48 protein-coding genes and 3 tRNA genes (1 of these 51 running past the window's edge) are annotated in these 57,671 nt (G+C 62.1%); 28 read left to right on the top strand and 23 right to left on the bottom strand.

Features of this window, described 5'->3' with window-relative positions; genetic code table 11:
• Window positions 1–80: the 5' end (the start) of a Dps family protein gene (locus GIB19_RS07800; RefSeq protein ID WP_027594672.1), read on the bottom strand. It extends 394 nt beyond the left edge of the window; 80 of the gene's 474 nt are visible here — the first part of the coding sequence; its start codon is at window positions 78–80; its stop codon lies off the left edge, out of view.
• Window positions 81–357: 277 nt separating this feature from the next.
• On the opposite strand from GIB19_RS07800, the gene GIB19_RS07795 reads away from it, so the two are divergent.
• The gene (locus tag GIB19_RS07795) at window positions 358–951 is read left to right on the top strand and encodes a cold-shock protein (RefSeq protein ID WP_027594673.1); all 594 of its coding nucleotides are present in this window, start codon (window positions 358–360) and stop codon (window positions 949–951) included.
• Window positions 952–990: 39 nt separating this feature from the next.
• Here GIB19_RS07795 and GIB19_RS07790 read toward each other — a convergent pair whose 3' ends face one another.
• Window positions 991–1,197 carry a SlyX family protein gene (locus tag GIB19_RS07790; RefSeq protein WP_027594674.1) on the bottom strand — a complete coding sequence of 69 codons (207 nt, stop codon included), beginning with the start codon at window positions 1,195–1,197 and terminating at the stop codon, window positions 991–993.
• A gap of 1 nt (window position 1,198) precedes the next feature.
• Entirely contained in the window at window positions 1,199–1,621 is a 423-nt protein-coding gene (locus tag GIB19_RS07785; protein ID WP_274885126.1) for an HIT family protein, read from the bottom strand.
• A gap of 765 nt (window positions 1,622–2,386) precedes the next feature.
• On the opposite strand from GIB19_RS07785, the gene GIB19_RS07780 reads away from it, so the two are divergent.
• From GIB19_RS07780 to GIB19_RS07770, 3 genes are all read left to right on the top strand, one after another.
• Window positions 2,387–3,670, top strand: coding sequence for an OprD family porin (locus GIB19_RS07780; RefSeq protein WP_027594676.1), 1,284 nt, complete (start codon window positions 2,387–2,389; stop codon window positions 3,668–3,670).
• Between the two features lie 160 nt (window positions 3,671–3,830).
• Window positions 3,831–5,546 carry a proline--tRNA ligase gene (locus GIB19_RS07775; RefSeq protein WP_027594677.1) on the top strand — a complete coding sequence of 572 codons (1,716 nt, stop codon included), beginning with the start codon at window positions 3,831–3,833 and terminating at the stop codon, window positions 5,544–5,546.
• A 20-nt stretch (window positions 5,547–5,566) separates the two neighbouring features.
• On the top strand, window positions 5,567–6,520 hold the full coding sequence (locus GIB19_RS07770) for a hypothetical protein (protein ID WP_027594678.1): 954 nt from the start codon (window positions 5,567–5,569) through the stop codon (window positions 6,518–6,520).
• Between the two features lie 28 nt (window positions 6,521–6,548).
• On the opposite strand, the gene dinB is transcribed toward GIB19_RS07770, so the two are convergent.
• On the bottom strand, window positions 6,549–7,607 hold the full coding sequence (dinB, locus tag GIB19_RS07765) for a DNA polymerase IV (RefSeq protein ID WP_274885240.1): 1,059 nt from the start codon (window positions 7,605–7,607) through the stop codon (window positions 6,549–6,551).
• Between the two features lie 221 nt (window positions 7,608–7,828).
• On the opposite strand from dinB, the gene GIB19_RS07760 reads away from it, so the two are divergent.
• The 5 genes from GIB19_RS07760 to GIB19_RS07740 all read left to right on the top strand — a co-directional run bounded on the left by GIB19_RS07760 (window position 7,829) and on the right by GIB19_RS07740 (window position 12,526).
• Window positions 7,829–7,905 (top strand) — tRNA-Met (locus GIB19_RS07760).
• A gap of 134 nt (window positions 7,906–8,039) precedes the next feature.
• Window positions 8,040–8,116: transfer RNA gene (locus GIB19_RS07755), tRNA-Met, on the top strand.
• A 133-nt stretch (window positions 8,117–8,249) separates the two neighbouring features.
• Window positions 8,250–8,326 (top strand) — tRNA-Met (locus GIB19_RS07750).
• A 265-nt stretch (window positions 8,327–8,591) separates the two neighbouring features.
• Window positions 8,592–11,234 (top strand): bifunctional lysylphosphatidylglycerol flippase/synthetase MprF, encoded by a 2,643-nt coding sequence (gene mprF / locus GIB19_RS07745; protein WP_274885125.1) that lies wholly within the window; start codon window positions 8,592–8,594, stop codon window positions 11,232–11,234.
• Window positions 11,234–12,526 (top strand): virulence factor family protein, encoded by a 1,293-nt coding sequence (locus GIB19_RS07740; protein WP_099430214.1) that lies wholly within the window; start codon window positions 11,234–11,236, stop codon window positions 12,524–12,526. The genes mprF and GIB19_RS07740 overlap by 1 nt, the downstream gene beginning before the upstream one ends.
• Window positions 12,527–12,770: 244 nt before the next feature.
• Here the strand turns inward: GIB19_RS07740 and GIB19_RS07735 are convergent, their stop codons facing one another.
• Both GIB19_RS07735 and GIB19_RS07730 read right to left on the bottom strand, forming a co-directional pair.
• Entirely contained in the window at window positions 12,771–14,681 is a 1,911-nt protein-coding gene (locus GIB19_RS07735) for a potassium transporter Kup (protein WP_027594682.1), read from the bottom strand.
• A gap of 150 nt (window positions 14,682–14,831) precedes the next feature.
• The gene (locus GIB19_RS07730; protein WP_027594683.1) at window positions 14,832–15,158 is read right to left on the bottom strand and encodes a helix-turn-helix domain-containing protein; all 327 of its coding nucleotides are present in this window, start codon (window positions 15,156–15,158) and stop codon (window positions 14,832–14,834) included.
• A 287-nt stretch (window positions 15,159–15,445) separates the two neighbouring features.
• Between GIB19_RS07730 and rimO the strand changes: the two genes are divergently transcribed.
• From rimO to tsaA, 5 genes are all read left to right on the top strand, one after another.
• Window positions 15,446–16,777 carry a 30S ribosomal protein S12 methylthiotransferase RimO gene (rimO, locus tag GIB19_RS07725; RefSeq protein WP_027594684.1) on the top strand — a complete coding sequence of 444 codons (1,332 nt, stop codon included), beginning with the start codon at window positions 15,446–15,448 and terminating at the stop codon, window positions 16,775–16,777.
• Window positions 16,778–17,039: 262 nt separating this feature from the next.
• Window positions 17,040–17,498 (top strand): GNAT family N-acetyltransferase, encoded by a 459-nt coding sequence (locus GIB19_RS07720; RefSeq protein WP_027594685.1) that lies wholly within the window; start codon window positions 17,040–17,042, stop codon window positions 17,496–17,498.
• 112 nt (window positions 17,499–17,610) lie between these two features.
• Window positions 17,611–18,321 (top strand): rRNA pseudouridine synthase, encoded by a 711-nt coding sequence (locus tag GIB19_RS07715; RefSeq protein WP_099430216.1) that lies wholly within the window; start codon window positions 17,611–17,613, stop codon window positions 18,319–18,321.
• A gap of 49 nt (window positions 18,322–18,370) precedes the next feature.
• Entirely contained in the window at window positions 18,371–18,832 is a 462-nt protein-coding gene (locus tag GIB19_RS07710; RefSeq protein ID WP_027594687.1) for a DUF1456 family protein, read from the top strand.
• Between the two features lie 6 nt (window positions 18,833–18,838).
• On the top strand, window positions 18,839–19,534 hold the full coding sequence (tsaA, locus tag GIB19_RS07705) for a tRNA (N6-threonylcarbamoyladenosine(37)-N6)-methyltransferase TrmO (protein WP_099430217.1): 696 nt from the start codon (window positions 18,839–18,841) through the stop codon (window positions 19,532–19,534).
• Window positions 19,535–19,594: 60 nt separating this feature from the next.
• Here tsaA and GIB19_RS07700 read toward each other — a convergent pair whose 3' ends face one another.
• From GIB19_RS07700 to GIB19_RS07685, 4 genes are all read right to left on the bottom strand, one after another.
• Window positions 19,595–20,917, bottom strand: a complete 1,323-nt coding sequence (locus tag GIB19_RS07700) for a dicarboxylate/amino acid:cation symporter (RefSeq protein ID WP_027594689.1) — start codon at window positions 20,915–20,917, stop codon at window positions 19,595–19,597.
• 385 nt (window positions 20,918–21,302) lie between these two features.
• Window positions 21,303–22,649, bottom strand: coding sequence for an ATP-binding protein (locus tag GIB19_RS07695; protein ID WP_274885123.1), 1,347 nt, complete (start codon window positions 22,647–22,649; stop codon window positions 21,303–21,305).
• Window positions 22,646–23,323, bottom strand: a complete 678-nt coding sequence (locus GIB19_RS07690) for a response regulator (RefSeq protein WP_274885122.1) — start codon at window positions 23,321–23,323, stop codon at window positions 22,646–22,648. The genes GIB19_RS07695 and GIB19_RS07690 overlap by 4 nt, the downstream gene beginning before the upstream one ends.
• Before the next feature lie 130 nt (window positions 23,324–23,453).
• Window positions 23,454–24,059 (bottom strand): outer membrane protein, encoded by a 606-nt coding sequence (locus GIB19_RS07685; RefSeq protein ID WP_274885121.1) that lies wholly within the window; start codon window positions 24,057–24,059, stop codon window positions 23,454–23,456.
• Between the two features lie 129 nt (window positions 24,060–24,188).
• Here GIB19_RS07685 and GIB19_RS07680 point away from each other — a divergent pair, with 129 nt between their 5' ends.
• Entirely contained in the window at window positions 24,189–24,980 is a 792-nt protein-coding gene (locus GIB19_RS07680; protein ID WP_274885120.1) for a dienelactone hydrolase family protein, read from the top strand.
• Between the two features lie 80 nt (window positions 24,981–25,060).
• Entirely contained in the window at window positions 25,061–25,762 is a 702-nt protein-coding gene (locus GIB19_RS07675) for a 4'-phosphopantetheinyl transferase family protein (RefSeq protein ID WP_274885119.1), read from the top strand.
• Window positions 25,763–25,765: 3 nt separating this feature from the next.
• Here the strand turns inward: GIB19_RS07675 and GIB19_RS07670 are convergent, their stop codons facing one another.
• Complete coding sequence (locus tag GIB19_RS07670; RefSeq protein WP_027594695.1) at window positions 25,766–27,373, bottom strand: ATP-binding protein; 1,608 nt, start codon at window positions 27,371–27,373, stop codon at window positions 25,766–25,768.
• Window positions 27,370–28,068, bottom strand: coding sequence for a response regulator transcription factor (locus GIB19_RS07665; RefSeq protein WP_099455097.1), 699 nt, complete (start codon window positions 28,066–28,068; stop codon window positions 27,370–27,372). Before GIB19_RS07665 ends, GIB19_RS07670 begins: the two co-directional genes overlap by 4 nt.
• A 623-nt stretch (window positions 28,069–28,691) precedes the next feature.
• Here GIB19_RS07665 and GIB19_RS07660 point away from each other — a divergent pair.
• The 3 genes from GIB19_RS07660 (at window position 28,692) to GIB19_RS07650 (ending at window position 33,583) form a co-directional block, all read left to right on the top strand.
• A complete protein-coding gene (locus GIB19_RS07660) occupies window positions 28,692–31,571 on the top strand; it encodes a ribonucleoside-diphosphate reductase subunit alpha (RefSeq protein ID WP_027594697.1) in 2,880 nt (959 codons plus the stop codon).
• Between the two features lie 138 nt (window positions 31,572–31,709).
• The gene (locus tag GIB19_RS07655) at window positions 31,710–31,841 is read left to right on the top strand and encodes a hypothetical protein (RefSeq protein WP_256208043.1); all 132 of its coding nucleotides are present in this window, start codon (window positions 31,710–31,712) and stop codon (window positions 31,839–31,841) included.
• Between the two features lie 491 nt (window positions 31,842–32,332).
• Entirely contained in the window at window positions 32,333–33,583 is a 1,251-nt protein-coding gene (locus tag GIB19_RS07650) for a ribonucleotide-diphosphate reductase subunit beta (protein ID WP_027594698.1), read from the top strand.
• A gap of 54 nt (window positions 33,584–33,637) precedes the next feature.
• Here GIB19_RS07650 and GIB19_RS07645 read toward each other — a convergent pair whose 3' ends face one another.
• Entirely contained in the window at window positions 33,638–34,096 is a 459-nt protein-coding gene (locus tag GIB19_RS07645) for a GNAT family N-acetyltransferase (RefSeq protein WP_274885118.1), read from the bottom strand.
• Window positions 34,097–34,197: 101 nt separating this feature from the next.
• Between GIB19_RS07645 and pdxR the strand changes: the two genes are divergently transcribed.
• From pdxR to GIB19_RS07600, 9 genes are all read left to right on the top strand, one after another.
• Window positions 34,198–35,676 carry a MocR-like pyridoxine biosynthesis transcription factor PdxR gene (pdxR, locus tag GIB19_RS07640; protein WP_274885117.1) on the top strand — a complete coding sequence of 493 codons (1,479 nt, stop codon included), beginning with the start codon at window positions 34,198–34,200 and terminating at the stop codon, window positions 35,674–35,676.
• A gap of 706 nt (window positions 35,677–36,382) precedes the next feature.
• Entirely contained in the window at window positions 36,383–37,621 is a 1,239-nt protein-coding gene (locus GIB19_RS07635) for an OprD family porin (RefSeq protein WP_274885116.1), read from the top strand.
• A gap of 247 nt (window positions 37,622–37,868) precedes the next feature.
• Window positions 37,869–38,675 (top strand): NAD-dependent epimerase/dehydratase family protein, encoded by an 807-nt coding sequence (locus GIB19_RS07630; RefSeq protein ID WP_027594703.1) that lies wholly within the window; start codon window positions 37,869–37,871, stop codon window positions 38,673–38,675.
• Window positions 38,676–38,700: 25 nt separating this feature from the next.
• Window positions 38,701–39,579, top strand: coding sequence for a glucurono-1,5-lactonase (locus GIB19_RS07625; protein WP_274885114.1), 879 nt, complete (start codon window positions 38,701–38,703; stop codon window positions 39,577–39,579).
• A 63-nt stretch (window positions 39,580–39,642) separates the two neighbouring features.
• A complete protein-coding gene (locus GIB19_RS07620; protein WP_027594705.1) occupies window positions 39,643–40,614 on the top strand; it encodes a TRAP transporter substrate-binding protein in 972 nt (323 codons plus the stop codon).
• A 66-nt stretch (window positions 40,615–40,680) separates the two neighbouring features.
• Window positions 40,681–41,208 carry a TRAP transporter small permease gene (locus tag GIB19_RS07615; RefSeq protein WP_027594706.1) on the top strand — a complete coding sequence of 176 codons (528 nt, stop codon included), beginning with the start codon at window positions 40,681–40,683 and terminating at the stop codon, window positions 41,206–41,208.
• The gene (locus tag GIB19_RS07610; protein WP_027594707.1) at window positions 41,209–42,489 is read left to right on the top strand and encodes a TRAP transporter large permease; all 1,281 of its coding nucleotides are present in this window, start codon (window positions 41,209–41,211) and stop codon (window positions 42,487–42,489) included.
• 53 nt (window positions 42,490–42,542) lie between these two features.
• On the top strand, window positions 42,543–43,466 hold the full coding sequence (locus GIB19_RS07605; protein WP_099430227.1) for an EamA family transporter: 924 nt from the start codon (window positions 42,543–42,545) through the stop codon (window positions 43,464–43,466).
• Between the two features lie 25 nt (window positions 43,467–43,491).
• Complete coding sequence (locus GIB19_RS07600; RefSeq protein WP_099430228.1) at window positions 43,492–44,361, top strand: aldose 1-epimerase; 870 nt, start codon at window positions 43,492–43,494, stop codon at window positions 44,359–44,361.
• Between the two features lie 146 nt (window positions 44,362–44,507).
• Here the strand turns inward: GIB19_RS07600 and GIB19_RS07595 are convergent, their stop codons facing one another.
• The 10 genes from GIB19_RS07595 to GIB19_RS07550 all read right to left on the bottom strand — a co-directional run bounded on the left by GIB19_RS07595 (window position 44,508) and on the right by GIB19_RS07550 (window position 57,431).
• Window positions 44,508–45,803, bottom strand: a complete 1,296-nt coding sequence (locus GIB19_RS07595) for an MFS transporter (protein WP_099430229.1) — start codon at window positions 45,801–45,803, stop codon at window positions 44,508–44,510.
• Between the two features lie 171 nt (window positions 45,804–45,974).
• Window positions 45,975–46,871 carry a LysR family transcriptional regulator gene (locus GIB19_RS07590; RefSeq protein WP_027594711.1) on the bottom strand — a complete coding sequence of 299 codons (897 nt, stop codon included), beginning with the start codon at window positions 46,869–46,871 and terminating at the stop codon, window positions 45,975–45,977.
• 86 nt (window positions 46,872–46,957) lie between these two features.
• Window positions 46,958–48,988, bottom strand: coding sequence for a pyridoxamine 5'-phosphate oxidase family protein (locus GIB19_RS07585; RefSeq protein ID WP_274885113.1), 2,031 nt, complete (start codon window positions 48,986–48,988; stop codon window positions 46,958–46,960).
• 28 nt (window positions 48,989–49,016) lie between these two features.
• Window positions 49,017–49,646: a glutathione S-transferase family protein gene (locus GIB19_RS07580; protein WP_099430232.1), complete on the bottom strand. Its 630-nt coding sequence runs from the start codon at window positions 49,644–49,646 to the stop codon at window positions 49,017–49,019.
• A gap of 173 nt (window positions 49,647–49,819) precedes the next feature.
• Window positions 49,820–50,371: a UPF0149 family protein gene (locus GIB19_RS07575; RefSeq protein ID WP_027594714.1), complete on the bottom strand. Its 552-nt coding sequence runs from the start codon at window positions 50,369–50,371 to the stop codon at window positions 49,820–49,822.
• 90 nt (window positions 50,372–50,461) lie between these two features.
• Window positions 50,462–51,451, bottom strand: a complete 990-nt coding sequence (locus tag GIB19_RS07570) for an asparaginase (RefSeq protein WP_099430233.1) — start codon at window positions 51,449–51,451, stop codon at window positions 50,462–50,464.
• A complete protein-coding gene (locus GIB19_RS07565; protein ID WP_099430234.1) occupies window positions 51,448–52,599 on the bottom strand; it encodes a hypothetical protein in 1,152 nt (383 codons plus the stop codon). Before GIB19_RS07565 ends, GIB19_RS07570 begins: the two co-directional genes overlap by 4 nt.
• An 11-nt stretch (window positions 52,600–52,610) precedes the next feature.
• Window positions 52,611–53,507 (bottom strand): nitrilase family protein, encoded by an 897-nt coding sequence (locus GIB19_RS07560; RefSeq protein ID WP_265969935.1) that lies wholly within the window; start codon window positions 53,505–53,507, stop codon window positions 52,611–52,613.
• Between the two features lie 148 nt (window positions 53,508–53,655).
• Window positions 53,656–55,590, bottom strand: a complete 1,935-nt coding sequence (locus tag GIB19_RS07555) for a flavin monoamine oxidase family protein (protein ID WP_274885112.1) — start codon at window positions 55,588–55,590, stop codon at window positions 53,656–53,658.
• Window positions 55,591–55,787: 197 nt separating this feature from the next.
• Window positions 55,788–57,431 (bottom strand): acetolactate synthase large subunit, encoded by a 1,644-nt coding sequence (locus GIB19_RS07550; RefSeq protein WP_099430237.1) that lies wholly within the window; start codon window positions 57,429–57,431, stop codon window positions 55,788–55,790.
• Between the last annotated feature and the right edge of the window lie 240 nt (window positions 57,432–57,671).

The following is a 57,671-nucleotide window of genomic DNA, read 5'->3' as shown; positions in this document are numbered from 1 at the left end:
TAGGTATCCGACAACAGGCGGGACAGCCCATCGACGATAGACTTGCGATCTTCTTCACTGATACCGATATCAATTGCCATGAAGTTCCCCTTTCCATAAGGCTTGATGATCAAGCGGGCCCTTCCAACTGTATCAACACTTGGCGCAACCCGCCTGTGACATGGCGCAACACATCGGCTGTGGCGGCCTGCGGTTTGAGTAGCCTGCGCCTTTGCTGTTAAATAGGCAGGGTGCCACCCGTGCGGACTGTTATTGCCGGGTGCATAGGCTGGCCCACCACGTGTTCGCGCTTTACACCTCATGCGCACCGTGTCGCCAGCTCTTCCTGTGATCAGCTTGTCAACTGTGAGCCAACCCATGTTCAAGATCGTCCATCTGGTGACGGGCGTAGCGGCTTTGCTGCTATCGCTCATACCCAGCCTGAAAACCGACGCAACACCCTTCCTGCAGCAACCCGACGCGGTCTACCTGGCACTGCTCGGCCTGCTTAACCTGGTATTGGCCCCGGTCGTGCCGCTGTATTACCGAGGTGCCCGGCAACAATTGCAGCACCTGGCTTGCGCCTTGCTGGTGGTGGCCGTGGTATTGCAGACCCTGACGCTGCTGGCTCGCCCCGAAATGGGCAACCTGGCCGCCCTGGTCTGCGCGGCCTTGGCCGTGGTGCTGCACCTGGCTGCGGGCTTCGCCCGAGCCAACCGAAAAGCCCGCACCAGCCAAAGTGCCCCCTTGGAGGCCGGCAACCGCGATACGGGCACCGTCAAGTGGTTCAACACGTCCAAAGGCTTTGGCTTCATTTCCCGCGATTCGGGCGATGACATCTTTGTGCACTTCCGCGCCATCCGCGGCGAAGGCCACCGCATTCTGGTCGAAGGCCAGCGCGTCGAGTTTTCGGTCATGCACCGTGACAAAGGCCTGCAGGCCGAAGATGTGGTCGCGGTAACCCGTCGCTGACCGTGTGCAGCCCTGGTGCAAGGCCAGGGCTGCCTCAACTCAATAATGAGGGGGCGGCGCCTCTTCACCTTCGCTGCCGTATTGCCCCACCATTTCTTCGTAACGCTTGAGCAGCTCGGCCATCTGCAGTTGCAGGCGCTCGATCACACGCCCTTGCTCAACCACTACATCATTGAGCGCCTGAAGCGTGTCGTCCTGGAAGGCCTGGCGGGTTTCCAGCTCGATGATTCGCGATTCAGAGGACACTTCAGGCCACCTGCTGGTAGTCATCGTTGAGCAGCGCGCGCAGGCGCTGACCAATGGCATCGACTTGCCCCGGCGCATACTCGACGGCGGGCACTTTGCCCCATACCGGCGCTGGCCAAGCGGCGTCATGCGTGTGACGGACAATGACGTGCATGTGCATCTGGCTGACTACGTTACCCAGGGTGGCAACGTTCATCTTGTCAGCGTTGAATTCGCCCTTCAGCGCTTCAGCCAGGCACGTAGTTTCTTTCCACAGTTGCGCCTGGTCTTCCTGGCTCAAGTCGAACAATTCGCTCACTCCAGGGCGACGCGGCACCAGGATGAACCAAGGGTAATTGGCGTCTTTGCTGAGCAACACACGGCACAACGGAAAGTCTCCAAGTACATAGGTGTCTTGCTGCAAACGCGAATCCATCTCAACCACTACCAACCTCCAATACTCGATAACGGGCCCGCGAGACACGGGAACATTGCGCAAGGATACCTTGCTTCGCGCACGCCGGCATGCAACAGCAGCCCGACACTGCACACTTTAAGTTCATGAATACCTGCTGCCTGCACAGTCGCGGTAACACACCGCTACTTTTCGCACCAAAATGAGGCCGCAAACGAGCACACCACTACGCTTTTACCCACACGAATGACTCCGCATGAACAGTTGCCGGTAACACATTGACTTTTATGGCAGGTTTTGAATTTGAAAACCGCCAGAGTTGTGGCACACCATCAGACAAGTCCCGCCCCGTGTTTACGGTACTTTCCGACCTTCGGCAGCCTCATTTGTGAAAATTTCATGAACCGGTGGTAATTTTGAGCACGCTTGTTGCATTCCTCTCCCGCCAAGTCGGCACGACATCTGCATCAAGCGATGTACGCAACAAATAACAACAGCCGCTTTGGATACACCAGGGAGTTTCCCTAACCGGAACCTGTAGTTACAGATTCGTTACGGTGACAGGAACAGCGCTGACGTTGTACGACCCGGGAATCCGGGACGTGATTTGCGACATGGAAATACCTGAAAGCGACATGGCCATAAAGTTCCCGAAAGCTTGGATATGCCCATATCGCCAACAACAGTCAGCGTGTTATACATTTCCGCCGACATAACAAGAAAGAGCTGCCCCATATAACTAAAAGACTTGGGCGCAGCGGTACTCTTCCTAAAAAACCAAAGGAGCAAATCACGATGCGCGTGATGAAGTGGAGCATGATCGCCCTGGCCGTTTCGGCAGGGACCTCGCAATTGGCCTTCGCCTCTGCACAAGACGAGTCCAAGGGTTTCATCGAAGACAGCCAGCTGAACGTTAAAACTCGCATGCTGTACTTCAGCCGTGACTTCCGCAACAACCCAGCCGGCACTCAAAGCCGCGTGGAAGAAACCGGCCTTGGCTTCCTCGGCACTTACGAATCGGGCTTCACCCAGGGCACTGTAGGCTTCGGCGTCGACGCCATCGGCATGCTCGGCCTGAAACTGGACAGCGGCAAAGGTCGCGCCGGCACCGGCCTGTTCCCACAAGGCTCCGACGGCCGTTCGCAGGATGATTACTCCGAAGGCGGCGGCGCTGTAAAAATGCGCATCTCCAATACTGTGCTGAAGTTCGGTGACCAGTTCACCGCCATGCCAGTATTCGCCACTGACGACAGCCGCCTGCTGCCGGAAGTTGCCGAAGGCGGCCTGATCACCAGCAACGAGATCAATGGCCTGACCCTGAACGCCGGTCACTTCACCGCCATGAACGCCCAGGCTCAGACCTACCATGACAGCCTGAACCTGACCGAAGCCAACATCTTCGGCGGTACCTACGCGTTCACTGACAGCCTCAGCACCAGCGTTTACTACTCGCACATCGAAGATCACTTCCGTAAGTGGTACGGCAACATCAACTGGGCGCTGCCGATCAGCGACAAGCAAGGCCTGGTGTTCGACTTCAACATCTATGACACCAAGTCGATCGGCGCCAACCGCACCGGTGCATTCGTGACCAAGTCCGACGGCACCAACGAGCTCGACAACATCGCAGCCAGCTTGTCGGCTGCCTACAACATCGGCGCCCACACCTTCACCCTGGCCTACCAGAAAGTCAGCGGCGACGGTGACTACGCCTACGGCGTGGACGGCGGCGGTACCGTGTTCCTGGCCAACTCCATCGCCCGTTCCGACTTCAACGCCGAAGACGAGAAATCCTGGCAGGCTCGCTACGACCTGAACTTCGCCGAGTTCGGCGTACCAGGCCTGACCTTCATGACCCGCTACGCTCGCGGTACCGGTGCAACCACTCGTACCACCGACGACGGTAAGGAATGGGAACGCGACGTAGATGTCAAGTACGTCATGCAGAGCGGCCCAGCGAAAGACCTGAGCTTCCGTGTGCGCCAGGCCACCTACCGCTCCAGCGACGGTGTGTACTACGGTTCGAGCTCGATCGACGAACTGCGTCTGATCGTCGAGTACCCGCTGAGCATCCTGTAAGCCTGGCTTGCAGTGCCCCGCACTTGAAAAAGCCCGGCGATCACGCCGGGCTTTTTCTTGGCTGACAAGTGTCACGCCCTGGGGCATCCTGTACGCCTTCGTTTCGCCCCCGTACAATGCGGGGTCATTTCAACGTCTTAGGCAATCGACACGGCCCACCATGCGCACCAGTCAATATTTGCTCGCCACCCAGAAAGAAACCCCTGCCGACGCAGTGGTCATCAGCCACCAGCTCATGCTGCGCGCCGGCATGATCCGCAAACTGGCCTCTGGCCTGTACACCTGGCTGCCGATGGGCTTGCGAGTGATGCGCAAGGTCGAAGCCGTTGTGCGCGAGGAAATGAACGCCGCCGGCGCCCTGGAAGTGCTGATGCCCAGCATCCAGCCCGCCGAACTGTGGCAGGAATCCGGCCGTTGGGAGCAGTACGGCCCAGAGCTGCTGCGCCTGAAAGACCGCCACAACCGCGACTTCTGCGTCGGCCCGACCCACGAAGAAGTCATTACCGACCTGGCCCGTAACGAGCTGTCCAGCTATAAACAGCTGCCGCTCAACATGTACCAGATCCAGACCAAATTCCGTGATGAGATCCGCCCACGCTTCGGCTTGATGCGCGGCCGCGAGTTCATCATGAAGGACGCCTACTCCTTCCATGCCGACCAGGCTTCCCTGCAGGAAACCTACGACCGCATGCACCAGGCGTACAGCAACGTCTTTACCCGCCTGGGCCTGGACTTCCGCCCTGTGCAAGCCGACACCGGCTCCATCGGTGGCAGCTACTCGCACGAATTCCACGTGCTGGCCGAATCCGGTGAAGACGATGTGATCTTCAGCGACAGCTCCGATTACGCTGCCAACATCGAGAAGGCCGAGGCCATCCCGCGTGAAACCGTGCGCCCTGCCCCTTCCGAGGAGCTGCGCCTGGTCGACACGCCGGACGCCAAGACCATCGCCCAACTGGTCGAAAACTTCGGGCTGCCGATCGAGAAGACCGTCAAGACCCTGATCGTGCGCGGCGCCGAAGAAGGCAAGCTGATTGCCCTGATCGTCCGTGGCGACCACGAGCTCAACGAAATCAAGGCCACCAAGCTGGAACAGGTTGCCGACCCGCTGGTCATGGCGACCGAAGCTGAACTGCGCGACGCCATCGGCGCCGGTGCAGGCTCGCTCGGCCCGCTGAACCTGCCACTGGAATGCATCATCGACCGTTCGGTTGCCCTGATGAGCGACTTCGGCATCGGCGCCAACATCGATGACAAGCACTACTTCGGCGTCAACTGGGAGCGCGACCTGCCGGTTCCGCAAGTCGCCGACCTGCGCAACGTCGTCGAAGGCGACCCAAGCCCAGACGGCCAGGGCACCCTGGTGATCAAGCGCGGCATCGAAGTGGGCCACATCTTCCAGCTCGGCACCAAGTACAGCGAGGCACTCAAGTGCCAGGTACTGGGCGAGAACGGCAAGCCTGTCGTGTTGTCCATGGGTTGCTATGGCATTGGCGTGTCCCGCGTGGTCGCCGCCGCCATCGAACAGAGCTACGACGACAAAGGCATCATCTGGAACGACGCCCTGGCGCCTTTCCAGATCGCCCTGGTGCCGCTGCGCTATGAAACCGACGTGGTTCGCGAAGCGACCGACAAGCTGTACGCCGAACTGACTGCCGCCGGCTTCGAAGTGCTGCTGGATGACCGCGACAAGAAGACCAGCCCAGGCATCAAGTTTGCCGACATGGAGCTGATCGGCATTCCGCACCGCATCGTCGTCAGTGACCGCGGCCTGGCCGAAGGCAACCTGGAATACAAGCACCGCACCGAACAGGATGCTCAAGCGCTGCCACTCAATGAAGTGCTGTCGTTCCTGCAGGCCCGCGTTCGCCGCTGATAATCAATGCACGAGTGATCATGTCCAAGCGAAGTACCTTTCCCCTGGGGGGCGCCGCACTGTGCGGCGCCCTGCTCATCAGCGGCTGCGCCAACCAGATGTCCCAGCGCAGCGAGCACGAGGAGCGCGTCGAGCGAAAACTGCTCGAACACAGTCTGCAGATCGATGTCGGCGAGCCGAAGGTGATGGAGCTGCCGCAACGACGTGTGCGCGTGCATGAGCTGAAGCGCTTCGAAGTCACCGAGTTCGAAGTTACCCGGCGCTACGACCGCTACACGCCCTACCAGCCTTGGCGGGAGATCTACGAGATCCCACTGGGTGCGGTGGCTGTCGTAGCGGGCGTGGGTGCCAACGTGGTCAACGTGTTCGCCTTGGGCAACCTGCCTGAAAGCGTGACCCACGACTGGCTCAGCTACGGCGTGGCGGGGCTTAACCCGTTCATGAACGTGCAGTCCAACGGTCGCGCCCAGCAGAACCTTGCCGGGATCAGCGAAGTGCAGAAGGACCAGCGCGAGGAGTCCACCAGCCTGCCCTGGAGCGAGCGCCTGGTCGAAGTCAAGGCCGGCAAACTCACCCACGAGCTGACCACCGACAGAAACGGCGTGCTGCGCCTGAACCTGCTCGACAGCCCGTTCTCCGAGCAAAACCTCAACCACATCGGCACCCTGCACCTGCAGGTGGTCGATGAGGACAATGCGGTGCGCGGTGACGCCAGCCTGCTGGTCAGCGCCACGCTGCGCAACAAGCTGCTTGAAGCGCACGAGCTGATCTTCGACGACCTGGAAGACGATGATGTCAGCCAGTGGGTGCACCGGGTCAAACGCCTGTCCGAACTGGGCCTGGAAGAGGAAGCCAGTGAAATGGAGCAGAGCCTGATCGAGCTGACGCGCAACGATCCGGAACTGCAGCAGGAATTTCTGCAATCCCTGACCAAGGCCACCGGGCGGCTGGTAGCTGACCCAGGCGTGCAATAAATGAAAGGGGCCGCTTAGCGGCCCTTGTTCATTTAGGTGGGAACAGCTCCAGTTGCTCATGCGCACCGCGCAAATCCCGCAACCTTACCCCGACACCCAGCAAGCGCACCGGCTTGTCACCCCGCGCGAAGGCCTGCTTCATTAATTGCCGGTAACTTTCCAGGTCCCTGCCTGCCCCCGCCTGCTCCATCGTCGTCTGGCTGAAGTCATGGAACTTGACCTTGACGAAAGGCTTGTCCGGCCGGTAGCTGCTGTCCATGCGGGCAATGCGCTCATTAAGGCTGTCGAGCAACGCAGGAAGACGCTCCAGGCAACTGGCCAGGTCCGGCAGATCGGTATCGTAGGTATTTTCCACGCTGACCGATTGCCTGCGGCTGTCATTGTGCACAGCACGCTCATCAATCCCCCGCGCCAGCCCCCAAAGCCGCTCACCAAAACTGCCGAACTCACGCACCAGGGCCAGGCGGGACCACGCGCGCAGGTCCAGGCAGGTATCGATACCCAACCGCGCCAGCTTGTCCGCCGTGACCTTGCCCACCCCATGCAACCGGGCGACGGGCAAGACCGCGACAAACGCCTCGACCTCCCCCGGGGTGATGACGAACAGGCCATTAGGCTTACGCCAGTCACTGGCGATCTTGGCCAGGAACTTGCTGGGGGCGACACCCGCCGACACCGTGATATGCAAGGTACGGGCGACGCGCCGGCGAATGTCCTCGGCAATCCGTGTCGCGCTACCGGCGTACCACTGGCTGTCGCTGACATCCAGGTAGGCTTCATCCAGCGACAAGGGTTCGATCAGCTCGGTGTAATCGCGAAAAATGGCGTGAATCTCACGCGATGCCTCGCGATAGGCTTCAAAACGTGGTTTGACGATCAACAAGTCAGGGCACAGCTTGAGCGCATGGCGCGAGGACATGGCCGAGCGCACACCATAGGCACGGGCTTCATAGTTGCAGGTGGCGATGACCCCGCGGTGGTCGGCCGACCCACCGACTGCCATGGGCCGACCGGCCAGGCGCGGGTCATCACGCATCTCGATCGCGGCGTAGAAGCAATCGCAGTCGACATGGATGATCTTGCGCAAGGACATGGATGACCGTCAGTACTGTAGATTCATACAGATAGTATCGCATGGCCCCTCTGGCGCAACAGCCTGCACGGCGCATCCCTCGACAATTGGCCTGCAAGGCCCGCCGCGCCTGCCCCGCGCACCTTGCTCAAACGCTAAGGGTTTGAACGAAAACGGGTTTTCTTGGAATAATGCTTGACATAGGGCGGGAAATCCGTAGAATTCGATCTCACAGGCGCGGGATGGAGCAGCCTGGTAGCTCGTCGGGCTCATAACCCGAAGGTCGTCGGTTCAAATCCGGCTCCCGCAACCAGATTCGAGAAAAGGCCACTGTTAACGCAGTGGCCTTTTTCTTTGGCCTCGAAAAAGTCATTGTGGAAAATTGACGATAAATCAAGAGCTAACGCTTGACACACCGTGAATAAACTGTAGAATCCGCCCCACAGACGCGGGATGGAGCAGTCTGGTAGCTCGTCGGGCTCATAACCCGAAGGTCGTCGGTTCAAATCCGGCTCCCGCAACCAAACAAAGAGAAGGCCACTGTTAACGCAGTGGCCTTTTTCTTTGCATCGAAAATGATGCAGAAGAAAAAAGGTTGAGAAATCAACAATTAACGCTTTACACAGATTCAACAAGCTGTAGAATGCGCACCTCTGACGCGGGATGGAGCAGTCTGGTAGCTCGTCGGGCTCATAACCCGAAGGTCGTCGGTTCAAATCCGGCTCCCGCAACCATATTCGTCAGAACAAACCCCGCCTGTGTAACAGCAGCGCGGGGTTTGTTGTTTTATGGCCCCACGTTTTCCACCGCCACGGCACCAAGCTGCCACTCGCCTGCCCCTCAGGCTTGAGATACCCCTCTCAGGATGAACTATCTTTAACCCGGCCAGAACGCTGAAAGCGCCTGTGCACGGAGTACTATTGGATACGTTTTCCTAAGGGACTTTCACTTGGCCGCACCTCTCCCCTACCTCGCGCTGCCGGCTCGGGGTACCAATCGATGACTTCCCACAACCCTGAACCTCCGGTGCCCCTCGCATCGGCGCTACCGACTGCTGCGCAACGCCTGCCCATGATCGAGCGCTTGAGCCGCTATCGTCAGCCCATTGGCCTGGCGGTGACGCTGGTGCTGTTCGCCATGGCGCTGGTTGCCTGCCGCCACCTGCTGAGCGAGCTAGACATCTATGCGCTGCACGATGCCATGCTCAGCGTGCCGACGCAGTCGTTGCTCGGTGCGTTGCTGGCGACGGTCGTCGGGTTCGTGATCCTGCTGGGGTACGAATGGTCGGCCAGCCGCTATGCCGGCGTTAAACTGCCCGCGAGCAGCCTGGTCCTGGGCGGCTTCAGCGCCTTCGCCATCGGTAACGCCATCGGCCTGTCGATGCTGTCGGGTGGTTCGGTACGCTACCGCCTGTATGCGCGCCAGGGCCTTGGGGCTGCCGAAGTTGCGCGGATGACCGTTTTTGCCAGCCTGTCGCTGGGATGTGCGTTGCCGCCCCTGGCTGCCTTGGCGACCTTGAGCGATCTGCCCGCCGCCTCTACGGCACTGGGCCTTTCGCCGGGCCTGTTGGCGGGTATCGCAGCTGCTGTACTGGTGCTGTTTGCAGTGTTTGTGATCGGGCTCTATCGCAGGCGCCTGGCCGAACAACCCGTGGCCGATAACCTGTTGGTGCAACTGGGCCGCCGCACGCTGCGCCTGCCGGGTGCCCGCCTGGCTGCACTGCAATTGCTGATCACTGCCTTGGACGTGGCCGCCGCAGCCACCGTGCTGTACCTGCTGCTGCCCGAAGCACCGCCCTTTGGCGCGTTCATCCTGGTGTACCTGCTGGCCTTGGCCGCTGGCGTGCTCAGCCATGTACCCGGCGGTGTCGGGGTGTTCGAGGCGATCTTGCTGGCAGCCTTTGCCGACCAGTTGGGCGCCGCGCCACTGGCAGCAGCCTTGTTGCTGTATCGCCTGATCTACGTGGTATTACCGCTGCTGCTGGCCTGCGTGCTGTTGTTGGCCAACGAGGCACGGCGCCTGCTGTTCGCGCAACAGGCGATCAAGGTAGCTTCAGGGCTGGCCGCGCCGGTGCTGTCGATCCTGGTGTTCCTGTCCGGCGTCGTGCTGCTGTTCTCCGGTGCCACGCCGGAGATCGACACGCGCCTGGAGCACATGGGGTTTCTGGTGCCCCATCGCCTGATCGATGCCTCGCACTTCGGCGCCAGCCTGATCGGCGTGCTCTGCCTGCTGTTGGCCCAAGGCCTGCGCCGGCGCCTGTCGGCGGCCTGGCTGCTGACCACCACATTGCTGCTGGTCGGTGCCTTGCTCTCGCTGCTCAAGGGCTTTGACTGGGAAGAGGCGTGCCTGCTCACGTTCACCGCCGCCCTGCTTGCCCTGTTCCGCCGCTCCTTCTACCGCCCCAGCCGCTTGCTGGAGCTGCCCTTCTCGCCTGTGTTCCTGGTGGCCAGCGCCTGCGTGGTGGGTGCTTCGGTGTGGCTGCTGCTGTTTGCCTACCAGGATGTGCCCTACAGCCACCAGCTGTGGTGGCAGTTCACCCTGGATGCCGATGCCCCGCGCGGCCTGCGGGCAGCCATGGGCAGCGCCGTGCTGCTAGTGGCCGTGGCCCTGACCTGGCTGCTGCGCACCGCACCGCCGGTCATCCACCTGCCCGATGACGAAGAGCTGCAACGCGCCAACCGCATTCTGCTGGCGTCCGACCAGCCCGATGGCGGCCTGGCGCTGACGGGGGACAAGGCCTTGCTGTTCCACCCACGCGACAACGCCTTCCTGATGTATGCCCGTCGCGGTCGCAGCCTGGTGGCCCTGTATGACCCGATCGGCCCCGCACAGGAGCGCGCCGAGATGATCTGGCAGTTCCGTGACCTGTGCGACCTGCACCACGCCCGGCCGGTGTTCTATCAGGTGCGCGCAGAGAACCTGCCCTTCTATATGGACATTGGCCTGACCGCCCTCAAGCTGGGCGAGGAAGCCCGGGTCGACCTGCGCCGCTTCGACCTCGACGCCAAGGGCAAGGAGATGAAGGACCTGCGCTACACCTGGAACCGTGGCGGCCGGGACGGCCTTAGCCTGGAGATCCATGAGCCCGGTCACGCGCCACTGGCAGAGCTCAAGGAAATCTCCGATGCCTGGCTCAGCGGCAAGAACGTGCGCGAGAAAGGCTTCTCGCTCGGGCGCTTCAGCCCCGAGTACCTGCAGCACTTCCGGATTGCCCTGATTCGCTTCCAGGGCCGGCCCGTTGCATTTGCCAACCTGCTGGAAACCCACAGCAACGAGCTGGCCAGCCTCGACCTGATGCGCGCCCACCCAGAAGCGCCGAAGCTGACCATGGAATTCATGATGATTGGCCTGATCCTGCACTACAAAAGCCATGACTACGGCCGTTTCAGCCTGGGCATGGTCCCGCTTTCCGGGCTGCAGCCACGGCGTGGCGCGCCGTTGACCCAACGCCTGGGCTCAATGGTGTTCCGCCGCGGCGAACAGCTCTACAACTTCCAGGGGCTTCGACGCTTCAAGGACAAGTTCCAACCGGACTGGGAACCCCGTTACATGGCTGTGCCAGCAGGGCTCGACCCGCTGGTGGCACTGGCCGACACTGCCGCCCTGATTGCTGGCGGCCTGACTGGATTGGTGAAACGCTGATGATCCGACGCTATTGGCTGTACCTGGTGATTGCGCTGCTGCTGGCCGCCCTTGGCGGGGCCGCGGCCTTCTGGCTATGGACGCGCCCGGCCCCCGAGGCGCGCCTTGAGCAATTGACCCTGAATGACACCCACATCACCCGTGTCACCCCTGGCGTGCACGCCAAAGCCCGGGTCGCCATCGGCGTCCCCCAGGACCAGGCCCTGACCGACAAGCAGTTGCTGGACCTGAGCCAAGCAGGGGAAGCCCAGCTGGTGCAGGTGATCCTGCCGCCTAGCGACTGCAGCAAGCAGCAGCAAGCGCTGGACCTGGCAGTGACCCAGCTCGCCGAGAAACCGACCCTGGTAGCCGGCATCGGCCCGGGTGCGGCACAAGCCTGGCGCTGGCTGGCCGCACAGACTGACGACAAGGCGCGGGCCATTTCCGTCGACTTCACCCTGGAGCAACCCGGCTGCCAGGCCACGCTGCCCAAGTCGGCGGCCCACGGCCACTGGAACGTCGCCTGGAACGACAACCCGGATGACGCCAGCGCGGCCTTCGTGCGCGACCAGGCCAACGCTGAAACCAGCATCAGCGATTACGACATCCACTTGCCCCAGGTACTCAAATCGCAGCTGACCCAAGCCTTGGTCGGGCATGACGGCAACGCCCTGGCCATCCCGGTGGTCGAGGTGCCGGCTGGGCAAACCACCGACACCGTCACCCTGTTCCTGTCCGGGGATGGTGGTTGGCGCGACCTGGACCGGGACGTGGCCGGGGAAATGGCCAAGCTCGGCTACCCGGTGGTCGGTATCGACACCCTGCGCTATTACTGGCAACACAAAACTCCGGAACAGAGCGCCGCCGACCTGTCGGAACTGATGCAGCACTATCGTCAGAAATGGGGTACCAAGCGCTTTGTATTGACCGGCTATTCGTTTGGCGCCGACGTGCTGCCCGCCATCTACAACCGCCTGCCGGCCGAAGACCAGCAACGCATCGACGCGGTGATGCTGCTGGCCTTCGCCCGCAGCGGCAGCTTCGAGATCGAGGTCGAGGGCTGGCTGGGCAAAGAAGGCCAGGAGGCGCCAACCGGGCCGGAAATGGCCAGGCTGCCAGCGTCCAAAGTGGTGTGCGTCTACGGCGTGGAAGAGACCGACGAAAGCGGCTGCACCGACAAGACGGCCGTCGGTGAGCGACTGAAGCTACCGGGGGGGCACCACTTCGATGAGAACTACCCCGCGCTGGCCAAGCGCCTGATCGGCGAGATCGAGACGCGCCAGGGCAAGTCGAGCGTGGCAGAGCAGAACTGATAGAAAGGGGCCGCCATGCGGCCCAATCGCCGGCAAGCCGGCTCCCACCTGAACTGTAGCCTCCAAGTCTAGCGCCGCATCTGTGGGAGCGGGCTTGCCCGCGAAGAGGCCGGAACAAGCACCACAAGACAGTTGCTCCCACAGGAAGTGTGCAGCGCTTGAGGGCGCTGTTGAACCTATGGGAGCCGGCTTGCCGGCGATGAAGCCAGAACGGGCTGCGCAATTCCAGCAGCCCGACCTTTGCTCAGATCTCGACCTGGGTCCCCAGCTCGATCACCCGGTTCAACGGTAGATTGAAGAAGCGCAGATTGCCGTTGGCGTTCTTCAGCAGAAACGCAAACAGGTTCCCGCGCCAGCGCGACATGCCCTCCAGCCGCGACGCAATGACGGTTTCGCGGCTAAGGAAGTACGTCGTGCGCATCGGGCTGAAATCCAGGTCTTCCAGGTGGCACAGCTTCAACGCCGCTGGCACGTCCGGCTCGTCCATGAAGCCAAAGTGCAACAGCACGCGGAAGAACCCGTCGCCATAGGCCTCCACCTCGAAACGCTCCTGCTCCGGTACCCGTGGCTGGTCCTCGCTGACCACCGTCAGCAGCACCACCTGGCTGTGCAGCACCTGGTTGTGCAACATGTTGTGCAGCAGCGCATGGGGCACGGCGTCGGGGCGCGCCGTCAGGAATACCGCCGTCCCTTCAACCCGGTGCGGCGGCTGGATGCGGATGCTGCTGATGAACACCGGCAGCGGCAGCGCGCCTTCATCGATGCGCTCGACAAGAATCTGCTTGCCGCGCTTCCAGGTGCTCATCAACAGGAACAACACGCCGCCCGCCAACACCGGGAAGGCCCCACCCTGCACGATCTTCGGCACGTTGGCGGCGAAGAACAGCCCGTCCACGAACAAAAAACCCAGCAGAATCGGCACTGCCAGCACCGGCGGCCATTTCCACAACAGCAGCATCACCGACGACACCAAGATGGTGGTCATCAGCATGGTGCCGGTGACCGCCACACCATAGGCCGCGGCCAGGGCGCCGGACGATTCAAAACCGATGACCAGCAACACCACACCGACCATCAACGTCCAGTTCACCGCACCGATGTAGATCTGCCCCTGTTCATCGCTGGACGTGTGCTGGATCTGCATGCGCGGTATGTAGCCCAGCTGGATGGCTTGGCGCGTCAGGGAGAAGGCCCCGGAAATCACGGCTTGCGAGGCGATCACCGTGGCCATGGTTGCCAACCCCACCAGCGGCAGCAACGCCCAGGACGGTGCCAGCAGGTAGAAGGGGTTGCGCGCCGCCTCCGGGTTCTGCAGCAGTATTGCACCCTGGCCAAAGTAGTTGAGCACCAGCGCCGGCAGCACCAGGGCGAACCAGGCGCGGGCAATCGGCTTGCGGCCAAAGTGGCCCATGTCGGCGTACAGCGCCTCGGCACCGGTCAGCGCCAGCACCACGGCACCAAGAATGGCCACGCCCATGCCGGGGTGAACAATGAAGAAGTTCACCGCCCAACCGGGGTTGAATGCCCTGAGCACTTCAGGGCTTTGCGAGATGCCATGCACCCCCAAGGCCCCCAGCACCACGAACCAGGCCACCATGATCGGGCCAAACAGCTTGCCGATCTTGTCGGTGCCATGCTTTTGCACCAGGAACAGCGCTACCAGCACCACCAGCGAAATGGGCACCACCCAGTGATCGATGCCGTCGAAAGCCAGGCCCATGCCCTCGACCGCCGACAGGACCGACACCGCCGGGGTGATCATGCTGTCGCCATAGAACAGCGAAGCGCCGATCAGCCCGCAGATGACCATCAGCGTACGCAGCCGCGGATGGGCCGCCGTGGCCCGCCGCGCCAGCGCGGTAAGCGCCATGGTGCCGCCCTCGCCCTGGTTGTCGGCACGCAGGATGAACATCACGTATTTGAACGACACCACCCACAGCAGCGACCAGAGGATCAGCGACAGGATCCCCAGCACACCGTCATGGTTGACCGGCACGCCATAGCCACCGGTAAAGACTTCTTTGAGCGTATACAGCGGGCTGGTGCCGATATCGCCATAGACCACCCCGACCGCCGCCACGAGCAGGCCCAGCGACCGCGTCGCACCCTGCTTCCCCTCGTGCCCGCCTTCGGCATGACTGCTTGCCTGAACCATCGACCACTCCCGCAGACGGCCCTCTCGGCCGGTAGAATTCACCCCCACGCCAGGGCATGGCAGATACCCGGACGCAACGGCGCGAAGCATAGCGCAGCGTTCGTCGTATTTCTTCCTGTGGCGCTGATGGGCTCGCCTGGAGTGTTAGGGCTAAAGGTCCAGCGACTGCATAGGAATGCCCAGCGCTGCGGCGATCTTCTCGCGAGTAGCCTTGCGCGGACGCTCTGCGGCCTCTTGCTGGGCATAGGCAGACTGAGAAATGCCCAGCCGTTGCGCAACTTCTGCCTGTGTCAGGTCCAGATGCCTGCGCCACGCAGCTATGGCAGTCAGGCCCTCTTTCACCATGTACCCCACGACTTCATTCGGGACCAGGTCTTCTTGGGGACGACTGGCAATGTAGTCGGCGTAAGGCAGGACGACGAACGCAGGGCGGCCATCCGCGCCGTTGATAATCTGCACGTTAGTAGGTGTGTTCATCGCGCTTTTTGACCTCCTCGATGGTGTTCATATCCGCCCCGTTCCCCATAAGCGGATTATAAGACTTCAATAAGCTTTAACAAGTGATTAATGGCGCGGCACAGAGCGACTGACGATATAGGCAGTGCCGGGCCGCCGCGCAACACAGCGTTCGTCGTATTTCTGCTAGTCAAGCGACCTTGCGCTCGCTAGAATTGCGCACTTTTTGATCAGAGGCGCCAAAAAGCGCCCGTCAAGATCGCCCCCGTTTCCGGTCGGGCGACCTGTATTCAATACCGAGGTTAGTCATGTCCACCACTCCCGCCACTCCTAAGGTAGGTTTCGTAAGCCTGGGTTGCCCAAAAGCCCTGGTCGATTCCGAGCGCATTCTGACCCAGCTGCGCATGGAAGGTTATGAAGTTGTGCCCACCTACGAGGACGCCGACGTGGTGGTGGTCAACACCTGCGGCTTCATCGACAGCGCCAAGGCCGAGTCGCTGGAAGTGATCGGCGAAGCGATCAAGGAAAACGGCAAGGTCATCGTCACCGGTTGCATGGGTGTCGAGGAAGGCAGCATCCGTGATGTGCACCCGAGTGTGTTGTCGGTTACCGGCCCGCAGCAGTACGAACAAGTGGTCAACGCCGTGCACGAAGTGGTGCCGCCACGCCAGGACCACAACCCGCTGATCGACCTGGTGCCGCCTCAAGGCGTCAAGCTGACCCCGCGTCACTACGCCTACCTGAAGATTTCCGAAGGCTGCAACCACAGCTGCAGCTTCTGCATCATCCCGTCGATGCGCGGCAAACTGGTCAGCCGCCCGGTGGGTGAAGTGTTGAGCGAGGCCGAGCGCCTGGTCAAGGCGGGCGTCAAGGAGATCCTGGTGATTTCCCAGGACACCAGCGCCTATGGCGTCGACGTGAAGTACAAGACCGACTTCTGGAACGGCCGCCCGGTCAAGACCCGCATGCTCGAGCTGTGCGAAGCGCTGAGCAGCCTGGGCGCCTGGGTCCGCCTGCATTATGTGTACCCGTACCCGAACGTCGACGACGTGATCCCACTGATGGCCGCCGGCAAGATCCTGCCGTACCTGGATATCCCGTTCCAGCACGCCAGCCCGAAAGTGCTCAAGTCGATGAAGCGCCCGGCCTTCGAAGACCGTACCCTGGCGCGCATCAAGAACTGGCGCGAGCAGTGCCCTGAGCTGGTGATCCGTTCGACCTTCATCGTTGGCTTCCCTGGCGAAACCGAAGAAGACTTCCAGTACCTGCTCGACTGGCTGACCGAAGCCCAGCTCGACCGCGTCGGCTGCTTCCAGTATTCACCTGTCGAAGGCGCCCCGGCCAACGACCTGGGCCTGGACGAAGTGCCGGATGACGTCAAGCAGGACCGCTGGGACCGCTTCATGGCGCATCAGCAAGCCATCAGCAGCGCCCGCCTGCAACTGCGCATCGGCAAAGAGATCGAAGTGCTGATCGACGAAGTCGAGGAGCAAGGTTCGGTAGGCCGCAGCTTCTTCGATGCGCCAGAGATCGACGGCAGCGTGTTCATCGATGGCGACCATGGCTTCAAACCCGGCGACAAAGTGCGTTGCCGGGTGGTGGATGCCGACGAGTACGACATGTGGGCAGAGCCTGTCTGATCAACGCAAAGCGCTGAAATACCGGGGGCGCATTGCGCCCCTTGTGTTGCCACATCCGCCCATACCCTCCGGTCATGCGCACTCCCGGTAGGAGCAGCCTTGTGCTGCGAAGAGGCCGGTGCTAGCAGCGAAGATTGACGGAATTGCCACTGGCCTCTTCGCAGCACAAGGCTGCTCCTACAATGGAATGGTTAGGCTGATCTGACGCCGACCTTTGCATTTGCATCTATCGTTTTCCTCAGTGCCCAGGAGGATTACACGGATGCGCCAGGTTTCGACGCTGCACACCCCCCATCTGCGCGACTACCCCGAGCTGACCCAGGTTTGGGAAGACTCGGTGCGCGCGACCCACGATTTCCTGCCTGATGCCTATATCCTGCTGCTGCGCGAACATGTGCTGCACCGCTACCTCGATGCGGTGATGCTGATTTGCTGCAAGGACTCACAGCAACGCATCCAGGGCTTTGCCGGCGTGGCCAATGGGCGGGTGGACATGCTGTTCGTCGCGCCCTCATGCCGTGGCAAGGGCATTGGTAAACGACTGCTGCATTACGCCATCGATGAACTGAATGCCGAACGCCTGGATGTCAACGAGCAGAACCCGCAGGCGCTGGGGTTCTACCTGCACGAAGGTTTTGAGGTAGTTGGCCGTTCGCAGACCGATGGGCTGGGGCAGCCCTACCCTTTGCTGCACCTGCGGCTGATCCGCGCAGGGGCCTGACGCTTCTGCTGTGTTGTCTCGCCAAAACGGCGTAAATGACACAGATTCCCAGCCCCTCGACCGCCCAGGCAGGTACAATGGCGGCCTTTCCCTGCCTTTGCGAATCGCCGTCATGTCTGAGCCCGTCCGCCTGTCCAAACGCCTTATCGAGCAATTCGGCTGTTCCCGCCGCGAAGCCGAGCTGTACATCGAAGGCGGCTGGGTCACGGTCGATGGCGTGGTGGTCGAGCAGCCGCAGTTCAAGGTCGACGGCCAACAGGTCGAGCTGCTGCCCGGTGCGCGCGCCGAAAACCTCGAACCCGTGACCCTCCTGCTCAACCAGCCTGCCGGCCTGGACACCGAGTCGGCCCGTATCAGCATGACCATGGACACCCTCAGTGAGGCGCACCGTGAAGGTGTTCGGCCGCTGCATGGGCACTTCACCAAGCTGTCCTGCATTGCCCCCCTCGAGCGTGGCGCCAGCGGCCTGCAGATTTTCACCCAGGATTGGCGCGTAGCGCGCAAGATCGACGCCGACCTGCGTCGCCTGGAGCAGGAATACATCATCGAAGTCAGCGGCGAAGCCACCCCGCAGGCGCTGGAGCGCCTGGCCCGTGGTGTGATGCGCAATGACCGGGAGTTACCCAAGGCCAAAGCCAGCTGGCAGAACGAAACCCACCTGCGCCTGGCCTTGAAAAACCCGCAGCCGGGGCAGATTTCCGAACTGTGCGCCAGCCTGCGCCTGCAGATAATCAGCATGCGCCGCATTCGCCTGGGCGGTGTGTCCATGGGCAAGCTGCCACTGGGACAGTGGCGCTACATGGCTACCAGCGAACGTTTCTAAGCAATACCGCCGCGCCGGATGGCACGGCTCAGAACAGGATTTCAGTCAAATGAACCACAACGATGTACTGCGCAGCCTGCGCTACATGCTCAAGATCAACGATGCCAAAATGGTCGGCATCATCAAGCTGTCGGGCTTGGAGGTCAGCGCCGAGACCCTGGCCAGCTACCTCAAGAAAGAGGAAGAGCCCGGCTTCGTGCGCTGCCCCGACCCGGTCATGGCGCACTTTCTGGATGGCCTGGTGATTCATCGCCGCGGCAAGGACGACAGCCGCCCGCAACAGCCGGTCGAGCTGCCGGTGACCAACAACACCATTCTGAAAAAGCTGCGCGTGGCGTTCGAGCTCAAGGAAGAAGACCTGCACGCGATACTCAAGTCGGTCAACTTCCCGGTCTCCAAACCCGAACTCAGCGCGCTGTTCCGCAAGGTCGGCCATGACAACTACCGGCCCTGCGGCGACCAGCTGCTGCGCAACTTCCTCAAGGGCCTGACCCTGCGCGTGCGCGGCTAAGTGGCCATGCAGCATACGGTTTCACCGGTCGGCATTGTCCGCTCCTGCTTCAAGGAAAAGTTCGCCATCCCGCGCCAGCCCCACCTGGCACCTGCGGCGCGTGGCGTGCTGGAGCTGCTGCCGCCGTTCGACCAGGGTGATGCCGTGGCGGGCCTGGAGCAGGTCAGCCATGTCTGGCTGTTGTTTCTGTTCCACCAGGCTCTTGAAGACAAGCCACGCCTGAAAGTGCGCCCACCGCGCCTGGGCGGCAACAAGAGCATGGGCGTGTTCGCCACCCGTGCCACCCACAGGCCCAATGGTATTGGCCAGTCGGTGGTACGCCTGGAAGGCGTGGAGCCTGGGCGCCTGCTGCTGTCCGGGATCGACCTGCTCGATGGCACCCCGGTGCTGGATATCAAGCCTTACGTACCCTATGCCGACAGCATTGCCGGTGCCAGTAACCAGATGGCCAGCGAAGCGCCCGCCGCCATTGCCGTGCAATGGCACGACGATGCCCTGCCCCAGGCCCACGCGCATGCGCTGCGCCTGGGCGAGCCACTGGTGGAGCTGATCGAGCAGTGCCTCGGGCAAGACCCGCGGCCGGCGTATCAGGTGCCACCACCGGAGCGGGTGTATGGGGTCAAGTTCTGGGATGTGCAGGTGCGCTGGCATTATCCGCAGCCGGCGCTGATCCGCGTGCTGGAAGTCGTGCTGGATCATTGATCCGAGCGTGCACAAAAAAAGGCGACCCGAAGGTCGCCTTTTTTCATTGCCTAACCGCGATCAGCGCGCCGGGCCTTCAGCCACGCCCAGGTCGTCGGTCGGACGGGTGTCTTCCAGCGGTGCGCCGCCAGATGCCAGCTCCGAAGCCAGCTTGTCGTTGTCCATTTCGTTGACCCACTTGGCCACGACCACGGTGGCAACGGCGTTACCGACCAAGTTGGTCAAGGCACGGGCTTCGGACATGAAGCGGTCGATGCCCAGGATCAGCGCCAGGCCGGCAACCGGCAGGTGGCCAACCGCCGACAGGGTGGCTGCCAGCACGATGAAGCCCGAACCGGTCACGCCAGCAGCGCCTTTGGACGCCACCAACAGTACCAGCAGCAGGGTGATCTGGTGGGTGATGTCCATGGTGGTGTCAGTCGCCTGGGCGATGAACACGGCGGCCATGGTCAGGTAGATCGAGGTGCCGTCCAGGTTGAACGAGTAGCCCGTCGGGATGACCAGGCCAACTACCGATTTCTTCGCACCCAGGCGCTCCATCTTCGCCAGCATGCGTGGCAGCGCGGACTCAGAAGAAGACGTGCCCAGCACGATCATCAGCTCTTCGCGGATGTAGCGGATCAGCTTGAGGACGCTGAAGCCGTGAGCGCGGCAGATACCGCCGAGGACCACCAGGACGAACAGCAGGCAGGTCACGTAGAAGCAGGCCATCAGGTAGCCCAGCTGCACCAGCGAACCCACGCCGTACTGGCCGATGGTGAAGGCCATGGCACCGAAGGCGCCGACCGGGGCCAGCTTCATGATCATGTTGATGATGTTGAACATGACATGGGCGAAGCGGTCGATCAGGTCGAGCACCGGCTTGCCGTAGCTGCCCAGGCGGTGCAGGGCGAAGCCGAAGATCACCGAGAACATCAGCACTTGCAGGATATCGCCGTTGGCGAAGGCACCGACCACAGTGTTGGGGATGATGTTGAGCAGGAAGCCAACGGTGGTCTGCTGTGCGCCGGCGGCGGCATAAGCGGCCACGCTGCTGGCGTTCAGGGTGGTGACGTCGATGTGCATGCCAGCGCCTGGCTTGACCACGTTGACGACGACGAGGCCGATGATCAGGGCGATGGTGGAGACGATTTCAAAGTACAGGAGCGCGTAGCCGCCGGTCTTGCCTACCGACTTCATGCTCTGCATGCCAGCGATGCCGCTGACCACGGTGCAGAAGATGATCGGGGCGATGACCATTTTGATCAGTTTGACGAACCCGTCACCCAGGGGTTTGAGGGCAACGCCGGTTTCGGGATAGAAGTGGCCGAGCAGGATGCCGATGGTGATGGCGACCAACACCTGGACATACAGGGATTTGTACAGCGGCTGACGTGTCGTCATGGCTAATTTCCTCAAGTGTGCCGGTTCACCCTTCCCAGGGTGATGGGGCACCTGAATCGCTAACCCTCCTGCACATGGAGGGATTTGTCGTTGTGTTCGAGCTGCCTGGGCAGGCCTCTGCCAGGATCAATAGCAAGGGCAATGCCAAAATGCCCATGAAGGGTGCAAAGGCCGAGATTGCTAGGGGTAAGTGCCCAACGACAGGGCGAAAAAGCTGAGGAAGGCTGGCGGATTTCCGCCCGGTGGCGGAATTTGTACAAGGGGTGATGGCGGGAATCCGCCCATAGTGTATGGCGGTACGGCCCTTTCGCGGGTGAACCCGCTCCCACAGAGGGGGCACTGCACTCAAGCATGTGCATGCCTGTGAAAGGGCGGGTACTGCCGATCAATCCAGCGTGAAGGTGATCCGGAACGCCGCGCCACCCAGCGGCGAATCACCCAGGCTCAAGCCGGCGTCATAGCTGTCGACGATGTCTTTGACCACCGCCAGCCCGATGCCCTGCCCCGGGTGCTGGCTGTCCAGCCGCTCGCCGCGCTCCAGAATCCGCTCGCGCTGATCGGCCGGCACCCCTGGCCCATCGTCTTCGATGCACAGCGTCAGTTGGCCTGGCGCCTCTTCCAGGCTCACCCGTACGTGCCCCAGGCTCAACCGGTAGGCGTTCTCCAGCAGGTTGCCGAGCAGTTCCAGCAGCGCGCCCTGCTCCATCGGCAGCTGCGCGGCCTCGGGTATGTCCAGCGCGACGCTGACCTGCTTGTCGCGGTAGACCTTGGCCAAGGTGCTGCACAAGCTGTCGAGCAAGGGCTTGAGTTGCACGCTGTGACGCACCAGGCCGCTCTTGCGCAGGCTGGCGCGCTGCAGTTGGTAGTCGATCTGCTGGCTCATGCGTTCGATCTGGCTTTGCAGCACCCGCGCCTGCTCGCGCTCACCGCTGCGCTGGCGCAAGCTCTCGCCCACCCCTTGCAACACCGCCAGCGGTGTCTTCAGGCTGTGCGCCAAGTCATCCAGGGAGTCACGGTAGCGCTGACGCTGTTCGCGCTCGCTGTGCAGCAGACGGTTCAACGAACCGGTCAGGCGCAGCAGCTCACGGGGGTGCTCGCGGCTCAACCCGTCACGCGCGCCGGCCTCGACCTCGTCCAGCTCGCGGCTCAGCCGCCGCAGCGAACGCAGGCCCCAGGTCAGGCCGGCCCACAACAGCACCAGCAGCGCCAGCAAGGCTGCGCCAAACCCCAGGTAGAGCTTTTCGCGCAGGCCATTGAGGGTGTGCTGGTACTCGCGCACCGGTTGCAGCGCAACGATGCTGTAGGCCGCGCTCTGGCCGCCAAGCAGCTTGATCTCGACGTCATAGACAAAGAACTCTTCGCCATCGCCTTGATGGATGCGGGCGAACTCGTTGCCACGGCCGTCATAGCGGGGCCGGTAGTTGATGTTCTGGTCTGCGGTGGCCCGCGACTGCCACACCAGGTTGCCGTCGCGGTCAAAGATATAGCCGAGCAGGCCGGTGTAGGGCAGGTTGTAGCGTTCGTCCGGCAGCAGCGTCGGCATCTGCAACTGGCCGCGCTCGATGCGGGCGGCGGAGATCAGCGTGGTCACGTCCGAGGCCAGGCGTTGCTCGATGGATTCCTGCAGGGCAAGGCTGAACGCCTTCTGCAAGGCAGGCAGCAGCGCCAGCATGAACAGCAGCGCCAGCACTGCGGCCGCCAACATCAGGCGCACCCGCAGGGAACGGATCATCGGCAGCGCTCGGTAAACAGGTAACCCAGGCCACGCACCGTGTCGATCGGTTTGAAGCCGTTATCACCTTCCAGCTTGCGGCGCAGGCGCCCGACCAGCACCTCGATGACATTGGGGTCACGTTCTTCATCGCCTGGGTAGAGTTGCTCCATCAGGCGGTCCTTGGCCACCACCTGCTGGTGGTGGCGCATGAGGTATTCGAGGATGCGGTATTCGTAGGCGGTCAGGGCCAGGGGCTGATCGTCCAGGGTCGCTTGCTTGCGGTTGAGGTCGAGCAGCAGCGGGCCTGCGACGATGGTCGACTGGGTGAACCCGCTGGAGCGGCGCAGCAGCGCGTTGAGGCGCGCTTCGAGTTCTTCGAACTGGAAGGGTTTGACCAGGTAATCGTCGGCACCAGCGGCCAGGCCTTCGACCTTGTCCTGCCAGTTGCCACGGGCGGTGAGGATGAGAATGGGGAAGGTCTTGTTCTGGCTGCGCAGGCGGCCGATCAGTTCCAGGCCGCTCATGCCCGGTAGCCCAAGGTCGATCACGGCCAGGTCGAAGTGGTACTGCTCGGCCTGGTAAAGGGCCTCTTCGGCATCGGCGACAGCCTGGACCACGTGGCCGCTTTCGCCCAGGCGGGTGTAGAGGTGATGGCGAAGCAGCGCTTCGTCCTCGACCACCAGCAGTTTCATGTGCAGCTCCTTGTTTATATGGCCTGTGCCGGCCTCTTCGCAGCACAAGGCTGCTCCTACATCGGGCAACCACTGTGCCTGTAGGAGCAGCCTGGCGCTGCGAAGAGGCCAGTGCAGGATAACAACTACCTCAGAACTTGTAGTTCGCCGACAGGTAAGTTTGTGCACTGCTGGTCAGGCGCAGGGTGCCGTCTTTCGGCCCGCCGCTGGCGCCCACCTCGGTGGCAGCATTGGTGCGCAGGTAACGGTAGCCCATCTCCACCGATGCCTTGTCGGTGATCTCCTGGATCACACCTGCCTGCAGGCCCACCGCGTAGCCATAATCGGTATCACGGCTGGCACCTGGGGAATCCTGGGTCAGCTTGGTCATGCCCAGGCTGCCGCCGCCGAACAGTTTGGTGGTATCGCCCACCGGCAGGAACAGGTCATAGCTGCCCAGCAGGTTTTTCTGGCGCAACTTGAGGCCGCTGTGGTCGCCCGAGACGTTATCGTAGGTCATGTAGTAGCGACCCTGGTCGTTGATCTTACCCACGCGCACGCCCCAGGTGTCGTCCTTGCCGATGATGCCGTCGGCGTTCAGGTTGTCGGTGTTGCGTTGCAACAGGCCCGATTTGCGGACTTTATCGCTGGTCTGGCCGTAGGTCAGGCTGGCGAAGTTTTCGTCGGCGGCCTGGGCGGTGGTGATGCCTGCGGCGCAGACGGCCATGGCGGCGAGCAAGGTGTTGAAGGTTTTCATGGCTTCGTACTCCAGTTGGATGCGCTGTTTCTGTCTGGAAGCTAGAGTAAGGAGGGCACCCTGAACCGTGACTGAACCCTGGCTGAACCAGGGCTGAACGAACTGTCTGCAAGACAAGGAGTAGTAAACATGCGCGCCCTGCTGGCCCTGACCTTGATGTGCAGCGCCGCCCTCGCCCAGGCGGCGGTAGTGACCCGCGAGATCCCCTACCAGGACGACGATGGCAAGCGCTATGTCGGCTACTACGCCTATGACGATGCACTGGACGACAAACGCCCGGGCATCGTGGTGGTGCATGAGTGGTGGGGCCTGAACGACTACGCCAAGCGCCGCGCCCGCGACCTGGCAGCCTTGGGCTACAAAGCGCTGGCGATCGACATGTACGGCGATGGCAAGCACACCGAGCATCCGCAGGATGCTCAGGCGTTCATGGCCGAAGCGATGAAAGACCCGGCTGCCGCGGCCGCGCGCTTCGACGCTGGCCTGGAGTTGCTGAAAAAGCAGCCGAACGTCAACAAGCACCAACTGGGCGCAGTGGGTTACTGCTTCGGTGGCAAGGTGGTGCTCGATGCGGCGCGCCGGGGAGAAAAACTCGATGGCGTGGTGAGTTTCCATGGCGCGCTGGCCACCCAGACGCCAGCCAAGCCGGGCGTGGTCAGGGCCGACATACTGGTCGAGCACGGCGCGGCGGACAGCATGGTCACCGAACAACAGGTCGATGCGTTCAAGGCGGAAATGGACGCGGCCAAGGTCAACTACAAATTCGTCAGCATCCCCGGGGCCAAGCATGGCTTCACCAACCCGGACGCCGACCGTTTGAGCCATGGCGAGCACGGTGGGCCGGACATTGGTTACAACAAGGCAGCCGATGAAAGCTCATGGGCGGATATGCAGGCATTTTTCAAGAAGGTGTTCAAGTAACGATCGCCGGGGCCGCTTTGCGGCCCATCGCGACGCAAGGCCGCTCCCACACAGGCGTCGCGGCTGGCACAATAGCCCCCATGAACACACTTCCCACCTGCTGCTCCCCACTTCAGCACCACTGGCCCCTGCCCCGCCCGTTGCCGGGTGCAGTGTTGGTCAGCTGTGCCTTCGACCCGGCCCACCTGGCTGCCGACGACTTCCAGCGTGCCGGCATTGCACAAAGCGCCAGCCTGCAACGCTCGGTGGCCAAGCGCCAGGCCGAGTACCTGGCCGGCCGTGTCTGCGCCCGCGCCGCCTTGCAACGCCTGGATGGCCGCGACTTTGTGCCGGGCACCCATGAAGACCGCTCGCCCATCTGGCCGGCCGGTATCCACGGCTCGATCACCCATGGCAAGGGATGGGCCGCCGCCGTTGTCGCGGGCCAAGGCAGCTGCCGCGGGCTGGGCCTGGATCAGGAGTCGCTGCTCGATGACGAACGTGCCGAGCGCCTGATGGCGGAAATCCTCACCCCCGCCGAACTTGAGCGCCTGGACCGCCGCCAGCTCGGCCTGACAGTGACGCTGACCTTTTCGCTCAAAGAAAGCCTGTTCAAGACCCTCTACCCGCTGACTCGCCAGCGTTTCTATTTCGAGCACGCCGAAGTGCTGGAGTGGTCCACCGAGGGTTTGGCCCGCCTGCGCTTGCTCACCGACCTGTCACCCGAATGGCAACGCGGCAGTGAACTGCAGGGCCAGTTCTGCCTTCAGGACGGCCACCTGCTGAGCCTGATCAGCGTCTGACCTTTACTGGGGCGCCTGTGCACGCGGCCAGTTGAGGCTGAAGCAGGCGCCGCCCAGCGCCTCGCTGCGCCCTACCGTGGCCCTGCCAGCGTGCCAGTAGATGATCCGCCGAACGATCGACAGGCCCAACCCATGCCCACCAGAAGCCCGGGTGCGGCTGTCGTCGAGCCGGGTGAAAGGCGTGAAGATGCGGTCCCAGACGCCCTCCGGGATGCCTGGCCCGTCATCTTCCACATCGACCCTGCAGCGTTGCTGCCCCAGTTGGTAACTCAGCCGAACTTCGCCCTCGGCATGGCGCATGGCGTTGCTCACCAGGTTCTGCAGCGCCCGGTGCAGGTAGCGCGGCTCGGCCTCGACCCAGGCCCCATCGGTTTCAGCCCCTTGGCAAGCACCGCGCACCACCTTGATGCCGGCCCGCAGCGGCGCCAGTTCCTCGATCACCCGGTCAAACAAGGCATCGAGGTCGACCCGCTGGAATTTCAGCGCCGGCGCACCTTGCTCAAGGCGCGCGTAAGTCAGCATCTCGTCGACCAGTTTGTCCAGGTCCTGGATGTCGCCATCCATGCCGGCCAGGTGCTTGGCGCGGGCTTGGTCGGTACTCGCGGTCTCGATCATCTCCAGGCCAAAGCGCAGGCGCGCCACCGGTGTGCGCAGCTCGTGGGACACCGCCCGCACCAGCTCGCGCTGCATGGTCAACGAGCGCTGCAGGTGCTCGGCCATGCCATTGAATGCTGCAGCCAGGCGCCCGACCGAATCGGCGTCACCGGCCGGCACACGGGTGTCCAGGCTGCCCTGGGCAATACGCGTGGCCGCAATCTCCAGGCCCGACACACGCCGCTCCAGCTGGCGCACCAGCAAATACACCACCAGCCCGATCAGGCACAGCCCGAGAAAGGCAATCAGGATCAGCAACTGCGGCGGGTACGGGTTGAGCTGATGCAACGGGCCGATTTCCAGCACCCAGGGTGACCCCGAGAGCCCGGAGAACACCCGGATCGAATCGCCATCCTTGCCCAGGGCCATGACGGTATCGCCCTCCTCTACCCGCCGCCGCTGGTCGTCATCCAAGCCGACCCGCTCCAGCCGTTGCAGGGCGATGTCGAAACCAAACCCCTTGCTCTGCTTGAGTTGCGCAAGGCGCTGCTGCTGCTCGGTCACCGGGTAACGCACCAGCTCGTCCGCCAACAGGTAAAGCGTGGCCCGGGCCAACTGCTCGCTGACCTGCTTGATCTGGGCCACCAGCAGTACATCCTCGCGGCCGACCTTGCGCAGCACCTGGGCGGCGTGCGGGCCGGTCTTCTCGACTACCACCAGGCCGCGATACAACCGGGCCCGCTGGCCACCGTCAAGGGTGCGCGCCGACATCGGCTGCAGCGCCAACGGCACCCCAAGCAAGCGCTCCCACATCAGCAATGAGCGCTTGCGTTCGGTTTCGTTCTGCACGGCCAGGTTGTCGGCCATCAGGCTGAAGGTGCCTTGGGCCAGGCCCTCGCGGTGCTGGGCGGCGCGCACTTCGTTGACCAGGTGCAGGCTGAGTACCCCGAGCAGCGCCACCAGCACCAGCACGGCGAGCATGCCGCCATAGATGCGCAGAAAGATCGAGTTGTTCATGGCGCCTCGCCGACGAACAGGTACCCCTTGCTGCGCAGGGTCTTGATCAGGCGTGGGTGGATCGGGTCGTCACCGATCTTGGGGCGGATCTTGGAAATGCGCACATCGATGGAGCGGTCCTGGCCGTCGTAACCAACACCGCGCAGGGCGGTGAAGATCTGCTCGCGCGACAAAACCCGGCCGGCGTTGCTGGCCAGCAGCCAGAGCAGGTCGAATTCGGCGCCGGTCAGGTCTATCAGTTGCTCGCCCAGCCGCGCTTCGCGCAGGCGGTTGTCGATGCGCAGCGGGCCGAAGGCCAGGTCCAGGCGCTTGCTTTCGGGCGCTTCGCTGCGCCGCAGCAGGGCCTGGATACGCGCCAGCAACACGCGCGGGCGCACGGGCTTGCACACATAGTCGTCGGCGCCCAGGTCCAAGCCCTGCACTTGGTCGAGTTCGTCGCTGCGGGCGGTGAGCATGAGGATCGGGCCAGCATATTGGCCGCGCACCCGGCGGCAGATGCTCAGGCCGTCTTCACCGGGGAGCATGAGGTCGAGAATCACCAGGTCAGGCTGGCTGTCGACAATGCGTCGCACCGCGCGGCCGCCATCGCCCTCGACGGCCACCTCGAAGCCGTTGGCCTGGAGGTATTCGGCCGTGAGCTCGGCCAGGCGCTGGTCGTCTTCGACGATGAGGATGCGGGGGGTGGGTTGGTCCATGGCCTTTGCCTTTCAATTGTTGTTTTTCTATCGTCGATACTACGTTCCGCCCTGAGCACTGCCAACCGACCTGCAGTGCCACACTCGCCACTGGACTGAACCGTTTTTTGTGGTAGGGTTCGCGCCCTCAAAATTCTGCCTTGGGGCAGCGCGCTGAAGAAAAATACTGCAAACCACTTGGCACAAGGCCTACAGGCCATACCCACAAAGTACGCACAACTTATCCACAGGCGCTCGCCTTGCAAAGACCCTGATACCGCATTATCTTGTATCCCGATCGCAGCGAACCACTACATGTTGGGGTTCGTGCAAAATCACACACAAAAGTCAACCCGGCAAATTATTCGATTTTCCGGTTGAACTTCAGGTGATTTGACCAGCCATACCGCTCCAGCGGACTACTGAACTGCAACAGCTTTTGGGTACTGCCCAAAACCTTTGACTTCGGCCAGGGAGCGGCAAGCTATTGCCCCTTATTCCTGAGTCTGTCCCGAAGTCGGTACGCCCGAGCGGGCGGATGCGCGCGCATGACGCATCCCCGCACGGGTGATCGAGCAAGTGGACGGAACGGTGGGCGCCCAAAAGGCGCCTGTACAATATAGAAACTGTGGAGACACCCACCCATGCAAACCGACACAACTCGCGAGAACCCGCAGGCCCAGGTGCCGCAGGCCGCCGATTCCAACCAGGATCTGGCTGCCACCGCCCCCGGCCAACTGCGCGTGATCAAGCGCAACGGCACTGTCGTCCCCTACACCGACGACAAGATCACCGTGGCCATCACCAAGGCGTTCCTCGCAGTTGAAGGCGGCACCGCCGCCGCCTCGTCGCGTATCCACGACACCGTCGCGCGCCTGACCGAGCAGGTCACTGCCACGTTCAAGCGTCGCATGCCATCGGGTGGCACCATCCACATCGAAGAAATCCAGGACCAGGTCGAACTGGCCCTGATGCGTGCCGGTGAGCAGAAAGTCGCCCGCGACTACGTGATCTACCGCGATCAGCGTGCAAAAGAGCGCGCCACCCGCGCCAACACCGACGCCGTGGTCGAGCCGCACCCAAGCATCCGCATCACCTTGGCCGACGGCAGCCTGGCGCCGCTGGACATGGCGCGCCTGAACACCATCATCAGCGAAGCCTGCGAAGGCCTGGCCGAAGTCGATGGCGACCTGATCCAGCGCGAAACCCTGAAGAACCTGTACGACGGCGTGGCCATCAAGGACGTCAACACCGCCCTGGTGATGACCGCCCGTACCTTGGTCGAGCGCGAGCCGAACTACTCGTTCGTCACCGCCCGCCTGCTGATGGACACCCTGCGTGCCGAAGGCCTGGGCTTCCTCAGCGTTGCCGACAGCGCTACCCACCACGAGATGGCCGAGCTGTACGCCAAGGCGCTGCCAGCCTACGTCGCCAAAGGCATCGAGTTCGAGCTGCTGAACCCGGCCCTGGCCGACTTCGACCTGGAAAAACTGGGCAAGGCGATCAACCACGAGCGCGACCAGCAGTTCACCTACCTGGGCCTGCAGACCCTGTACGACCGCTACTTCATCCACAAGGATGGCGTGCGCTTCGAGCTGCCACAGGTATTCTTCATGCGTGTGGCCATGGGCCTGGCGCTGGAAGAGAAAGAAAAAGAAGCCCGTGCGATCGAGTTCTACAACCTGTTGTCGTCCTTCGACTACATGGCCTCGACCCCGACCCTGTTCAACGCCGGTACCCTGCGCCCGCAGCTGTCCAGCTGCTACCTGACCACCGTGCCGGACGACCTGTCGGGCATCTATCACGCGATCCACGACAACGCCATGCTGTCGAAATTCGCCGGTGGCCTGGGCAACGACTGGACCCCTGTGCGTGCACTGGGCTCCTACATCAAGGGCACCAACGGTAAATCCCAGGGCGTCGTACCCTTCCTGAAAGTGGTCAACGACACCGCCGTTGCGGTCAACCAGGGCGGCAAGCGCAAGGGCGCTGTCTGTGCCTACCTGGAAACCTGGCACCTGGACATCGAAGAATTCATCGAGCTGCGCAAGAACACCGGTGATGATCGTCGTCGTACCCACGACATGAACACCGCCAACTGGATCCCTGACCTGTTCATGAAGCGCGTCTTCGATGACGGCAAGTGGACCCTGTTCTCGCCCTCGGAAGTGCCTGATCTGCACGACCTGACCGGCAAGGCCTTCGAAGAGCGCTACGAGTACTACGAAGCCCTGACCGAGTACAACAAGATCAAGGTGTTCAAGACCATCCAGGCCAAAGACCTGTGGCGCAAGATGCTGTCGATGCTGTTCGAGACCGGCCACCCATGGCTGACCTTCAAGGACCCGTGCAACCTGCGTTCGCCGCAGCAGCACGTGGGCGTGGTCCACAGCTCGAACCTGTGCACCGAGATCACCCTGAACACCAACAAGGACGAGATCGCGGTCTGCAACCTGGGCTCGATCAACCTGCCGAACCACATTGTCGATGGCAAGCTGGACACCGCCAAACTGCAACGCACCGTGAACACGGCCGTGCGCATGCTCGACAACGTGATCGACATCAACTACTACTCGGTGCCGCAAGCGCGTAACTCGAACCTCAAGCACCGCCCTGTTGGCCTGGGCATCATGGGCTTCCAGGACGCACTGTACCTGCAGCACATCGCCTACGGTTCCGACGCTGCGGTCGAGTTCGCCGACAAGTCGATGGAAGCGGTCAGCTACTTCGCGATCCAGGCGTCCTGCGACCTGGCCGACGAGCGTGGCGCCTACGAGACCTTCCAGGGTTCGCTGTGGTCCAAAGGCATCCTGCCGCTGGATTCGCAACAGATCCTGATCGAGGCCCGTGGCCAGAAGTACATCGACGTCGACCTGAACGAGACCTTGGACTGGGCGCCGGTGCGTGCTCGCGTACAAAAAGGTATTCGTAACTCGAACATCATGGCCATCGCGCCGACCGCGACCATCGCCAACATCACTGGCGTGTCGCAGTCCATCGAGCCGACCTACCAGAACCTGTATGTGAAATCGAACCTGTCGGGCGAATTCACCGTGATCAACCCGTACCTGGTTCGCGACCTGAAAGCCCGCGGGCTGTGGGACTCGGTAATGATCAACGACCTGAAGTACTACGACGGTTCGGTGCAGCAGATCGAGCGTATCCCGCAAGAGCTGAAAGACCTGTACGCCACCGCGTTCGAAGTCGAGACCAAGTGGATCGTCGATGCTGCATCGCGTCGCCAGAAGTGGATCGACCAGGCTCAGTCGCTGAACCTGTACATCGCTGGCGCTTCGGGCAAGAAGCTGGACGTGACCTACCGCATGGCCTGGTACCGTGGCCTGAAAACCACCTACTACCTCCGTGCCCTGGCTGCGACCAGCACCGAGAAGTCGACCATCAACACCGGCAAGCTCAACGCCGTTTCCAGCGGCGGCGACAGCGCCCCGGTTCAGGCCGCCGGCCCGGCACCTGTGCCAAAGGCGTGTGCGATCGACGAGCCTGACTGCGAAGCCTGCCAGTAAGGCCTGATGCCGCAAGGGGTGCCCACGGGTGCCCCTTGCGGCATTTTTGTATCCGCGTTCCAGAGAAGCCTTGCCCTTTGCCCACCGCTCGCGCGGCTCGGTAAAAGAGCAGGACCTCTCAAAAAAAGGACGTACCCCATGGCGCGGAAAAAAGTGGCAACTCGCAAAATTGGTCGCAATGCTGAAACCGGCCGCTTCACCTCGGTCGAAGAAGCACGCAAGCACCCCAAGACACATGTGGTCGAGACCCTGCGCAAGCAGTGCAGCTAACACGCTCTGTGTAGGAGCAGCCTTGTGCTGCGAAGAGGCCGGTTATGCCAGCGAAATGTGCTGTGCATGCGCCGGCCTCTTCGCAGCACAAGGCTGCTCCTACATGACGCGCAAACCCCATATACAGTGCTTAACAAACAAAAAACCACAACATATAGTGCCAAACCTTCGTTTAGCGGCTACACTCTTGCCCGAACGAACGGCACACCCTTGGTGAACGGATGCGCGCCAGACCGGTCGAAAAAGTTACCCTCGCCGGCCAGACTCGCACCCCGATCGAAGGCGAATTCCGGTATACTGCGCCCCCTCTGAAAAGGGCACCTTTCAAGTCCCTGGCCCCTCGGTGAGGCCTGGCCAGGCACAAGCACATCCAGATGTAACGAGAGTCAGCCTCTCGAGCTGTCCATTCGCCGTAACGGCCTTGCGTCAGGCATCACATTCTTAAAATCCAACCGGTTGCCTGAGGGCGACCCTCAAGCAGGAGCCAAACCATGCTGAGCTGGGACGAATTCGACAAGGAAGACGGCGAAGTAGCCGCCAAAGGCAACACCCCTGCGCAGGCCAACGCCGCTGCCACGCTCGACAAGCTCGACAGCGCCGGCGGTGCCGCCGCCCTGGAAGCCCGTGCCGCTACCGCTTCTGACTCCGAAGCCGTAAAACGCGCCAAGGCTGCCCTTGACGCCCTCGACGTTGCCGAAGGCCTGGCCGAGCTGGAAGGCTCTGCCGCCCGCGTTGCGGTCGATGAAAAGCGCATGATCAACTGCCGCGCCGACCTCAACCAGCTGGTGCCATTCAAGTACGACTGGGCCTGGCAGAAGTACCTCGACGGCTGCGCCAACCACTGGATGCCGCAAGAGGTCAACATGACCGCCGACATCGCCCTGTGGAAGAGCCAGGACGGCCTGACCGAAGACGAGCGCCGCATCGTCATGCGCAACCTCGGCTTCTTCTCCACCGCCGACTCCCTGGTTGCCAACAACCTGGCCCTGGCCGTGTACCGCCTGATCACCAACCCGGAGTGCCGCCAGTACATCCTGCGCCAGGCCTTCGAAGAGGCAATCCACACCCACGCCTACCAGTACTGCATCGAGTCGCTGGGCATGGATGAAGGCGAGATCTTCAACATGTACCACGAGATCCCGTCGGTCGCGAAGAAAGCCGCCTGGGGCCTGAAGTACACCCGCGCCATCTCCGACCCGGAATTCAACACCGGCACCCCGGAAACCGACAAAGAGCTGCTGCGCAACCTGATCGCCTACTACTGCGTGCTGGAAGGCATCTTCTTCTACTGCGGCTTCACCCAGATCCTGTCGATGGGCCGCCGCAACAAGATGACCGGCGTTGCCGAGCAGTTCCAGTACATCCTGCGTGACGAGTCGATGCACCTGAACTTCGGTATCGACGTGATCAACCAGATCAAGATCGAGAACCCGCACCTGTGGGATGCCTCGATGAAAGAAGAAGCGACCCAGATGATCCTGCAAGGGACCCAGCTGGAGATCGAATACGCCCGCGACACCATGCCGCGCGGTGTACTGGGCATGAACGCAGCGATGATGGAGGACTACCTCAAGTTCATCGCCAACCGTCGCCTGACCCAGATTGGCCTGAAGGAAGAGTACCCAGGCACCACCAACCCGTTCCCGTGGATGAGCGAGATCATGGACTTGAAGAAGGAGAAGAACTTCTTTGAGACCCGCGTGATCGAGTATCAGACTGGTGGGGCGTTGAGCTGGGACTGATTGTCCGGGCTGAGCATCGAGAAGGCTGCCAATGGGCAGCCTTTTTTTTGCGTGCTAACAAGCCATACGGTACTCGATTACCCCCGGCTTTTCAGCAATCCAGTCGTACAGCCGCTGTGCAGTCTGGTTGGTTTCCTGGGTATGCCAGTACAACCGATCGCACTGTTTCTCCCGCGCCTGGCCCTGAACGTACTCGATCAACTGCTTGCCAACCTGCCTCCCTCGCGCGCTTGGGCAAACGTACAGGTCTTCCAGATAGCAGAAGTCGTTACGCCCCCAAGTCGAGCGATGGAACACAAAATGGACGAAACCGAGGATGCGCTCACCGTCCGTGGCGACGGCGCAGTGCACGGGCTCTGCCGGGTCGAAAAACCGGGCCCAGGTCAGCTCGGTGGTGGCCTGGCTCAGCGCTACTTTGTAGAACGCCTGGTACTGGTCCCAATAGGCGGACCATTGAGGGAAATCGGTCTGCTTCAACTCGCGGACTGACATCAATGCTGGTGCAACTGTCATCGTGGACCCCTTTCAATGTGGGAATGGTCTGAAAACAGATGCATTTATAGCGATAGAATGGCCTGAATAGCCCCACCACTTTTCGCAAGCGAACCAGACCAATGTTCAAACACGCACAACTGCAATCGGTCAAAGCCTGGATGAGCGACCCGGCCCATGGCGCGTTGCCGTTGCATGTGCGGATCCAGCGGGCGATTCGCCAATTGATCCTTGATGGCGCGCTGCCGGTCGGTAAATCGCTGCCGGCTTCACGCCCATTGGCCCAGTCGCTGGGCGTCTCGCGGGATACCGTGGAGGCGGCTTACAGCCAGTTGCATGCAGAGGGCTTCATCGAGCGTCGGGTGGGCAGCGGAAGCTTCGTCTCGCAACGCGCTCAGCATCTGCCACGGCGACAGCAAAAACGCGAAACGCGCTGCGATGAGCCACCTCAACTAAGCCGCCGGGCGATGGCCGTGCTGCAGAGCGGGGGCGTGAATAATTTCCAAGGGCCGCGCCCGTTTGCACCGGGGGTAGCCGAGACCCGGCACTTCCCCCTGGCGATCTGGGAAAGGCTGGAGCGCCAGGTGTACAAGGAATTTGGCACCCAGGCATTGGAGCACAGTGCGCCACAGGGCATCGCCTGCCTGCGCAGCGCGATCGCTGACTACCTTAACCTCGAACGGGGCGCGCAGGCGTCTGCCGACCGGGTGCTGATCCTCACCAGCTCGCAGCAGGCGCTTAGCCTATGCGCGCAGGTGCTCATGGATGCAGGCGATCAGGTACTGGTCGAAGACCCGCTCTACCAAGGCACGCGCAAAGCCGTCGCGGCAGCAGGCCTCGAAGGCGTGCCCGTGCCAGTGGATGAAAACGGCCTGCAGGTGGAACGCATGGCGCGGTTGGCCGCCAATGCCAGGGCGGTGTTTCTGACGCCGTCCCATCAATATCCCACCGGCGCGACGTTGTCGCTGGACAGGCGCCTCCAGGCCATCGAGTGGGCAAGGCAGCAGCGCGCCTGGATCATCGAAGACGACTACGACAGCGAGTTCCACTACGAGGGCCGGCCGACCGCCTGCGTGCAGGGCCTGGACCCGCATGAATGCACGCTGTACATCGGCACGTTCACCAAGTCGCTGTTCGCCGGGCTGCGCATCGGCTACTTGCTGTTGCCACCTGCTCTCGTCGCGCCGATGACCAATGCACGCACGCTGCAGGATGGGCATACGGCCTCCATTGCCCAGCTGACCCTGGCGCGGTTCATGGAGGGCGGGCACTACACAGCGCATGTGCGGAGCATGCGGGCGCTGTATGCCGCGCGCCGGGACATGCTGGCCGAGCTTGTGCACAAACATTTGGGGGCGTTTCTGACGCCAAGCATTCCGGCCGGGGGGCTGCAGATGCCCTGCCACTTCGTGCAGGACATGCCGGAAGATGCGGTAGTGAGGGCGGCGCATGCGGCGGGGATCGACCTGTTGGGGCTCGGCAGTTTGTATGCATCGCCGAGGAATGATGCGGGCCTGTTGATGGGGTTCGCGGCGCTGACGCCTGGCGAGATGCGTGTAGCGGTGGGGAAGCTGGCGAAGGTGTTTGCGGGGTTGGAATAGTGAGCTCCCAGCCGCATTCAAGGCGCTGCTCTGGGTTCACAGAAGTCTGCCCTGAGTGCTTCTGCGCCTGTGAGATCGAGCGCCGCCCGCGCGGCGCTTCGCAGCACAAGGCTGCTCCTACATCTGTTTCGGGCCAGTTATTCCTGGGGCATTGGCGCGCGGCCCCCTGGCGCATGGCGCGATATTGAGCCGGACAAACAAGGCGGTCGCGCGCCGCCTTCACAGGCGTGACTGGCCCGAAACGGATGTAGGAGCAGCCTTGTGCTGCGAAGCGCCGCGGGGGCGGCGCTCGATCTCACAGGCACTGAAGCACTCAAGCCCTCAGTCATAGTACCTCCAGAAAAATCCCTTGCCCCCGGAATAGAGGCCTCAGCTTTCCGTATTCACCAAAAACCCAAGCCTCCAAACACCCTCATCACACCACAAAGCGTTGACATCCCCACCACCACTTGATAAAAATCGCCACAGTTGTACGACAACGCATAACAAAAACAACAATCAGTGGACGATCGCCATGTCGACTTCAATCGCGCTATACCCCCGCGTTGCACCTTTCCCGATTTCGTCACCCGCGGCCACCTAGGGCCGTAAGCCCGTTTCACCCTCCCTGGCCGTGACCGGCCCGTTACCTACCCGCCCCTACCGCTGGCCGCTTGCGCGTGCACGGTGGACGGGCCGCCACACCCTTTTGTGGAGCACAACAATAATGAGAATCTGCCAAACCCTTCCCTTTGCCCTACTCGGCGTCGGCATGCTCGGCAGCCTGCCGGGTACCACGCTGGCGGCGGGCTTTGTCGAGGATGCCAAGGCCACGCTCGGCCTGCGCAACTTCTACATCAACCGCAACTTCACCAACCCCAGCAACCCGCAAAGCAAGGCCGAGGAATGGACGCAGAGCTTCATCCTCGATGCCCGCTCGGGCTTTACCGAGGGGCCGGTGGGGTTCGGTGTGGATGTGCTGGGCATGTGGTCGGTGAAGCTTGATGGCGGTGGCGGCACCTACGGCACCGGGCTGCTGCCGCGCCACGACGACGGGCGCCCAGCCGATGACTTTGGGCGCCTGGCGGTGGCGGGCAAGGCGCGGATCTCGAAGACCGAGCTTAAGATCGGCGAATGGATGCCGGTGCTGCCGATCCTGCGCTCCGACGACGGCCGTTCGCTGCCGCAGACGTTCCGCGGGGGGCAGGTCACCTCCAACGAGATCGCCGGGCTGACGCTGTATGGCGGGCAGTTCCGTGGCAACAGCCCGCGCAATGACGCGAGCATGGAAGACATGAGCTATGGCGGGGCGCTTTCCGATCGCTTCAACTTCGTCGGCGGCGAATACAAGTTCAACCAGGACCGCACGCTGGTCGGGCTGTGGAATGCAGTGCTCAAGGACGTCTACCAGCAGCAATACCTGCAACTGAGCCACAGCCAGCCAGTGGGTGACTGGACCCTGGGCGCCAACCTGGGCTACTTCCATGGCGATGAAGACGGCTCCGAGCGTGCCGGGCAGCTGGACAACAAGACCTACTCGGGGATGTTCTCGGCCAAGTATGGCGGCAACACCTTCTGGGTTGGGCTGCAAAAAGTCGATGGCGATACCTGGATGCGGGTCAATGGCACCAGTGGCGGGACGCTGGCCAACGATAGCTACAACTCCAGTTTCGACAATGCCAACGAACGCTCGTGGCAGGTGCGGCATGACTTCAACTTCGTCACCGTCGGGGTGCCGGGTTTGACGCTGATGAACCGTTATATCAGCGGGCAGGATGTGCACACCGGTGCGGTTACCTATGGCAAGGAGTGGGTGCGGGAAACCGAGCTTGCGTATGTGATCCAGAGCGGGGCGTTCAAGGATTTGAGTGTGAAGTGGCGGAACTCGAGCATTCGCCGGGATTACAGCAACAACGAGTTTGATGAGAACCGGTTGATCTTCAACTATCCGTTGTCGCTGTTGTAACAAGAGGCTAGCGCGCTCCGTGTAGGAGCGGCCTTGTGTCGCGAAAGGGGCGCGCAGCGGCCCAGCAATGGTAAGGGCTGCGCAGGTTTGGGGCCGCTGCGCAGCCCTTTCGCGACACAAGGCCGCTCCTACAGTGGATTGCGTAAGCCGGTAAAACCCACACACGGCTCATTGACAACAGCCAACCCCACTGCCAATAATTCACATAGTCATACGACAACCTACAACAGCTAACAACGAGCCGGCCATGACCCCAACTCCCCTCAATCGCCTGCTGCTCACCGGAGCCGCAGGCGGCCTGGGCAAGGTCCTTCGCGAACGCCTGCAAGGCTACGCCGAGGTCCTGCGCCTTTCCGATATCAGCCCGATGGCACCTGCCGCGGGCCCGCATGAAGAGGTGGTGGCTTGCGACCTCGCCGACAAGGCAGCGGTCCACGCCCTGGTCGAAGGCGTAGACGCCATCATCCACTTCGGTGGCGTGTCCACCGAGCATTCCTTCGAAGACATCCTCGGCCCCAACATCTGCGGCGTGTTCCACGTCTACGAGGCGGCGCGCAAGCATGGCGTCAAGCGCATCATCTTCGCCAGCTCCAACCACACCATCGGTTTCTACCGCCAGGACGAGCGCATCGACGCCCACTCCCCGCGCCGCCCCGACAGCTACTACGGGCTGTCCAAATGCTACGGCGAAGATGTCGCCAGCTTCTACTTCGATCGCTATGGCATCGAGACCGTGAGCATTCGTATTGGCTCGTCGTTCCCGCAACCGCAGAACCCGCGGATGCTCTGCACCTGGCTGAGCTACGACGACCTGGTTCAGCTGATCGAGCGCGGGCTGTTCACGCCCGATGTCGGCCACACCATCGTCTATGGCGCCTCCGACAACCGCACCGTGTGGTGGGACAACCGCCATGCCGCGCACCTGGGCTATGCGCCTAAAGACACCTCCGAGGTGTTCCGCGAGGCCGTCGAAGCCCAACCGGCGCCCGCCGCCGATGACCCGAGCATGGTCTATCAGGGCGGCGCTTTCGCCGTGGCCGGACCGTTCAACTGACCCCCGCGCGCCAGGAGGCACGGCCATGAACTGCGAACTGATCGTCGACGCCCGCAACGGTACCGGCGAAAGCCCTGTGTGGCACCCTACCGAACAGGCCCTGTACTGGGTCGACATCCCTGCCCGCACACTGCACCGCTGGCAGCCCAATGGGGCCCAGCAGGCGTGGCAAGGTGACGAAATGCTCGCCTGCATCGCCCGCACCGAACAGGGGTGGGTCGCAGGGATGGAAAGCGGCATCTTCCACCTCGAACCCAAGGCCGACGGCAGCCTCGACAGCCGCCTGCTCAGCACCGTTGAACATGCCAAGGGCGGCATGCGCTTCAACGATGGGCGCTGCGACCGCCAGGGCCGCTTCTGGGCCGGCACCATGTTGATGGACATGCCGCAGGGTGCCCATGTCGGGGCGCTGTACCGGCATGACGGCGAAGGGCACCTGCACCTGCAGCAGGACGGCATGATCGTGCCCAATGGCCTGGCCTTCAGCCCCGACGGCACGCGCATGTACCTGTCGGACTCGCACCCCAACGTGCAGAAAATCTGGGTGTTCGACTACGACATCGACAGCGGTACGCCCCACAACAAGCGGTTGTTCGTCGACATGCATGCCTACCCTGGCCGCCCCGACGGCGCCGCCATCGACCAGGACGGCTGCTACTGGATCTGCGGCAACGACGCCGGCCAGATCCACCGCTTCACCCCCGATGGCCGCCTGGACCGCTCGCTCAATGTGCCGGTGAAAAAACCGGCCATGTGCGCCTTTGGTGGCGCCAACCTGGACACCCTGTTCGTCACGTCGATCCGCCCTGCGGGCATTGACCTCTCCGACCAGCCGCTGGCCGGTGGGGTATTTGCCTTCGAGCTCGGCGTCAAAGGCCTGGAGGAGCCTGCCTACCGGGGCTGAACACCCGCTCTGCCACACACTTGCACACACGAAACCGGATAATAAAAACCACGGAGTTTCACCATGACCTTCAAACGCAAGCTGCTCCTTGCCGTACTCCCCTTCGCCTTCAGCCTGTCGATGCCGGCCTCCGCGCTGGACATCAAGTTCGCCGAGATTCACCCGGCCGGCTACCCGACCGTGGTCGCCGAACAGAACATGGGCAAAAAGCTCGAAGCCGCCAGCAATGGCGAGATCACCTTCAAGATGTTCGCCGGTGGGGTGCTCGGCTCCGAGAAGGAAGTGATCGAGCAGGCACAGATTGGTGCCGTGCAGATGACCCGCGTCAGCCTGGGGATCGTCGGCCCGGTGGTGCCGGACGTGAACGTGTTCAACATGCCGTTCGTGTTCCGTGACCATGAACACATGCGCAAGATCATCGACGGCGACATCGGCCAGGAGATCCTCGACAAGATCACCAACTCCGAATTCAACCTGGTGGCCCTGGCCTGGATGGATGGCGGCTCGCGCAGCATCTACACGAAAAAACCGGTGCGCAGCCTTGAAGACCTCAAGGGTATGAAGATCCGCGTGCAGGGCAACCCACTGTTCATTGACATGATGAACGCCATGGGCGGCAACGGCATTGCCATGGACACTGGCGAAATCTTCAGCGCCCTGCAGACCGGCGTGATCGACGGCGCCGAGAACAACCCGCCGACGCTGCTCGAGCACAACCACTTCCAGAGCGCCAAGTACTACACCCTCACTGGCCACCTGATCCTGCCTGAGCCGGTGGTGATGTCCAAGACCACCTGGAACAAGCTCACCGCAGACCAGCAGGCACTGGTGAAGAAAGTCGCGCGTGAAGCGCAGATGGAAGAGCGTGCGCTGTGGGACGCCAAGTCCGCAGCCAGCGAAGAGAAGCTTAAGGCGGCCGGTGTCGAGTTCATCACCGTCGACAAAAAGCCGTTCTTCGACGCCACCGCATCGGTCCGCGAGAAGTACGGCGCACCGTACGCCGACCTGATGAAGCGTATCGACGCCGTCCAGTAATACCGGCCCCTTCCAAGACGACCTCGACAGTGCGGCAGCCGCCGCCCTGTCGCTTTGGTGATGCCTATGAAATCGCTTTTCCTGAGCGTGAACGACACGCTGTACCGCGGCTGCATCTGGATTGCGGGCCTGTCGATCCTGACCATGACGCTGATCATTCCGTGGGGCATCTTCGCCCGCTACGTGCTGGGCACCGGTTCCAGCTGGCCTGAGCCGGTCGCGATCTTGCTGATGGTTGTGTTCACTTTCGTCGGCGCCGCCGCCAGCTACCGGGCGGGCGCGCACATGGCGGTGGCGATGATCACCGACCGCCTGCCCGCCCTGCAGCGCCAGCTGGTTTCACTGCTGGTGCAACTGCTGATGATCGTGGTGTGCGTGTTCATGACCTATTACGGCACCAAGCTGTGCATCACCACCTGGAACCAGTCGCTGGCTTCCCTGCCAGGCATACGCGTGGGCATGACTTACGCGCCGATCCCGGTGGGGGGCGTGCTGACGCTGATCTTTGTCGTGGAAAAACTCCTGCTGGGCGACCAAAGCAACCGCAAGGTGGTGCGTTTCGACCTGGCTGAAGAAAGCGAAGGAGCTGCGTAAATGGATGCGTTCATTCTGTTGGGCAGTTTCATCGCGCTGATCCTGATCGGCATGCCGGTGGCTTACGCCTTGGGCCTGTCTGCGCTTATCGGCGCCTGGTGGATCGATATCCCGCTGCAGGCGATGATGATCCAGGTGGCCAGTGGGGTTAACAAGTTTTCGTTGCTGGCGATTCCGTTTTTCGTACTGGCTGGCGCGATCATGGCCGAGGGCGGCATGTCCAGGCGGCTGGTGGCGTTCGCCGGGGTACTGGTGGGCTTCGTGCGGGGCGGGTTGTCGCTGGTCAACATCATGGCCTCGACGTTCTTTGGCGCGATTTCCGGCTCGTCGGTGGCCGACACCGCGTCGGTGGGCTCGGTGCTGATCCCAGAGATGGAGCGCAAAGGCTACCCGCGTGAATTCTCCACCGCCGTGACCGTCAGTGGCTCGGTGCAGGCGCTGCTGACCCCGCCCAGCCACAACTCGGTGCTGTACTCGCTGGCTGCGGGGGGCACGGTGTCGATCGCTTCGCTGTTCATGGCTGGGGTGATGCCTGGGCTGTTGCTGAGCGCGGTGATGATGGGCCTGTGCCTGATCTTCGCGAAAAAGCGCAACTACCCCAAAGGCGAAGTGATCCCGCTGCGCCAGGCGCTGAAAATCGCTGGCGAGGCACTGTGGGGGCTGATGGCGATGGTCATCATCCTCGGCGGTATCCTGTCGGGCGTATTCACCGCGACCGAGTCGGCCGCCGTGGCCGTGGTCTGGTCGTTCTTCGTGACCATGTTCATCTACCGCGACTACAAGTGGCGTGACCTGCCCAAGTTGATGCACCGCACGGTACGCACCATCTCGATCGTGATGATCCTGATCGGCTTTGCCGCAAGCTTCGGCTACGTGATGACGCTGATGCAGATCCCCTCGAAAATCACCACGGCGTTCCTGACCCTGTCGGATAACCGCTACGTGATCCTCATGTGCATCAACTTCATGCTGCTGCTGTTGGGCACGGTGATGGACATGGCGCCGCTGATCCTGATCCTGACCCCGATCCTGCTGCCGGTGATCACGGGCATCGGCGTAGACCCGGTGCACTTCGGCATGATCATGTTGGTGAACCTGGGTATCGGCCTGATCACACCGCCGGTGGGCGCGGTGCTGTTCGTCGGTTCGGCCGTCGGCAAGGTGAGCATCGAGTCGACGGTGAAGGCGCTGCTGCCCTTCTACCTGGCGTTGTTCCTGGTATTGATGGCCGTGACCTACATCCCTGCCATCTCGCTCTGGCTGCCCAGCGTGGTGCTGTAAAGCCAAATGGGGCCGCTTGCGGCCCCATCCTCTTTTGCAAATGGATCCTGCACATGGCTGTTCCCTCCTCTGCCACTCCCCTCTTTCCTCGCAAGCTGGCGCTGGCGCTACTGGCGCTGCTGGCCTGCTCGTTCGCCGCCAACCACGTTGCCGCACGCATCGCCTTCGATGACGGCACCGGCGTGCTGCTGGCGATTCTCTGCCGCTCCGGCATCACCTTTCTGGTCCTGGCCTGCCTGCTCCTGTGGCAACGCCAGGCAGTGGGCCTGCCGACCGGCACACGGCGCTGGCAATTGCTGCTTGGCCTGCTGATCGCCACGCAGAGCCTGTGCCTGTATTCGGCGGTGGCGCGCATCCCGGTGGCACTCGCGCTGCTGGTGGGCAATACCTTCCCGATGTTGCTGGCGCTGCTCACGTGGGCGTTGGGCGGTGCACGCCCGACTGGCCGCACCGTGCTGTTCATGGGCCTGATCCTCTGCGGCCTGGTGCTGGCGCTGGATGTACCGGCGCGGCTGGCCGACAGCGCCGACGCCAACCCGCACTGGGCCCTGGGCGTCAGCCTGGCCTTCTGCGCCGCGTGCGCCTTCGCCTGCGCGCTGTGGATCACCGATCACAAACTGGCCGCCGTGCGCGGCCCGGTACGCAGCCTGCTGACCTTGCTGATCGTGTTCTCCAGCATGCTGGTGGCAGGCGCAAGCGGCGTGATGCCTTCCGGGCTGTCGCTGCCTGCCAGCAGCAGCGGCTGGGCGGCCTTGGCCAGCCTGGTGGTGCTGTATGGCGTGGCCTTCACCCTGCTGTTTGTCTGTGTGCCCCGGCTGAACATGGCGCAGAACGCGCCGGTGATGAACATCGAACCGATCGCCACTTTGCTGCTGGGCTGGGCGTTGCTGGATCAGCGCCTGAGTACCTTGCAACTGATCGGCGGTGCCGTGGTGGTGTGCGGCATCGTGCTGCTGACCTATCGCCGGGCGAGCTGAGCAAACATTCTGAAAGGAGCCGCTGATGGCTGTCACCGAACTGCACCTGCAAGACCACCTGACCCGCCTGAGCCTGGCGCCGGACCTGGGCGCCAGCCTGATCAACTGGGAAGTGAAAGCGACCGGGCAGGCGCTGCTGCGCCACTCTGACCAAGACGCGCTGGCCAGCGGCACGCCGCGGCAACTGGCGTGCTACCCACTGGCGCCTTGGTCCAACCGGATTGCCCAAGGGGGTTTCGAGCGCCCCGAGGGTTGGCTGGCGTTGGCGCCCAACACCGCACACGACCCCTACCCGATTCATGGCACCGCCTGGCAGCAGGCCTGGCAGGTGGACCACCACAGTGAACGCCGTGCCCGGCTGACGCTCGACAGCCAGTTGCCCTTTGCCTACCGGGCGACGCTGGATGTGCACCTGCTCGACGGGTGCCTGAACCTCGACTTGCATGTAACCCACCTGGATGAAACGGCCACCTGGTATGGGCTGGGGCTGCACCCCTACTTCCCGCGCTATCCGGACACCCGGCTAAGCGCTATGGCGCAGCATGTGTGGCTGGCAGAAGAGGGGCGGCTGCCTTCGTACCCGGCTGAGCTGCCTGATGACTGGTGCTTCGACACCCCGGCCGGGTTGCCGACCAGGGTGGTCGATCATGCGTTCGGTGGTTGGCCTGGCAGCTGCGTGATCGAACAGCCCAGCGCAGGCTATGCCCTGGAATGCACGGCCAGTGGGTGTGAACACTTTCTGTTGTTCTGCCCACCGGGCAAGGCGTTTTTCTGCTTCGAGCCGGTCAGCCACCCGATCAACGCGCATCACCTGCCAGGGCGGCCAGGGTTGCGGTTGTTGCAGCAGGGTGAGGCGATGAGCTTGGGGTTCAAGATGCAGTATCGGGCGCTGTAGGGGGTTGCCTGTATAGGGGTCGCTTTGCGACCCATCGCCGGCAAGCCAGCTCCCACAGGTACGGCGCTTAACTGGGAGGCTACACAGTTCGGGTGGGAGCTGGCTTGCCGGCGATGGGCTGCAGAGCAGCCCCGCGATCTCAAGCTTTAAACCAGCACTTCGCCGGTGGCCACGCCCTGACGCGCGACCGGCTCACCCCGTACCTCACGCGCAACCTTCCACACCAGCACCGCCGCAACGATATCGAACGCTGCCAGCACCACGAACAGCGGGCTGTAGCCGATCTGCGTCACCAGGATGCCAAACACCAGGGTAAACACCGCCGCGCCCAGGTACCCGCACATCCCGCCCATACCTGTCGCGGTGGCCACCTGGTCCTTGCTGAACGAGTCCGACGTAATCGAATACAGCGCCCCCGACAGCGTCTGGTGCGCAAAGCCACCCATGCACAGCAGCAAAATCGCGGTATACGGGCTTTCAACCAGGCCAATGCAGGCTGGGCCGATCATGCAGCTGGCACCGAACACCAGCACCATCTTGCGCGAGGTGAACAGCGACACCTTCAAGTGACGGTGGAACAGCGGGCTCAGGTAACCACCGAGCACACAGCCGATGTCGGCCGCGAGAAACGGCAGCCAGGCGAACATCGCCACTTCCTTGATGTTCATGTGCCGCTCGGTCATCAGGTACAGCGGGATCCAGGCATTGAAGGTTTGCCAGGCCGGCTCCGAGAGGATGCGCGCGGAGGCTATGGCGTAGAAGTTTCGGGTCTTGAAGATGCGTTTCCAGGCGCCCTTCTCGCGCTTCTCTTCCTTGAAGTGCGCTTCCTGGCCAGACAGGATGTAGTCACGCTCTTCGCTGCTCAAACGCTTCTGATCGCGAGGGTGTTTGTAGAACAGCATCCACAAAACCGTCCAGACGATGCCGGACACCCCGACCATCACAAAGGCCAGTTGCCAGCCGCTGTGCAGGATCGCCCACACCACCAGAGGCGGCGCCAGCAACGCACCCAGCGAGGAGCCGATGTTGAACCAGCCGATCGCCACCGACCGCTCTTTGGCCGGGAACCATTCGGTGGTGGCCTTGACCCCGGCAGGCAAGCCGGCTGCTTCGGTCATGCCCAGCAGGCCGCGCATGAAGGCCATGCTTTGCCAGCCCGTGGCCAAAGCTGCGCCAGCACACGCCACTGACCAGGCCATGGCGAACACGGCAAAACCGAGCTTGGTCCCGATGAAGTCGATAAACCAGCCGGCGATCGGCTGCATAAGGGCGTAGCACACCTGCCAGGCGGCGACGATCTTGGCGTATTGCTCGGTCGTGATGGAGAGGTCGGTCATCAAGGTGGGGGCAGCCACCGAGAGGGTATTGCGGGCGAGGTAGTTGACGACGAGCCCAGCCGTGACGAGGCTGACCATCCACCAACGGATGCCTTTCATCTTCATGGTTCACCTGAATCTTATTTTTAGAGGTGCGGGTGAGTGCCTCAACGCTGGCAGCGCTAATTGAGACAATTTGTTTCAGGCGCAAGATTGCCATGTCGTAGGTCGTCGTACAACATAAATTGTTAACGGATGTGTATCTTCAGGGGTGCTATTGCAGGGGGTTGTACGACCTCAATCCAGCCCTTGGGCTCGAAGCGCATGGGCTAGCATGTCGATGAAGGTCCTGACTTTGGCGGACCCGTACTTGCTCTCCCGGTGCAGCACATGAATCGGCCAGGGGGCTTCTTCGTACTCGGCCAGAATGACCTGCAACTGCCCGTTCGCTATCTCGTCCGCCACTTGGTACGACAGCAACCGTGCGATCCCCAGCCCGCCACTGGCTGCGGCAATCGCCCCATCATTGCTGGTCACGGTCAACCGCGGCTTCATGCGGACCAGGGTCGGCTCATCCGTCACGCCGAAGCGCCAACCGGCCCGGGGCGACAAGTTGGTGGTGCCGATCACCGCATGGCCTGGCAAGTCCGATGGGTGTTGCGGCACGCCGTGGCGCGCCAGGTAGTCCGGCGAGGCGCAGAGCATGCGCCGCACCCTGCCCACCCGCAGCGCCTTCAGGCCGGAGTCTGGCAGCGGGCCGATGCGCACAGCCACGTCCATGCCCTCCTCGACCATGTTCACCACCCGGTCGAGGAAGTACGCAGACACGTCGACCTCGGGGTATTGCTGCAGGTAACGAACGATGCACGGCATGACGAATTTCTTGCCGAACAGGATCGGCGCGGTAACGGCCAAGTCACCCTTGGGCGTGGCGTTGATGCCGGCCGCGGCTTCATTGGCCTCGTGGATGCTGGCGAGAATATGCCGGGTGTCCTCCAGGTAGCGGCCACCCGCTTCGGTCAGGCGCACGCTACGGGTGGTGCGCAGCAGCAGTTTGACCCCCAACTGGTCCTCCAGGGCACTGACAGCACGGGTTACCGCGGCGGGCGAGATGTCCAACCGGCGGGCGGCAGCGGCGAAGCTTTCCAGCTCGCCAACTGCTACGAACACCTTCATCAGGTGAATCTGATCCATGCCGGCTCCTGGGATGTCGGGGGGGGTGGATTATCGATTATCTGCGGTTTTTTCGCTGCCCTGTGCGCAGGCCACCACAGTCAGCACTACAGTTCCAGCACCAAGGCCTGCGCGCCCTCCTCCACTTTAGCCGGCACGGCACAGCAGATCAGCGCCGTACCGCTTTCCGGCATCTCGGCAGGCGGGTTCGGGTAATGCACCTGCCCACTCACCACCTTGGTCTTGCAGGTGCCGCATGAACCACCCCGACAGCTGAAATCCGGCGACAACCCACGCGCCTCGGCAAGTTCCAGCAAGGTACCGCTGCCCGGCGCCCAGCGCGCCTCCTTGGCCGAGCTGGCGAAATACACCGGCACCGCTTCGCTGGCAGCCGGGGGCTGCTGCAGCACCGGCTGGTCGTCGTCGGTGTGCCGCCTGAGCGTCGATGGCCCAAAGGCTTCGGCATGGATACGTGCGTCGGGTACATGCACGGCACGCAGCCCTTCGTACAGGTCCTGGGTAAAACTCGCTGGGCCACACACATAGAAATCGTAGTCATCCAGCGCCAGCTGGGCTTTCACCTGCTCAATGCCCAGCCGGCCAGCATGCTCGTAGTCGCGCCCCCTGACCGCCTCGGCCTCAGGCTGGCTCAGGCAACGGTGTACACGCAACCATTCGCCCGCTTGCTGGCGCAGCGCCGCCAGTTCTTGCTGGAAGGGCAAGTCCGCCAGGCTTCGCGCACCGTGAAACAGGTGAATAGGCCGCGCCTGACGCCGGGCCAATTGTGCTCGTAGCATGGCGATCAATGGCGTGATACCCACGCCCGCGCCAATCAGTACAATCGGCCGTGCGCTTTGCTCATCCAGGGTAAAACTGCCCATGGGCAGGCGCACATCGAGCAGGTCCCCCACCGCAATGCGCTCATGCAGATAGCGCGATGCCGGGCCCTGGGCCTTGACGCTGATGCGCAGGTAACCGTCCGACGGGGCGCTGGAAACGCTGTAGGTACGAATCAGCGGGGCATCCCTGCCCAGCGCGATACGCACAGGAATATGCTGCCCTGGCGCAAACTGCACGGGTGCATCTGCCGCCAGGTAGAACGAGCGAATATCACGGCTCTCCTGCTCTAGGCGCACCACCCGCCACGCCTGCCATTGACGCTGACGCTCACGCTGTTGCAGGCGTTCGCCGGCCTCGGCCCAGGTACCGGTCATCAGGCTGGTCGGCGCGTATTCTTTAAAGGCCCAGCGCAGCGACACGGCTGCCGGGCGCCATACCACGTGCTCGACGTCCAGCGTCCACAGCCGCTCGGCGCCCTCGAACGCATTGATGGCAGGGCTCTCCAGTACCACTTCGGCATGCCCGCAAAGCTGCAGTACATTGCCGGTGGCGAAGTCGATGAACAGCAACCCTGCCACCGGGTTCACCAACAGGTTGCCCAGCGTGTTGAAGTGCAAATTACCGGCGTAGTCGGGAATGGTCAGGCGGTTGCCCTCGACCTTGACGAACCCAGGCCGACCGCCGCGGTGGGACACATCGACCGAACGCGGGCCATCGTCTTGCGCGACGTAGCTTGCGACAAAAAAGGTATCGGCCGCTTCGATCATGGCAACCGCGCGGGCATCCAGTGCAGTGGCATCGACGCGCCCTTTTGCCGGCTCATCGCTACGCGTGTACTCGCGCAGCTGGATGTACTGAGGGCAGTTGCCGAACGACTGCTCCACCGTCACTTCCAGTTGCCCGTTACGTGCCTGGCCGATCAGGCCGTTGATTCGGTTGCGCCGGCGCGTATGCAACTCGATGCCCAGCAGCCCGATTGCCTGCCCGCTCGCCAGCCCTGGTGTGGCGGGGTCATCCGCTTTCAGGTCCACGTTGATCAGCAACTGGCGTGGGTCGGGCGAGCTGACGAAGCCTTGCGGGCCTTCGAGGAAGGTCGCCCACGGCCTGCCGTGGGCATCCACACTGCCCGCCACCATGAACGGCAACTGCTGATAGAACGCGCGATGCTGGTCTGGCATGAAGTCGCGAATGACCTTCTGCCCGAACACCTCCATGCGCTCCGACACACCGACCTTTTCCTGCAGGATCTTCTCACCGCTGTGCCAAGGTGACGCGCGATGGCCTGGAAGCTGGTGCATGGTGGCATTCCTCGAAGGGGGGTTGAGCTCAATCGCCGGCTTGCAGGCCCGTGGCGGTACGCGGCATCGGCACGAAACCTGGCAGCGCCTCGATCCGTGCCAGCCAGCTGCGCACGTTGGCGTAGGGCTCCAGCGAGACATTGCCCTCTGGTGCGTGGGCGATGTAGGAGTAGTTGGCAACGTCGGCGATGGTGGGCTCACTGCCTGTCAGGAAGGGGGCCTTGGCCAGTTCGGCGTCGATCACCTTGAGCAGGGTGTGGGCACGGCCGATGACTTCATCGGTGTTGAACGCGGCGCCGAACACGGTCACCAGGCGAGCGGCAGCCGGGCCAAAGGCCAATGGGCCTGCGGCGACCGACAGCCAGCGTTGCACGCGCGCTGCGGCTTCGGGCTCCTCGGGCAACCAGGTGCCGTTGTCGTATTTCTTGGCCAGGTACACCAGGATGGCGTTGGAGTCGGCGATGACGGTGCCGTTGTCGTCGATGACCGGCACCTGGCCGAACGGGTTGAGGGCAAGGAACGCAGGCTGCTTATGCTCACCTTTGGCCAGGTCGACGAAAACCAGCTCGGTCGGCAGCTTCAGCAACGAGAGCATCAGCTCGATACGGTGCGCGTGGCCAGACTTGGGGAAGTTGTAGAGTTTGATCGCGGTCGACATGGGCTTGGCTCCTGGTCAGCGCCGGAATGGGCTGGTGGAGGCCATGTTGGACCGATTCAACTGGCAGCAGAATCAGTGCTGGGGGGAAACCATAATTTCGCGTGGCGGAATAATGCTTGTAGAAGCGGCGCTAGGCCGCTTTTACAGTGGAGTGCATAGGCTGCATCTTCGGCTCAGTGCCGCTGATTATGGAACTTGAACAACTGGCGTGCCGCCTCGATCACCTGAGGCACACAGGCTTGAATGTCCTCTTCACGCATTTGATCGAGCAACTCGAAGTTGTCCTCCAGCCCATGCAGGGAAATGGCCTTGAGCAGTTGATCCTGCTCCGGCGGCAACGCGTCCCAGCTGGCGACCTGGGTACCGCGCATATAGCCGAAGCACCACTCTTCCATGATGATCACAGCGCCATCGTCGGTTTCATTTTCCTCGAACAGCGGTTCGAACTGATCGATGTTGTCACCCAGTTCGTCCGCCACTTGGCTGGCGTAACGCAACATCAACGCCGTGTACGCCTCTTCATGCGCGGGCTTCTTGAATTTCGGCACTTTGCCACCCGCCACGGCTGGCAACCATTGTTCGGGGTGGACGGTGATCGGGGAACTGGCCAGGGCGGTAAAAAAGCCATTGAGCTCGGCCAGGTTGAGTACCGAATAATCGTTGCCGTAAGTGATCAGCAGGTCTTCGAGGCGGTCGAGTTCTTTTTCGCTGAGCGCGGGGAGCATGGGGGTTGTCCTGAAAAGCAAAAGTGCACGCACCCTAGCACAGCACGCACCAGAAGGCTGCCCGCAGCGACGAGGCTACGGGCAGTTTCGCTAGCGTGGCAACCACATGGGCAGCAGGGCCTGCCTGCCTGACCCGATCAGCAGCCAGAGCAGGACTCGGCACTTGCGCGGGCAAAGTTGCCCAGCCATGTGCAGCCCTTTTTTCTGCAGGTCGATCTCGCCGCCGACAAACCCATAGGTCGCCAGCGCCGTAGGCCCCCTGCCTGTGCGGGTAGCCATGATCACGGGCAAGCCGGGCGTGAGTTGGCCCAGCATCTCGGACCAGGCGCCCGAGACGTGCCCGGCACCAAACCCCGCAATCACCAGCCCCTCGTAACCCAGCGCCGGCAAGGCCTGCAACAGGGCAGTGTCCGCATCCAGGCAGGCCTCCAACAGGGCAACGCGATGATCCAGACGATGCGGCAGTGGCAGTACCTCCCGTGGTGAAGGCTGGTGGTGATAGCGCGCAACACCTTCGACCACTTCGCCCACGGGGCCACTGCCTGGTGACTCGAAAGCGGACATCGCCAGGCTGGCGACCTTACGAACCTTCGCGGCGCTGTGGATCTGGTCGTTGATCACAACCAGCACGCCACGCCCCTGACTGGCCTGGGCTAACGCCACTTGCGCGGCCGCCAGTAGATTGGCCGGCCCGTCACAGCCCGGTTGGCTGGCCGAACGCATGGCACCGGTCAGCACCAAGGGGGCATCGAATGGCCAGAGCAGGTCGAAGAAGTAAGCCGTCTCCTCTAGCGTATCGGTCCCTTGAGTGAGCATCACGGCCTGCGCACCGCGCTCTACCTGACCACGCGCCCACGCCAGCACTTCAAGCAGCGTCACAAACCCGAGCGAGGCGCTGGGCAGCATGCCCAGCGTCGCCACTTCGAGGTGCGCCATTTGCCTGAGCGCTGGCAGCAAGGACAGTTGCTTCTCACAATCGAGCGTTGGCGTTACCCCCCCTTCAACCGTATCGACCTGCATGCTGACGGTGCCGCCCAGGCTGGCGATCGACAGCCGAGGCAACTGTGGAGACTCAGTCATGCCGCACCTCCTATCAGCCCCACCAGCGGCACGATCGCCAATGTACTGAAGGCCATGGACAAGACATTTCCGATGTAGCCATGCATATAGCTTGGCAACCGGCCACTGATGGCCACCGCCAATGGCGGCGCTACCAGCGCACCCAGCACCGCGCTGGCTACCACAACCTGCCAGTCACCACCGTGAATCAGCACGGCAGCCGGAACGATCGACACAATGGGAATGTAAGTGGGGTACCAGCCGCGCGCCTGCCATTGACGACGCCACACCAGCACCCCCACCAATGACGCCAGCGCCTGGCCTGCCACCATCTGCACGACCAGTTGCGAACCGTAGGCTGGTGCGGCAGGCGCAATCACATAGGCCAACAGCAGGCCCAGCAACAACCCGAGGCTGGCAAGCTCATTGCCGAAAAATGGCGCTTCACTGAAGTCAGCCAACACACGTCGAAAGGTCCAGACCACACCGTAATCAGGTTGACGAGTGACGGGCTGCAACCCCGCGGGCCTTTTGCCTTGGTGCACCCATGACGGGAAACGCTTGCACAGCAGGAAAGCCACTACGCTCGCCACGGCCATGCCGCCAACGTTGCCGATGACCACCGGCAACTGCAAAGGAATGCACAGGTAATTGACCAGGAGCAGGCTGGCAGGCGTTACCAGCAGCGCACCGAGTAGCGCCCCGGTAATCGTCACCTGCCAGCCTCCGCCAAACAGCAATACCATGGCAGCCGGCAGCGACACGAAAGCAACGAAGGTCGGTTGCCACCCTCCCCCAGCCAGCGTCCACCCCCACAAGACGTGGCTGAGCAACAGGCCGAGCAGCGAGCTGGTGAACACCCACGGCCACAGCCCAGTGCCATAACAAATGGCAAAACCTTGCCAGCGGTAGCCACGAAGACCGGCCCAATGCGCCAGACAAGCCCCCAGCAGCAGGCCCAGAGCCGGCAACTCGTGCTTGTAGAAAGCGACTTCGCTGATGTCGCCGACTATCCAGCGCAAACGGCTCAGGGGTTGATCAAGTGTGGCGGTGAGCTGTGCGTAGTCCGGCCATTGGCCGAAAACCAGGCTAACTATCAGCAATACGGTCAGGCAGGCCAATATCACCAGCGGTGGCCTTTGCCTGTTCGGGATGCTTATCTCGTTCATGTTCTGCCTCCTCAGCGCGGCATCGGGGCATGCAGGCGATAACCGAGGGTGTGGTCATAAAGATCGGTACGCCGATCTCGCGGCAGATCATTGAGGCTGTTCCAGATCGGCGCAGACCGAGCCGCACTGAGGTCTACATCGGCATAGAGGATGCTTTCCTCTTCCGCGCTTGCCACTTCTCCGATCGGCCAGCCGTTGGTGCCGGCAATCAGCGAACAGCCCAGAAAACGACCGCCACGCTCGCTGCCAATTCGGTTGGCAGCGGCGATATAGACGTTGTTGACGTGCGCTGCGGTCATGGTCAGGTAAGAAGCCATGCAGCGCCCGGCCTCATCGAACAGCGGCGGCGGCGTCCACACCCAGTTGTTGAGGCTGCAGAGGATGTCGGCGCCTTGTGCAGCCATCAGGCGGGGGACTTCGGGGAACCAGATATCCCAGCAGATCAGCAGGCCGATACGCCCAATGGGGGTTTCGAACACCGGGAAGCCGAGGTTACCGGGCGTGAACCACAGCTTCTCCTGGTTCCATAGGTGCGCTTTGCGGTAGTGCCCAAGCATTCCCTCGGGGCCGAAAAGTACGGCGCTGTCATACAGCTTCATCCCATCCCGTTCGGCGAACCCCGCCGCCAGATAGATGTGATGATCCCGCGCAAAGTCCGCCCAGGCTTGGACACTGCGCCCGTCGTGCAGGGTCTGCGCATGGGCATAGGCTTCTGCCCGCGAGTGGAACGTATAACCGGAGTTGGCAAGCTCTGGCAGCACAATCAGGTTGGCACCTTCGCGCACGGCGCGCCGGGCCAATGCCAGGCCCCTGCTCACATTGCTATCACCGTGCTCGACCCCCACTTGAGGGTCATACTGGATGACTGCGATGCGCACGGGGCTGACAGGGGTGCAGTGTTCAGACATGGCGGCTTCCTTTTATGTTTGTTGTGGAAGGGCGCCAGTAAAGCGGGGTTGAGCCTGGGAGCGACAGTCAGGACGCTCCCACAAGATCGTAGGGAAAAGGAAGAATTATTGAGGGAAGGATCCTACATATTGATTGCCGACGCCCTGATTACCGCACTTGATAATGCGGGTAATGATCCAAGGTGAAGCCTCCATTGAACGTGGCTTTCGTGCGATTGCAGAGGTTGATCACGGTATCGATTGCAGTGCGCAGGCACGGCTCGGTCCAACCCGCGTCAACAGAGAAGGACTCTCCCGCCAGATAGAGTCCGGAGGCAGCGCTGAGGTCGCGGTTGTATTTCATCAGGCTGACTGCGTCGTAATAGGTACCTGCCCTGTACAGCTTTGCGCAGCCGAGAGCATTTCTATCTGTCATCCAGCGCTGTATGCGGATGTTTCGAGTATCGATGTAAGGCGATATGGCTTCCCCCATATTGGTACAGCGCATCAGAATACGGTCGAGTTCCTGGATGCATTTGTTGCCCAACGCCTGATCTGATATCGCCCCCAATTTAGTGGCGTCATCTTCCCAGGTATAACTGAGCAGGATGCAGTCATCGGAGTAGCTGTCGTTGTAGCGGTAGACATAAACATCGTGCACGAAGCTGTCAGTGACGAGGATTTGAGGGATGGCCACTTTGCGGTCGAGAAAGCTTTTTTTGAGTGGTGCATAGACCTTGCAACTGGTTTCCCAGTGAGCATGCTTCCAGGCATCGATGATCCGTTGCGGCAGAATCTCTCGATTGAAGCCATTGATCTGTATCTGGGTTTCAATCAGCCATGAAGGCGTGGTGAGGATTACGCTGTCGAAATCCTCGTGCAAAACCTGGCTATGTGCCGGGTCACTGTGCTGCCAGCGATACTCCACCCGGACATGCCCATCAGACTGCTTGTGCAATGCGCAGACTGAACTGTCGGTCAGCAGACCGTCGTCTCGTTGAATGAAGTGATCATAAAGCGATGTGCCTTGCATCCCAACGTCCATGAACAGCAGACAATCATCCATCGCCGCAAGGCCCAAATAGGCAGGCGCCTGAAACATGAGCCCTTTGCTATCGGGTAACTGGCCCGCTCCCAAATACGGTGCGACGTAGGGTATGCCGCCCTCATCAACACGCCCATGCACCAACTGCAAATGGCTGCTGAAGCCAAAGATCGCAGTACGCAGCGGGTACAAGCAGCAGACATCATAGAATGCGCCCCAGCTGCCATCTCCAATGCCGATTGCATAGAAAATTGCCGACTCATCGCTGTTCATCCCCAATCCGCCGAAGTCTCCGGGGTTTTCAGCGTTCCAGGCGTCAAGGGCAGGCAACTGCACCAGGTCCCGGAAAGACAAGCGGTGATAACGTTCGACGATTGCCGACCACATCGCCTCCCAATCCACCGTCCCATAATGAGCAGCGACCCGCTCGGCGAAATGCTCCGCAAAGCGCCGCCATTTGTTGTAGACATTCTGCAGCGTGAGGGTGGGAGGTAGTGTGTCTCCCTCCGGGTTAAGCCAAATCAGTAGCGTTGGATCCCCCTTCCCATCCAGCTGACCCTCTCGCAGATAAATACCGGTGGCATTCACCCAGGGCGTTCCGGGATTGGGAAAGTCAGTCAGGCGCAGCTCGAACACATTGGCGTAATAGGCCATAAGCGAGCGACCGTCCTTGGGTGGCTCTCCTGTCCTATTGAACAACGGCATGCGCATAGCCCCCATTTCGAATGGGGTGGTGGGGTGCTTGTGATCCCCAAGCGTGTTCACCACAGTCAAATGACGCCCGCCCACACGCTTCGATTGCTCAATCAGGGTGATATGGGTAAAACCGCAACGCAACAGCTCCCGTGCAGCGGTCAAACCCGTTACACCAGCACCGATAATGCATATTCGGTGATGCGGCTGAGTAGCACGGGCTATACCTCCCGCTTGTTCGAGCAACCGGCGGTAATCAAAACAGAGATCGGGTGGATTGGGGTAACGTGCAGCCCATGGCTGGGCTGGGGATGACGGCTCAATGGCCAAGTGTGCGGGGTGGTTATGAGTCGATCCGATCGTCATGTTCTCGTGTTCGCCAAGGGTTGGGGAACGTGAGAATGGAGAATCGTAGAGTGACAGGCGCGGTGTTTATTTAATACCACTTGGTGTCTGGCGCAAAGCATTCGCGGGGGCGTGCCTACTCCCAAGGTAAGCACAGTCCTCAGGAACTGTGCAGTACTTGTGGGAGCGGGCTTGCCCCGCGAATAGGCCGTTAAGCCTTACACCGCCAGCGCGCGCTCACGCAGCTCGCTGTTGAGGATGCGGTCGTTCTCGCTGTAGTCGACCGGGCAGTCGATCACGTGTACGCCAGGGGTCTTGATGCAGTGCTCGAGCAGCGGCAGCAAGCCTTCGGCGCTTTCCACACGGTGGCCATTGGCACCGTAGGCTTCGGCGTATTTGACGAAGTCCGGGTTGCCGTAGTCCAGGCCGAAATCGGTGAAGCCCATGTTGGCCTGCTTCCAGCGGATCATGCCGTAGCCGTCATCACGCAAGATCACCACGGTGACGTGCATGCCCAGACGAACTGCAGTTTCCAGCTCTTGGCTGTTCATCATGAAGCCGCCGTCGCCACATACCGAGATTACCGGGCGGTCCGGGTACACCAGGTGCGCTGCCATCGCCGACGGCAGGCCGGCGCCCATGGTCGCCAGGGCGTTGTCGAGCAGCACGGTGTTCGGCTTGTGGGCCTTGTAGTTACGGGCGAACCAGATCTTGTAGATGCCGTTGTCGAGGGCAACGATGCCTTCAGACGGCAGCACACGACGGATGTCGGCGACCAAGCGCTGCGGGTAGACCGGGAAGCGGTCGTCGTCGGCACCTTCGGCGATTTGCGCTTCGTTGGCTTCACGGATGGTCATGAGGCGGGTGAAGTCCCAGTGCGAGGTGTCGCCCAGGCCTTCAGCGATTTGCCAGACGGCGTTGGCGATGTCGCCGATCACTTCGACCTGTGGGAAGTACACGGCATCGACTTCGGCGGAGCGGAAGCTGATGTGGATGACTTCGGTGCCGCCACGGACCATGAAGAACGGCGGCTTTTCGATCACATCGTGGCCAATGTTGATGATCAGGTCGGCCGCTTCGATTGCGCGGTGGACGAAGTCACCGGACGACAGCGCGGCGTTGCCCAGGAAGCGCGGGCTACGCTCGTCGACCACACCCTTGCCCAACTGGGTGGTGACAAACGGAATGCCGGTCTTGTCGATCAGTTGCTTGAGGACCTTGGCGGTCATCTTGCGGTTGGCGCCGGCACCGATCACCAGGATCGGGCTGCGAGCGGTGCGCAGTTTTTCGATGGCGGCTTCGATGGCCACGTGCTCGGCCAGCGGGCGGCGGTGCAGGCTGCGCGGGATCGGCATGGCATCGGTCTGCTCGGCAGCGATGTCTTCCGGCAGTTCCAGGTGCACGGCGCCTGGTTTTTCTTCTTCAGCCAGGCGGAACGCTTCACGCATGCGCGAAGGAATGTTGTCGGCCGAGGCGAACTGATGGGTGTACTTGGTGATGGGGGCCATCATGCCGCACACATCGATGATCTGGAAGCGGCCCTGTTTGGACTTCTTGATCGGCTTTTGGCCGGTGATCATCATCATCGGCATACCGCCGAGGTAGGCGTATGCACTGGCGGTGACCAGGTTGGTCGCGCCAGGGCCGAGGGTCGACAGGCTGACGCCGGTCTTGCCGGTCAGGCGGCCATAGGTGGCGGCCATGAAGCCCGCAGATTGTTCGTGGCGGGTCAGGACCAGTTTGATCTTCGACTTGCGCAGGGATTCCAGCAGGTCGAGGTTTTCCTCACCAGGGATGCCGAACACATACTCGACACCTTCGTTTTCCAGGCATTGCACAACGACATCGGCGGCCTTAGCCATCTTGCTCTCTACCTCAAGTGATAGGACGGTGAAAGTCCATAAATGCGCAGCACGGCACGCTGGCATCGCTCTATTCGGGCGCGAGGGTGCCCCGAACCTAAGTCTTGACGCAGGTTAGGCAGGGCAAAGTCACGTGCGCGAACAGGATTAATTGTCGCACCCTTGAGCGCGTTTGAAGAGGTACAGGACGGACAAAACATCTTTGCCTGGAGACAGCGGATCTGCGGTTATAAACGGCAG

The sequence above is a fragment of the Pseudomonas sp. ITEM 17296 genome (assembly GCF_028895205.1).
Lineage (GTDB): Bacteria > Pseudomonadota > Gammaproteobacteria > Pseudomonadales > Pseudomonadaceae > Aquipseudomonas > Aquipseudomonas kermanshahensis.
The sequence above is the reverse complement of the archived record's forward strand: the minus strand, read 5'-3'. Positions and strand labels throughout refer to the sequence as shown.

Bases quoted from the DNA above. Each gene is read 5' to 3' on its own strand.
- GIB19_RS07795 (WP_027594673.1), top strand. From the start codon at position 358: ATGTTCAAGATCGTCCATCTGGTGACGGGCGTAGCGGCTTTGCTGCTA.
- GIB19_RS07780 (WP_027594676.1), top strand. From the start codon at position 2,387: ATGCGCGTGATGAAGTGGAGCATGATCGCCCTGGCCGTTTCGGCAGGG.
- GIB19_RS07775 (WP_027594677.1), top strand. From the start codon at position 3,831: ATGCGCACCAGTCAATATTTGCTCGCCACCCAGAAAGAAACCCCTGCC.
- GIB19_RS07770 (WP_027594678.1), top strand. From the start codon at position 5,567: ATGTCCAAGCGAAGTACCTTTCCCCTGGGGGGCGCCGCACTGTGCGGC.
- mprF (WP_274885125.1), top strand. From the start codon at position 8,592: ATGACTTCCCACAACCCTGAACCTCCGGTGCCCCTCGCATCGGCGCTA.
- GIB19_RS07740 (WP_099430214.1), top strand. From the start codon at position 11,234: ATGATCCGACGCTATTGGCTGTACCTGGTGATTGCGCTGCTGCTGGCC.
- GIB19_RS07735 (WP_027594682.1), bottom strand. From the start codon at position 14,681: ATGGTTCAGGCAAGCAGTCATGCCGAAGGCGGGCACGAGGGGAAGCAG.
- GIB19_RS07730 (WP_027594683.1), bottom strand. From the start codon at position 15,158: ATGAACACACCTACTAACGTGCAGATTATCAACGGCGCGGATGGCCGC.
- rimO (WP_027594684.1), top strand. From the start codon at position 15,446: ATGTCCACCACTCCCGCCACTCCTAAGGTAGGTTTCGTAAGCCTGGGT.
- GIB19_RS07720 (WP_027594685.1), top strand. From the start codon at position 17,040: ATGCGCCAGGTTTCGACGCTGCACACCCCCCATCTGCGCGACTACCCC.
- GIB19_RS07715 (WP_099430216.1), top strand. From the start codon at position 17,611: ATGTCTGAGCCCGTCCGCCTGTCCAAACGCCTTATCGAGCAATTCGGC.
- GIB19_RS07710 (WP_027594687.1), top strand. From the start codon at position 18,371: ATGAACCACAACGATGTACTGCGCAGCCTGCGCTACATGCTCAAGATC.
- tsaA (WP_099430217.1), top strand. From the start codon at position 18,839: ATGCAGCATACGGTTTCACCGGTCGGCATTGTCCGCTCCTGCTTCAAG.
- GIB19_RS07700 (WP_027594689.1), bottom strand. From the start codon at position 20,917: ATGACGACACGTCAGCCGCTGTACAAATCCCTGTATGTCCAGGTGTTG.
- GIB19_RS07695 (WP_274885123.1), bottom strand. From the start codon at position 22,649: ATGATCCGTTCCCTGCGGGTGCGCCTGATGTTGGCGGCCGCAGTGCTG.
- GIB19_RS07690 (WP_274885122.1), bottom strand. From the start codon at position 23,323: ATGAAACTGCTGGTGGTCGAGGACGAAGCGCTGCTTCGCCATCACCTC.
- GIB19_RS07685 (WP_274885121.1), bottom strand. From the start codon at position 24,059: ATGAAAACCTTCAACACCTTGCTCGCCGCCATGGCCGTCTGCGCCGCA.
- GIB19_RS07680 (WP_274885120.1), top strand. From the start codon at position 24,189: ATGCGCGCCCTGCTGGCCCTGACCTTGATGTGCAGCGCCGCCCTCGCC.
- GIB19_RS07675 (WP_274885119.1), top strand. From the start codon at position 25,061: ATGAACACACTTCCCACCTGCTGCTCCCCACTTCAGCACCACTGGCCC.
- GIB19_RS07670 (WP_027594695.1), bottom strand. From the start codon at position 27,373: ATGAACAACTCGATCTTTCTGCGCATCTATGGCGGCATGCTCGCCGTG.
- GIB19_RS07665 (WP_099455097.1), bottom strand. From the start codon at position 28,068: ATGGACCAACCCACCCCCCGCATCCTCATCGTCGAAGACGACCAGCGC.
- GIB19_RS07660 (WP_027594697.1), top strand. From the start codon at position 28,692: ATGCAAACCGACACAACTCGCGAGAACCCGCAGGCCCAGGTGCCGCAG.
- GIB19_RS07655 (WP_256208043.1), top strand. From the start codon at position 31,710: ATGGCGCGGAAAAAAGTGGCAACTCGCAAAATTGGTCGCAATGCTGAA.
- GIB19_RS07650 (WP_027594698.1), top strand. From the start codon at position 32,333: ATGCTGAGCTGGGACGAATTCGACAAGGAAGACGGCGAAGTAGCCGCC.
- GIB19_RS07645 (WP_274885118.1), bottom strand. From the start codon at position 34,096: ATGACAGTTGCACCAGCATTGATGTCAGTCCGCGAGTTGAAGCAGACC.
- pdxR (WP_274885117.1), top strand. From the start codon at position 34,198: ATGTTCAAACACGCACAACTGCAATCGGTCAAAGCCTGGATGAGCGAC.
- GIB19_RS07635 (WP_274885116.1), top strand. From the start codon at position 36,383: ATGAGAATCTGCCAAACCCTTCCCTTTGCCCTACTCGGCGTCGGCATG.
- GIB19_RS07630 (WP_027594703.1), top strand. From the start codon at position 37,869: ATGACCCCAACTCCCCTCAATCGCCTGCTGCTCACCGGAGCCGCAGGC.
- GIB19_RS07625 (WP_274885114.1), top strand. From the start codon at position 38,701: ATGAACTGCGAACTGATCGTCGACGCCCGCAACGGTACCGGCGAAAGC.
- GIB19_RS07620 (WP_027594705.1), top strand. From the start codon at position 39,643: ATGACCTTCAAACGCAAGCTGCTCCTTGCCGTACTCCCCTTCGCCTTC.
- GIB19_RS07615 (WP_027594706.1), top strand. From the start codon at position 40,681: ATGAAATCGCTTTTCCTGAGCGTGAACGACACGCTGTACCGCGGCTGC.
- GIB19_RS07610 (WP_027594707.1), top strand. From the start codon at position 41,209: ATGGATGCGTTCATTCTGTTGGGCAGTTTCATCGCGCTGATCCTGATC.
- GIB19_RS07605 (WP_099430227.1), top strand. From the start codon at position 42,543: ATGGCTGTTCCCTCCTCTGCCACTCCCCTCTTTCCTCGCAAGCTGGCG.
- GIB19_RS07600 (WP_099430228.1), top strand. From the start codon at position 43,492: ATGGCTGTCACCGAACTGCACCTGCAAGACCACCTGACCCGCCTGAGC.
- GIB19_RS07595 (WP_099430229.1), bottom strand. From the start codon at position 45,803: ATGAAGATGAAAGGCATCCGTTGGTGGATGGTCAGCCTCGTCACGGCT.
- GIB19_RS07590 (WP_027594711.1), bottom strand. From the start codon at position 46,871: ATGGATCAGATTCACCTGATGAAGGTGTTCGTAGCAGTTGGCGAGCTG.
- GIB19_RS07585 (WP_274885113.1), bottom strand. From the start codon at position 48,988: ATGCACCAGCTTCCAGGCCATCGCGCGTCACCTTGGCACAGCGGTGAG.
- GIB19_RS07580 (WP_099430232.1), bottom strand. From the start codon at position 49,646: ATGTCGACCGCGATCAAACTCTACAACTTCCCCAAGTCTGGCCACGCG.
- GIB19_RS07575 (WP_027594714.1), bottom strand. From the start codon at position 50,371: ATGCTCCCCGCGCTCAGCGAAAAAGAACTCGACCGCCTCGAAGACCTG.
- GIB19_RS07570 (WP_099430233.1), bottom strand. From the start codon at position 51,451: ATGACTGAGTCTCCACAGTTGCCTCGGCTGTCGATCGCCAGCCTGGGC.
- GIB19_RS07565 (WP_099430234.1), bottom strand. From the start codon at position 52,599: ATGAACGAGATAAGCATCCCGAACAGGCAAAGGCCACCGCTGGTGATA.
- GIB19_RS07560 (WP_265969935.1), bottom strand. From the start codon at position 53,507: ATGTCTGAACACTGCACCCCTGTCAGCCCCGTGCGCATCGCAGTCATC.
- GIB19_RS07555 (WP_274885112.1), bottom strand. From the start codon at position 55,590: ATGACGATCGGATCGACTCATAACCACCCCGCACACTTGGCCATTGAG.
- GIB19_RS07550 (WP_099430237.1), bottom strand. From the start codon at position 57,431: ATGGCTAAGGCCGCCGATGTCGTTGTGCAATGCCTGGAAAACGAAGGT.